Here is a 57,671-nt window from a genome sequence, read left to right on the forward strand (position 1 = left end):
CATCTACTGATGGATAGAAAATTGATCTGCTTGCAATTGGTAGCGTAGAGAACCAATCGTTACGACCAGAAGCGTGTAAGTACAAATAATCTTTGTAACCTAACCTTAAATCTCCGTATACACCTTGCTGACGAACAGTTGAGTTGCTCTCAGAACCCGTTACGTTAGCCGCTAAACGGTGAGCAACGTTATATAAACCTGCAAATGTTAAGCCTGAAGCAGCAACACCTACGTTCTTTGCGGTATTGTTTCTTAAGCTTGTTCCTAAAGTAAGGTCTAATCTTACATCTTTAACCAACTCCTTTTTGATGTTCGCCTGGAACTCAGAGAATAATTGTGTTGCATAATCTTCACCATCTGAAACGCTACCCGGGATATCGTTGTTTTTCAAAGATGACAAACCTAAGCTCTTTGTATAAGCTGAAAGTACAAATTTGTTTACACGGGTTTTGTTAGAAGAGTTTGAAGTATTGATGTTTGCACGATACAAGAAGCTTAACCAATCTGTTGCTTTAAATTTGAAGTCAACGTTACCAGTTAAATAATCATTTCTAGTATTTTGTCTGCTGTTATCAATTGTGAAGTAAGGGTTAGCATAGTATGCATTGTAGTAACCGTTAGGATTCGCGAATTTATCATTCTCCCAATCCTGGTAAGCTGTCAATGGAATGTGAGCAGCAGTTTGCAGAATCTGGTCATACATTGAAGAAGTTGCAGTGGTGATATCATATCTGTTTTGGATATAGTTCACAGAGTAACTTGCATCAAACTTTTTAGTGAATGCTCTTGTACCGTTTAAACGAAGAGAGAAACGGTTGTATTTATCACTTGGTGTTGTTCCTTTAGTATCTACGTATTGTGCAGAAACATAGTATGAGCTAATGTCATCAGCAGTAGATAAAGTAAAGTCTGTTTGGCTGGTAAGACCAGTGTTCCAGAATTCTTTTCTTGAATTGTTCGGGCTGTAAGGAATAGTCTGGATTGATCCGTCTTCAAGAACGTCACCAATTTCAACCATTGAACCATCAAATGCAGGTCCGTACTGTTGATTTTCGTGCGCAGTATAGATCTGAACATCGTTGTCAGCTCCTGAACCGAATCTTGTTTGTAATTTAGGGTAGTAACTTACTTGCTCTGCGTTAACAGTCTGACCAACTCTAATCACTGGAGCACCTTTTTTACCTTTTTTAGTGGTAATGATTAACGCACCGTTAGAAGCCTCAGAACCGTAAAGTGCAGCAGCACCACCACCGTTCAATACTTGTAGATCTTCGATATCTTCAGGGTTTAAGTTTCCTAAAATACTGCTTGGAACGATAACGTTATCTACTACAACTAAAGCCTGGTTGTTACCTAATAGGGAACGGTTACCACGTAGTACCAAACGGTAGCTTGGGTTAACACCACTACTAATTGTGTTCAACTGCAAACCTGCAACTTTACCTGTTAATGCAGAAGCAACGTTAGTTTGTTTCGCCTGGGTAAGTTGTTGCGCTTTAATAGTTGTGGTTGCAGTACCAAGTTGCGCTCTGGTGGTAGAAAGACCACCCGCTGTAATTACAACCTCCGTTAATGAAGTTGCATCTGGATCTAGAGAAACACGCATATTACCTGAGGTAATTGGCACTTCCTGATTTGAGAAACCTAAATAGGTAAATACAAGTGTTTTTGCCGATGCAGGAACTTTTAAAGAGAACCTACCTTCTGCTGAAGTCTGGGTACCTACTCCGGATACCTCTTTTACTCGTACTGACACGCCCGGGATAGGAAGGTTATCCTCCCTTGATGAGACTGTACCAGTAACTGTTCTTTCTTGAGCAATTGCAGAGGCTGCAACACACAAAAAGATGAACAAACTTAGTATAAGTTTTTTCATAAATTAATAAAATTTGGGTTAGTTAATGAGTTAATAATTCCGGAAGATACCAAAAGGCCAACAATTCCAAACAATTAATGTCATTTTTTTTAACATTTCTGAAACAATTAATAAACACAAGTGTTAGAACCTCCTTAAACGCTGTTTTGCAAGGAGTTCTAAAATTTTAGGCCATAAGCTTGAATTTTGAGCGTTTATTTTGCCTAATCGAACTAAAACCAAGTTTTATACTAGGCGTACACAATCGCACCGAACTACTGGATCTCTAACCATCTAAGGACCAACAACAGAAAGGGGTTTCCAATTCCTTGGAAACCCCTTTTCTTATTAATAATGGCAGAAATTACTGTTTATCCCACCACATTCTATTGTTAATGCTGTTGTCTGCCCAACCTTGTTGCTGCAGTGCTGCATTGTAATTCTCAGAATTCGTGTTTGCATCAGCGGTTGGATACCCTACACGTCTAGGAATGTTTGTTCCATTCTGACTGTTCGGTCCGGGAGCAAGTGCCGGGTAACCGGTTCTTCTCCATTCACTCCACGCTTCCCATCCATTTAGATACAATGCGATCCATCTTTGTAACCCAATTTGTTGCAATCCTCTTGCAGGGGCGTACGCAACTTCCGGGGTATTCTTAAATCCAGGATTTGAAACACCTGCCAACGCTAAAGAGGCATCAATACCAGCATCATAGTTTGTCTTCGCAGCAGCATCACCACCTGGAATCCAGCCAATCTTTGCAGCTTCAGCTTTAGCAAATGCAACCTGCGCATAAGTAAATATATATGCAGGTGCATTCTCTGCTCTATACCTTGTACCAATACGACTATATGCATTTGGAATGTTTGTCTGCACCTGGTTACCAAATGGCAAACCGATAACCTGACCATTGCTCAACACCTCTGCATATACTGGTAGTCTTGGATCTTTGTTCGCAGCAGAATATGTCATGTAATCCACAAGAGTCTTACTAACTGCATAGTCATTCCTTAAGGAAATGGTGTAGTTACGGAACCAAGGATTTTGATTGTTTGCATCTCCCGCAATGAACTTATACGTAATATCCTGGCCAGCAGCAATCGGTCCTGCAGTTAAAGCTGCGTTAAATTCCGTTGCAGCAAAGCCGCCTGCATTTGGATAAACTTTAGACATTCTCAAAGCCATGAGTAAACGTTGTGTCGCAGCAAATCGCTTCCAACCTTCCATATCACCATTTAAAATAATGTCCCCAACAACAGGTGCACCACCATCGATCTGGGCAGCCGCTTCAGTAAGCTCCTTTAAGATATCCTTATAAATATCTTCCTGTTTGTCAAACTTCGGGGTATTGATCTCGCTGTTCAATGCTTCCGAGTAAGGAATGTCACCCCAACGATCTGTTAATTTCCAAAACACCATTGCTTTCATAATTCTTGCAACAGCAATCTGATTGTTCGTAGAACCATTTAGGTCCGCTTCTTTCGCTGAAGCATTATTGAAGATTATAATCTGATTTAAATTCTTCAGGATTTCAGAGTACGCAGTATAGTAGCTCGGATTTAGAACAGCTGCATCATTGAATGGTGAATAGGTCAGGTATGGCCCTTCAGACAAGTATTGAGCGAATACCGGACCACCATTGGCTAAGCCAGTGAAGCCTAATCCACCACCGATCGACTCCTGTGTTCTTTGCATGGAGTAAGTAAGCAACGCCTTGGTAGATGCTGCGCTTACTTTAGTTGGATCAACGTTTGTATCCCCAAAATCTTCTAGTTTCTTACAACCCACAGATAGTACTGCGACCGTAAGTATATATATGCCGTATTTTCTTAAATTTTTCATATGTTTTCGATTAAAAACCAACTCTCAAGTTTAAACCATAAGTACGAGATGATGGTAACTGTCCGCCTTCTTCCCAGAAGCCTTCAATTTCTGATGGATCAACACCGTATTTCTTACCTGGTGCAGAGATTAACCATGCGTTACCCACTACAACACCTAAGTTTGCAGATTTAACAAACTTTAAGCCGTTGGTAAGCAAACGTTTTGGAACATTGTAACCCAATCTTACCTCCCTTAGTTTCAAGTAAGAAGCATCAATCATGAATTCCTCTCCTGATCCTCTTTGGAAACCGTTATAAAAAGCAGTACTTGCTTCAACATAACGTTCGTTCGGTTGACCATTTGCAAGCACACCAACAAATTTGTAACCACCACCTTCAGAAACAGGTAATCTCCAGTCAATACCTTTATCATTTAAACCAACAGATTCTTGAGACAATCCACTACCAAGGTTAAATGCACGCGTGGTTGAATTGAACAAACCGCCTTTAGAGAAATCTAATGAGAATGCAAGATCAAAATCAAACACTCTTAATGAACTGAATGCACCACCGGTATAGTCTGGTCTAGAGTAGCCAATAAATTGGTTTGGATTTGATACTGGAACACCACCTGAAGAAATAACCACATTGCCTGCGTCATCTCTTAGATATTTGCTACCTAATACGTAACCCCACTCTTCACCTTCTCTCAGGTTTAATGTATTACCAAAGAATGTTGAAGTATCATAAATTGTATTGCTTACTTCATCCGTAATTTTGTTTACGATGGTCTTTGATTTACTGAAGTTGAAAGTCAAGTTCCAGCTTACATTTTTAGATTGAACAGGTGAACCGTTGATACTGAATTCAAATCCTTTGTTGGTCAAATCACCAGCATTGATCAGATTGCTCGTATATCCAGTCGCACCGTTTGTTGCAATAGATAAGATTTGATTTTTATTATTGTTCTTGTAGAAAGCGAAATCCAACCCAATTCTGTTCTGTAAGAAACGCATCTCTGTACCGATCTCCAATGAACCGGTTAGTGCTGGACGGATTCTTCCATTCCTAAATTCGTTACCGATTGCCAAAGCTGGATTTGAACCGTATGCTGCACTTGTATTATATAACAAGTTCACACGGTAAGGGTCAACATCAGATCCAACTCTTGCATATGCTGCACGAAGCTTCAAGTAAGAGAAAGTCTCTTTCAAACCCTGTGGAAAGAATTGTGAAGCGATGAAAGATAGGGAAGCTGAAGGGTAGAAGTATGAGTTCAAATCCGGTGCAAATACTGATGACCAGTCATTTCTTCCGGTTACATCTAAGTATAAGTAGTTCTTATAACCGAATGAAGCTCTTGCAAAAACACTTCTTACCTCTTTGTTATAATAGCCGTTCTCTGTAATCGGACGACCTAAAGAAGCAGCGATGTTAAAGTAGTTCGGAAAACTTAAACCATTTGTCGTTTCCAGTCTGTTGCTTTCTCTTACTTCATGGCGCAAGTTCGCAGCTCCTAAAGCGTTAATAGAGAAGTCTCCAATAGTTTTATTATATACCAGGTTCAACTCATAGTTAAACTCGTTATTTGTAAACTGTCTTTGTTTGAAGTAGTCCAATTGCAAACCACCAGTAGCCATTCTTTCATCGCTGATCTGGTTGTTTAAATCACCACGTACCGAACCTTGAATAAACAAGTCATCTGTAATGTCAAACTTAACACCTACGTTACCAACCAACCTGTTATTACGTTGGGTTCTGAAACTGTTATTCACCAACCAATAAGGGTTATCCCAATATTGAGGTGTATTAATATCATCAGGCGTTGCACCATTTGGACCTAAAATATTCCATGAAGTGGGATTTCCATTAGCATCATATTGATTGGCTTCCATGTATTTCATGTCCAGCTGGCGTTGGAACCATTGGTTAAAACCTTGAACAACGTTCAAACCATCATTTCTGTAAGTTTCATAAGGCTGACCTACACGGTCTTCTTTAGAAAACTGGAAATCGGTTGTTACTGTTAATCTCTTGCTGATATCAAGCGCACCATTGAAGTTTACAATGTTGTTGCTTCTTTTAGCATTTTGTTGTGTTAACGTTCTGCTTTGGTTGGTATAACCAATTCTGAAGTTGTAAGTATCTCCACCGGAAGTTACCGCTAAGGTGTTGTTGTAACTTGCACCAGTTTGCAGGAACTGCTTAACGTTGTCTGGCTGAGCAGTTAAAGGCACTAATTTACCAAAATCGGGTCCAGGAGCCCAGCTATAATATGGGCGGTAAAGGCTTCCATCGATCTTTGGACCAAAACTCGCATCCGCAGCATAGTCCAGAATTTTCTGACCATTGAATGCCGCATACTCTGCTGGATGCACTGCTGGGTCATATTCAAAAGTTAACCACTCTGCAGAATAACCACCTGCATACTCATTTTGATAATCCGGAAGGATGGATACTTTTTCTAAAGCAAAACCAGAGTTTAATTCAACTGTAGTTCCGCCTTGTCTTGTACCCTTCTTGCTGGTAATGATTACAACACCATTATATGCACGTTGGCCATATAACGCAGATGCTGCAGCACCTTTAAGTACAGATACACTTTCAACGTTGTCCATGTTCACGTTCTCCTGTGTTGTCGGCGTACCATCAACAATGAATAGTGGATCGCCGATACTGAAACCATTGATACCACGAACGATGATACTAGCGTTGTCAAAAGATGAACTTGGGGAACCATTCAACTGAACACCGGCAACTTTACCTGCAAGGGCAGTACTGATATCCGTATTCTTGGCTACGGTCAGGTTTTCACCCTTAACTTCCGTTACCGCATATCCTAAGGATCTGCTTTCTCTTTTCTCACCAAGGGCAGTTACCACAACCTCATTCAAAGATTGTGCATCAGCAACCAACTGTACATTCACAACGTTAGAAGCTGGAACGGATCTGGATTGTGTAACATAGCCTACATAAGAGAAATCTAGCGTCGCGGCATTTGCCGGCATGCTAACGGAAAATCTACCGTTTGCATCTGTGAGGGTCCCGGCATTAACGCCCCGAACCCTTACTGTTACGCCTGGTATCGGCGACTTGTCATCGCTTGCAGTAACAGTACCAGTAACTGTTCGGTTTTGAGCAATTGCAGATGCTGCAACGCACAAAAAGACGAACAAACTTAGTATAAGTCTTTTCATAAATAATAAATAATAGGTTAGATAATGAGTTAATATTCTCTGAAGATAGTGAATGGGTAACAAATTCATTCTAAGAAATTTAACTTTTTTTAACATTTACAAGTAAAACGCGATTTAAAACGTTTAAAGGAACATTTTGCGCACGGACGGTTGATAATCAAGAAGATAAGGGAAGCACACCACACACCAAACATTATATCGCCAACTTAGTCTTTTGCCTTTTGAATACATCGCTGTCGAAAGCTAATATTGCATCAGAATACCCCATGAACATAAAACAAAAAAATCCTGGGTGCTCCCCAGGATTTATGACATTAAAGTAAGATGTTCCTTTGTCGAAGATATTAATTTACATCCCAGAAAAGCTTGGTCGTTGTTACATCACCGCCAATTGCCGAGGCGGCTTCAGATCTGCTTGCACCATTCAAGGTTTGCTCATTGATCGGGTAGATCACCCTTAAAGGAATCGCCAGGCCGGATGGTGTGGTTTGCCCCGGAGGTGCAGTAGCCGCACTAGGTGGATCCAATCTCGGGAAGTCTAATCTTCTCCACTCAACCCAACTGTCATACCCTCTATTATATAAGGCTATCCACTTTTGTGTACCAATAGCTTCCTTGTAGTTTGTAGAAGCGGTATTTAAAGCAACATCCGGTCTCGCCAGGTACGTTGCAGCCTGCTCTGCAGTACCACCCCAATAGATAATGGATGCGGTTACTGCATTATTATAGTGTAACTCGGCAGTACCGGGAACGGTGAAACCTCTTCTACTCGCTTCCGCTAATGCGAACTCCGTTTCTGGATAGTCAATCAACAAGGCCTCAAAGTCTAGCGAAGCAATCTTTGGGGTTATCGTAGAGTAGTTGCCATAAGAGTTGGAGAATCCATAATAGCCACCAACAAAAGCACCACCTACTGTTGTGAAGAATCCAGGTCTGCGCGGATCCGACAGCGCATTCAGTTTGTCGATAAATGGCTTGGCCCCGATATAGTCTGTCCTGCTTGTTAGAGCTGGGTTTGCAGCTGTCGCAATCGGATTGTTGTTCGGTGGCGTAGCCAGGTAAGGAAATCTTGCATTATCCGCTGCACTGGCAAAAACATTCGGTGCTGCAGCTTCTACCGCAGCCTTTGCTTTTGCCGGATCTATATCAGCCAAGATTAAGCCCAGTCTTAATTTTAGTGAATTTCCAAACTTCACCCAATTCTGCACGGCACCTGCACGCGTTCCATAGAGTAGATCCGCAGAACCAAAGCCAGCAGCAGTAGGTTTAAGTTGTCCTAAGGCCGCATCTAACCGCACAAGCAAGTCGTTATAGATTTCTTGTGCATCATCGTACTTGGGTTGAACAACCGTGATATCTAAGGCTTGCGAATAGGGAACGTTTCCGAAAGTATTCACTAAAGTAGACCAGGCCATCACTTCCATAATCTCAATCTGTGCATTCTGATTGGCTTTCACGTCGGTATTCAGCAGTTCATCAGCAGCCAGAATCCGCTTTGCTTCTTTCAGGTCGCTTAATACATCCTTATATAAGGCAGACCAGAATGCCTGCGGCAGGGTTCTGGAAGTGAGGTTATATCTTGGTTCATCCAGGTATTCTGTAGTGGTCCAGTACTGAACATAGAAACGGAAAACGTTTGTGTTTACACTCGGACTTGTAATAACATCTGCAAAGCTTTTCTGTGCAGCCGTAAACAAGGTCGCTGCTGGTACGGCTGTGGCCCGCTTCTGGTCCACATTATATTCTTCGAGGTCTTTCGCGCAGGAGCTTAACAAAACGACCGCAAGTAGAAAACTATATATTTTTTTCATGATAGCTGCTATAATCTAAATTTAACATTAAACCCAATGGATCTTACCGTTGGGTAAGCACCCGACTGATAACCCTGAACGTTACCCGATCCCAATCCATCTTCCGGATCCGCGTAAGGTACATTCTTGTGGATGATCCATAAGTTACGTCCAATTAAAGACAAGTCAATGCCTTTAAAAGCGCGAAGTTTTCCAACTAATTTCTCAGGCAAGGAATAGGTCAATGCCAGTTCCCTCAGTTTAACATACCCGGCATCATAAATCACAGATGCTCTTGGCGGGTTATTCGGATAACCCCATGGGGCAGTACCGGAGTTTGAAACGTCAATCCTTTTCGTATTTGGTGAACCATCAGCCAGAACCCCTGGTAGAATCACACCACCACCATCAGCAAGTGAATTCCGTAGCGGGTTGCCTAAATCATTCAGACCAGCAGTTTCGGGACTCATACCTGTACCTAAACCATACCACTGGTCTAATGTCCACAGGTCACCACCCTTCCGAATATCGATCAGGAAGTTCAATGCGACACGTTTGTACTTGAAAGTATTGCTGATGCCACCCATCCAGTCTGGATTCGGATCACCGATGATCTCATCGGCCCTTGGCGTAACCTGATAGTACCCGTCTGCGTTAACCACTTTCTGGCCATTCACAAAAACGAAGTTTGTTCCACGAATTACACCGTAAGGCTGCCCGATTGCCGCATTATACGTTACACCACCGGATAAACTTGCAGCATTCAGTTCTATGTTTGATACGTTCTCAAATAAGGAGAGTACTTTGCTTTGGTTGCGTGACCAGTTTAAATTCAGTGTCCAGGAGAAGTTTGATGTTTTAACCGGCACAACAAAGGCTGAAACCTCCACACCTTTATTTTGCACTTCACCCGCATTTACATACAAGCGCAATGATCCTGTAGCCGTGGTCACCGGAACCGGGGTAATCTGATCAATGGTATTGGTTTTATAAAAGGTAACATCAAAGCCTAAACGGTTATCCAGGAAAGCAGCATCAAGACCTGCCTCAACACTCTTTGTCCGCTCAGGTTTTAGGTTCGCATTGTTCTTTACATCAGCCATAGAGAACATCGGGATGGAACCAAAAGCAGTTGGCTTCGCATAAGTATCGAATACACTTAATGGTGGTGCATCACTACCAACTTCCGCATAGTTTACGCGCAATTTACCGTACGATAACCAGCTTACATCTTTCAGCAAGTTTGAAAAGGCAAAGCTACCGGCAATGGAAGGGTACCAGAATACGTTTTTATTGGTCGGTAATGTGGTCGACTGGTCCCTTCTGATGGTTGCATCCAGGAACACAAGATCTTTGTATCCAAAGGTCGTGCTTGCAAAGTACCCATCCACAGCACGACGTTCATACAGCTCTACCGGTGCTTCAATTGCACTTACCGAGTTGGATAAAGAGTACAGGTTGGGAACAACGAGCCCACCGTTGGTGCGGGCATTGATGTTAGTCAACTTACTTCTTCTTAAGTTCGCACCCAGCAAACCTTTGAACGAGAAGTCTTCAGTAATGTTCTTGTTAAAATTCAACAACAGGTCAAAGTTGGTCTCCGCAAAGGTTCCGTTGGTCCTGCTGTAAGAAGCAACACCTGTACTTCCAACGGCTATCCGCTCTTCCTGCAAGTCGAATGTACCATCATAGGAAACACGACCAATGACATCAAACCAGTCATTCACCTTATAGTTTAAACTTGTATTCCCGAAATAGTGGTCGCGCGTATCGTTCTCAAAATTCTGATAACGGCTAAAGTATGGATTGTCTGCATAGATTGGTTTAGTACCAGTAGCATCTGACCAGTTCCAGCTCACATTCTTATTGTTTCGCTCATAAGCCTCTTTAAGCTCCTTTATATCGGCACCAACGTTCCACCATTGGCGAAAGCCCTGGTTCGGGTTCAAACCGCTGTAGCCAGTCCCGAAACGACCCAATCCGTCGATTTTAGAGTAGTTCACAGAAGAAGTCACCGTCAGATCTTTCACGATTTCATAACTACCGCCAAAGTTGAACAGATTTTTAGTGATTTTACTGTTCGGCAAAACGCCAGTTTCGTCGTTTCGGGTGTACCCGATCTTGTAGGTCCCTTTATCGCCACCACCATCTATACTAATGCTCTGGTTAGAGGCTACAGAGGTCTTGTAGAACGTAGATGGGTCATTTGCCGCAGCAACCCATGGTGTGGCTTTCTGGTAGTTTGGAGAGAATGGGTCCAGAGCTGACCATTGATAAACCAATAGGTTTGGGTCGAATCTCGGACCGTAAGATGCATCGGAGCTAAATTGCGGGGTCATTACCCTTCCAGTGCCAAATACATCGCGATACCAGAAGCCCGGTGCTGGAACAACGTTGCCTGGGCCATCCGTTGCAGGTGAATTGTAACCCTGGCCATATTCTTTCTGATATTCAATGAAGGTCGACTTATCAATGGAGCCAAATGTAACCCCGCTATTCACGGTCACGTTCGTGCTGTTTTTCGAACCTTTTTTAGTGGTAATGATAATTACACCATTCGACGCTCTGGAGCCGTACAAAGCTGTCGCAGCAGCGCCCTTCAGAACGGTAACGGATGCCACATCATCGGGATTGATGTCGGCAGCAGCATTACCGTAGTCGTAACCTGCACGTCCTGTTTGTTGATTTAAGGTGTTCGCGCTGGCATTGCTCACCGGAACCCCATCCACGACAAATAGTGCCTGGTTGTTTCCGCTGATGGATTTTGCACCCCGAATCACAACGTTCGTGGAGCCGCCCATAGCATTGCTTCGTTTGATGTCCAGACCAGCAACTTTACCACCCAATGAATTCACGAGGTTGTTGTTCCTGGTCATCGTAATTTCTTCCGCTTTCACCTCCTGCGCAGCAAATGGCAATTCGTTTTTCTTTCTGGAGATACCAAGCGCGGTAACCACCACAAGATCGAGTTGCTGTGAATCTTCGGCAAGCGCCACATCGATACGATTTGAAGCAGGGATGGTAATTTGTTGGGTTACAAACCCGACATAAGAGGCTTCAAGGGTTTTGACCGCAGTGCCTACGCTGATGGTAAAGCGTCCTTCGTTGTTGGTTACGGTGCCTTGTTGTGTTCCAGGTACCCGAACGGTTACCCCGGGTATTGGCTGGCCATCAGTCTTAGACTTAACTGTACCAGTAACTGATCTGTCTTGGGCATAGATCTGCACGGTCAAAAGCACCAAAACAGAGATCATCTGTAGTAGTTTTTTCATAATTATGGGTTGGTTGGTTTAGGTTACCTTAAGTTATAACATTTTAGGTGATTATCAATGTTAAAATTCAATATTTAACAAAAAAGACCCGTGAATTTCAGTTTTTCACAGGCCTTTTGCCAACATTAGTTCTTTTTGTGACCAATTACACCCACTAAAACCAATATTATAGACTTGATTCAATCCGACGGTTAACTATTCAACTACTTTACCGCAGGTTAGCTGATATAACAAAAGTCCATTTCTAAAATTTGTTCATAAAAAAAGGGTGCCTGTCGGGCACCCTTTTTTTATTAAATTGATGATGTTATTTGAACAACCAAATTGGTGTATTTAACTCATCTGGTCCTTGGGCAGCAACTACAGCATCATAATTCGCCTTGTTTAGGCTAGGCTCGTCATTCGTGTAGGCTTGTCTAACTGGGATTTGACCACCGATATTCTGTGGGAAAGGAGATGGTGTTAAACGTGGGAATCCAGTTCTTCTCCAGTCTGACCATGCTTCGTAACCATAACCCATGTAGTTCGCGATCCACTTCTGCGTAATGATTTGCTCAATAGCGGTTGCAGGACTGTATGCTACGCCTGATTGCGTATAGTAGCTTTCTGGAACAGAAACACCATTATCGGCCATAGAAGCAGCAATACCTGCACGATATGCGGCCGATGCCTGTGCATCATCAGGTGCTCCAGTAATCCAGCCCAGCTTGTAAGCTTCAGCTTTCGTAAACATAACTTCCGCATAAGTAAAAACTTTAACGGGTGAATTCTGAGATCTGAATGCTTTACCAATCAAAGAAACCTGACCTGGCTTGTCAACATTGCCTTTAACATATTGCCCAGCCAAAGCCTGCGTTAATCCATAAGGCATACCAACGTAAGTTCCCTTATCTGTAGGGTCAGCATAAACAGCTACCCTTGGATCTTTATAAGCATTTAGCTTATTTACCATAACGTCGCTGATTGCATAGTCATAACGACCACTTACTTCATAGTTATAGTAAATGAAGTTCTCGTTTGCCGCTTCACCCAAGTGTCTGTAAACTACGTTGTCTGCATTTGAATTGATGACACCGTCTGCTAAGGCTAAGTTAAATTCTGCCTTTCCAGTAGCTGGATCTGCCTTAGAAAGTCGAAGCGCCATGTTCATGCGAATCGTCGCTGCAAATTTCTTCCATTTGTCTACAGATCCGTCGAATAGGAAGTCGCCTTGTACTGGTGCGCCACCGTCAAACTGTGCACCAGCCTCTTTTAACTCCTTAAACAGGTCTGCATAAACAGCTTGCTGTCTGTCAAACTTAGGTGTTAATATTTCATTGCCTTTCAATGCTTCTGAATAAGGAATATCTCCCCATCTATCCGTCATGTTCTGGAAATAGAATGCACGAAGAATTCTTGCAACAGCAATTTGATTCGCATTGGAACCATTAGCAATTACATTAGGTAGCGACTTAGTTTCCGCGTCTGTATTTAACTTAATGATGGTTGTAAGATCCTGAAGTGGACTGTTAAAAACACCAGTGTAGTTGTAGATTTTAGTATTATAACGAGATTCCGAGGTATACAAGGTTTCAGAGATCTGCTGTGTATAAAGCTTTGGTGCTACCTGATTGATAATACCCGCAGCGGTAGTCGAAGAAGTTACCGCAGTGGTTCTGCCCATGTAACGCTCAGCACTTGTTAAAAGCAATGAAGTCACGGGCTGGCTTGGAGAATTTGGACTCGTATTTAAATCCCCAAAGTCACTTGTTTTACAGCTACCCAAGATGGTAACTGTAGTGGCTATTATAAATAGATTAACTATATTTTTTTTCATTATGGTAGTATTAGAATGTTACTTTAAGATTTAAGCCGATTGTTCTTGTTCCAGGTAATTGACCACCTTCCATCCAGCTACCTGCAGATTCTGATGGGTCAATGCCCGGAACTGCAGTATAGATCAACCATGGATTACGTGCAACTAGAGATACAGAGGCTCTCTGCGCTTTTAATTTAGAAGCGAATGAAGCAGGAAGGCTATAACCTAGTGATAGCTCTCTTAATTTAACGTAAGATGCTTTGTAAGTTTGTTCTTCCCATGCATACGGGATATAACCTTCGTAGTAATCTTGTGCTCCAATGTAGGTTGTATTCGGCTGACCGTTTGACTCATAAACTCCAGGGATCAAAATACCACCGCCATTCGCAGGATCATCACGCTTCGGATTTCCTTTATCATTCAAACCAGCTGTTTCTAAAGCAAGTCCAGATCCAAAGGTATTACCTCTACTTACAGAGAATAATTTACCACCTACCTGGAAGTCTAGAGAAGCTCCAAAAATGAAGGACTTATAAGTCACGGTACTTGTTAAACCACCCGTTAAATCAGGAACAAAAGATCCTAAATTGTGGTCGTCTTCAAGTAATGGATAGCCGTCTGCGTCAATAATCGCCTGACCTTGCTCATTACGTTTGATACCCGTTGTTACTAGAGTACCCCACTCCTGACCAACTCTTCTTTCAACATTGATCGATGGTGTTCCTACATAACCGAAAGAATCGTATGGGAAGTTATCTAGACCTGGGTAAAGTTCAATGATCTTACTTTTTCCACGTGCAAAGTTTGCATTTAGATCCCAGGTAACAGTTTTACTTTTAATTGGTGTACCACCTAAACTAAATTCGATACCATGACTTTTGATCTCTCCGGCATTAACAAGTGCTGACGAGAATCCTGTTGAAGATGGTAAGCTTAGTGAGATGATCTGATCTTTAGATGATCTATTATAGTAGTTAAAGTTAAACCTGATTCTATCTTTCACAAATCTTAACTCTACGCCTGCCTCATAAGAGTCTGACAAGGCTGGTTTAAGATTCTCATTTGGAATTTGGTTTGGAACACTCAATGAAGGGAAGTTGCCATAAAATCCGTTAGAAGTATAGGTTTGATAAATCTTGTATGGATCAATATCAGAACCAGTTCTACCATAAGATACGTTTGCCTTACCGAAAGACAGGATGTCTTTATTCTTGATTAAATCGGTAAATACAAATGCTAACGATCCACCACCATACAAATAAGAGTTGTTGTTACGTGGCAATGAAGACGACCAATCGTTACGGATGTTCAGATCCAGGAACAAGAAGTTTTTGTAACCCAAAGATCCAAAACCATAGAAACTTCTTACTTTTTTGTCGAAAGAGGCATTAGTTGCAGTAGGTCTGTCCTTAGAAGCAGATACATTGTAGAAGTTTGGAACAGTAAAGCCACCAGCTGTTGCTGTTTCCATTTGCTCATCATGATTGATGCGCAGTTCTGCAAATGCACCAGCATTCAAAGAGAAGTCATCGCCAAATAGCTTTTTATACATTGCATCGAAAACAAAGTTGTTCTCTCTGGAGCGGCTCTGACCTGCAGTATAGCTTTCCAAGTTTAATGTACCTGAAGCTACGCGTGAATTGTATGCACCAGAGGAATAGTTTCCTTTAGCTGTAAAATCCAACGTCAATTCAGGAAGTACTTTGTAAGAGGCAGACATTAAGCCGAAAACTCTTGAGCTGTTATTAACCGCAATATTCTCGTACGCTTCAACATACGGGTTATCCCAGTATTGAGGTGACGTATTTCTTGGACCTACAATATTCCAGGTTGTAAAAGTTCCATCCGGATTTCTATAGTTCTTCAACTTTTCAATCTCTGTGTCCCTATGGAACCATTGGTTGAAGGAACCTGATGTTTGTGCTCCATAACCTTCGGCAGGACGGTTGAAATAGTTAATTACGTTGAAATTTACATTTGAAGTAATCGTCAATTTCGGGATTGGGTTGTAAGTGGTATTTACACTTACCCTGTTCTGATCCATTTTAGTGTTCGGAGAGATACCCGTTTGATTGATGTTGGTATAAGAAGCTCTTCCGTTGAACTTTTCAGATGATTGTGAAATCGCAATGTTGGTGTTATTCTGTACACCAGTATTATAGAAGTCTCTGATGTTGTTTGGTTGTGCAACATAAGGCTGCAACTGCGCATACTCTGGGTCGAACTTATTCCACGCGTACCAAGGGGCATACGGTTGACCGTCAAATTTAGGGCCCCAACTTTCATCAACACCATAGTTATAATACCTTGCACCGTTCATGTTAGCCAATGCAGGGTCATCTGTTGCTGGATTATACACGAATGTGTTCCAATCCTGCGTTGCACCACCACCATATTCATTCTGGTAGTCCGGTAGTGTAGCTACCCTTTCTAACGTGGTGCTGTGGTTTAACTCTATACCAAAACCTTTGTTTGCAGCTCTTTTAGTTTTGATTACAACTACACCAGCATCACCACGTTGACCGTATAGAGATGTTGCACCTGGACCTTTTAATACGGTCAGGTCTTCTACATCATCCATGTTAACGCTGGTAGCAGGAACAACAACACCGTCTACAACATATAAAGGGTCACGTCCGCCGTCAATGCTACTAATACCACGGATACGAACCGAAGCTGCACCAAAGCGCGCACCAGAACCCCCTAAAACCTGAACACCAGCGATTTTACCTGCTAAAGCAGTATTTAGATCCACCTGTTTGGTTTGTGTTAATTGATCTCCCTTTAGTGATTGCTGCGCAGTACCAACGGAACGCTCAGACCGTGTGATACCTAGAGCACCTACGATGTTTACCTCTGCAAGAGTTTCTGAATCTGAAGCAAGCGAAACATTCATCGAATTCCCGGAAATAGGAACAACCTGCGTTACATAACCTAAATAGGAAAATTCTAATGCAGTTGCCGTAGCTGGAACACTTATAGAGAAAGTACCTGTAGCACCTGTAACGGTACCACCTTTCGTTCCTTGAATTCTGATGGTGACACCGGGAATGGCCTGACCATCGTCTTTGCCGGTCACCGTACCAGTAACTGTTCGTTGTTGCGCCATTGCCGACATGGCAATAAACATCAACAAAAACAAACTTTGTAATAATTTTTTCATGTAATGTTTGAAATTTGTTAAAGCTTTATGTGAATAATTTGCAAAGCTACCTAAACACCAGCCCTGCTCAAAACCATGTCAAGCTATTTTAACATTCAGCAAACAATTAACTAATCATTTGATTGAGAATCTTTTCGTAAGTACGCGCGGGGATTTTGTAATTGCAATGTCATTCCAAATCTGATTTGGCTAAACAGCTTTCTGCGTATTAATATTTCAAGAAACCATCAAAAACTTAGAATCTTCCATAAAGCTAATTTTCTGTATTTTTTTCGTGATTTACATACTTTGGGTATTTAAATCCAAAAAGCCGGATAAATTCCTGATTTTGGAGCTCATGCTGTACTTTTACAGGTAAAATCAGGACCGGTACTATGGAAAATATCGAAAAGCTATACGACATCTACTTAAATCACCCAACAATCTGTACGGATACAAGGGCCATTCAGCAGGATTGCCTGTTCTTTGCACTAAAAGGTGATAAGTTTGATGCGAATACGTTTGCGCTTCGAGCTTTAGAAGCGGGTGCAGCTTATGCGATTGTTGACGATGCAACCTTCGCTACCGACGATCGTTGCGTCCTTGTAGATGATGTATTAAGCACATTACAAGCACTTGCACGTCACCATCGTAGCCAGATGAACATCCCGGTAATCGGCCTGACCGGCAGTAATGGAAAGACAACCACAAAAGAGCTGATCAATGCCGTACTGTCAACCAAATACAAAACTTATGCAACCAAAGGGAACTTGAACAACCATATCGGTGTTCCACTTACCTTACTCGCTATTGGCAAGGATGTCGAAATTGCCATTGTTGAGATGGGTGCAAACCATAAAAAAGAAATTGAATTCCTCTGCAGTATCGCCCAGCCAACACACGGCTTAATCACCAACATTGGTCATGCACACCTGGAAGGTTTTGGCGGCTTTGAAGGCGTGAAAATCGGTAAAGCAGAATTGTACAAATGGCTTGCGACAACAAACGGCTATACCTTTATATATAAGGATAATACCATCTTAATGGAGCTGATCCAAAATACCGGCTTACACGAGGTAATCTTCTATGGTACCGATCCTACTAACCCCATCTCCGGTGCGCTGGAAAAATCCGATCCTTATCTGGTGGTCGCCTGGAGCAAAGCTGGTAAACAGTATCAGACAAAGACAAATCTTACCGGAAGCTACAACTTTGAGAATATCCTTGGCGCCATCAGTATCGCGGACTTCTTTGGCGTATCGCCAACTGAAATCAACCAGGGTTTGATGACCTACCAGCCGAAAAATAACCGTTCTCAACTTACCCAGACGGCATATAATCAGGTCATTTGTGACTTTTATAATGCAAATCCGAGCAGCATGGAAGCCGCGTTAAAGAACCTGGCGGCACTAACTGCGGATAAGAAGGTCGCAATTATAGGTGATATGTTTGAAATGGGTGAAGAATCCCTAGCACAACATGATCGCATTGCCGCAGTTGCAACAGGCATGGACAATATTGAGGTAATTTTTATCGGTAAAGACTTTTATGCTTATAAAGAAAAGTATAAGGGCCACTTCTTCCTGTCACCTAAGGATGCTGAATCATATCTGCAAAACACACCGGTACGGAACAGCCTGGTTCTGCTCAAAGGCTCCAGAGGTATGGCGCTGGAGCAGCTTTTACCTTTGTTATAGCAGGATTAGAGAGCGGCAATCTCTTCAGGGGATAGCTTGGTGAGCTTTGCGATTTGATCAATGGAAAAACCTTCCTTTTTCATCTCTGAAGCAACTTCCAAAGCTTTCTTGTGCTCACCTTTTTCAAGGCCCTTTGCAAGTCCACGCTCTTCTGCAGTAGTTACCGCATATTCCATTGCGGCGTGGTTATCCCATTTACGTTTTAAACTCTCATCGTACATTGTCCTTTCCTCCTTTGTCAAATTTGTATATTCAGCAATGCTGAATAGCTTTTCAAATATCGGCTTCCGCAGATACACGGGTACTTTATCCAGCAGACTCATATTCTTGAGCACGAAAAGCCATTTGTCAATCTCCGTCTCCAACAAATCCGCTGTTTATCGAATTTACGCAATTCTATAAAGTAATAGCCCAGGTTATTGTAAAATACTGCACCGGAGTCCCTGTTGCACAGGCAAATATCATGCAAATACTGCGGCGCATCAGATTCCTCCAAAGTAAAATCCTCTAATAAGGCGATCAGGTATATTTCCGAAATCTGATATCCCCATGCAGCACGATTTCCCTTGGGCGCCTGGTTGCTAATGAGCCTTGAGGTGTAAAATAAAGCTCTTTCTTTAAAATTGGCTTGTTTGGATCTTTGCACTTCTATCAAGATCTGCTCGCCTGCATTGCCGGTACAAAGCAAATCAAAGATTACCCCACCTTCTCACGAAGCTCCCCAGGATGCTCATTCTTGTTAAAAACAACATCAACAATCTGCTTTCGACCCCTGAATACTGCGTTAATAAAGGCTATCAACAGGTCTTTATTAGGCTCGGTGCCAAAGATCTTCTTAAAAGCAAAATCAGCTAGTGGATCAATGTACTTCCCGACGGGTGGTAAAGATTTATTGTTCATACTTAAAGATAAGTATTAAACAACAAAAAACACTTTTAAGTAAAATATTTAACTTTTAGTACGAAACCGTAATACCTGCATCACTAACTTCCTTCAGCGGATTATCGCGCATATTCTGTTCAATCTCGAACTCATAAACGCCATTAGCAGGGAAGCGGTAATTGGTCAGCATGTTCAGCTTGTACGTAAATAGATTTCCGGAACCTGATCCCAACCACTGCCCATCGCTTTCGGCAAGCTTATATTCAAACCTGCGGGTTATTTTCTTCTGCCCGGGTGCCTTTACATGCAAGAGCACAAAGATGTTCGAATAACGGTAATCCGCGGTATGACGCAGTTTAAAATAAACCGTATGCGGCTTGCTGTGATCTTTAATTTCCACGCTGGCTTTAACCTTATTTACATAACTCCAGTTACGTTTGGGCATGGAAACGTTCAGATCTGCCAGGTTATTTGTATCGCAACCCAATGTTGCGATACAAATAATGGCTAAAAAGAAGTAGTACTTAATCTTATTCATCTTTAGGCTTATCCTGCGCCGGTTTTTTACGTCGGTTGTTCCGGTTTCTGTTGTTTCTGTTGCCAGCTGGTTTAACCACAGGTTGGCCGTCTACTGTCGCCGGAGCAGCCGCTAAGCCACCTTCTACTACAGGACCTTCAACAGCTGGTTTTTTCGGCTCCGGACGTCTTTGTTCAGGACGTTTACCTTCAGGGCGTTTAGTCGCATCCTGTGGCCGGCCTTCGCGGCGTTTAACCTCTGGTCTTGGTCCTTCCGGACGAACACCTTCAGCTTTCTTGCCGTCATTCACATGGCGCTGTTGAACAGCACGCGGTGGACGCTCCTGTTTTTTATTGTTGTTACGCTGATTCTTGTTTCTAGACCTGTCATCCAGGCGGGTAAGACTATCCTGTCCAACAACGTTTTCGTAATCTAACACCTTTTCTACCGGTTTTGAACTTGCAAGTTCAAACGCTTCCTCTTTCAGGTTATTCGGTTTAAGGCCTTTCTTATTCATGGCCATGATCTCTTTCACACGGTCCACTTTCAACGGAATCCAGTCTTCCACATTAGGATAACTGAACCACATGATCTTCTTAAAGATATCCGTTTTCTGATGACGGGCAACGCCAACTTCAGTTTGCAGGCTGTCGATACGATCCGGAATGTCTTTCAAAGCATCCAGATAGGTATCCAGCTCGTAGTTCAGGCAGCATTTCAGCTTACCACACTGTCCGGCTAACTTCAGCGTATTTAAGGAAAGATTCTGATACCGTGCCGCAGCAGTAGATACCGTTTTAAAATTCGTTAGCCAGGTAGAGCAGCAAAGCTCACGGCCACATGATCCAATACCACCTAAACGGCCCGCTTCCTGACGCATACCAATCTGGCGCATCTCAATGCGAATACGAAAAGTCTCCGCCATTTTCTTGATCAGCTCACGAAAATCCACACGCCCTTCAGCAGTATAGAAGAAAGTCGCCTTGGTTTTGTCACCCTGATAATCCACGTCACTGATTTTCATCGATAAACGCAGATCAAGCGCCAATGTACGGGCCTTGTGCATGGTTTCCCATTCCAGGTCCTTTGCAAGCTTCCACTTCTCTACATCCGCTTCCGTAGCTTTGCGGTACACTTTGCGTGTTACCTGGTCCATCGACGTTTTGCGACGTTTCATCTGCATCCTAACCAGCTCGCCGGTTAGGGAAACATGACCAATATCATATCCGCCGGTAGGGCCTTCAACAGCCACCAGCTCACCAATTTCTAAATATATGTTATCGTTGTTTAGGAAAAATTCCTTCCTTGCACCTTTAAATTTAACTTCTATTACTTGAAACGGTATATAATTGGAGGGCATATCCAGGTTGGACAGCCAATCGTAAACTTCTAATTTCTGGCAGCCTCCAGTAAGGCAAGAGCCATTACTTTTGCAGCCCGAGGGGGCGCAACCGCCACCTGTAGAACAACTTCCACATCCCATAGTTAATTGTATATATGTTGAGTCCCTTTCGGGAACGATTTAAACCTTATTGTTTTTATTAGCTGCAAAGATACATCTAAAAAGAGTATTTTAGGATTAGCATTCCGCTCGATGTGGTAGTGCGCCAGCTCGAGTTCTGAAATAATTGCCTCTGCCATGGGCAGATCCAGTACATTGGCACTTAGCTTCCTGGCCGTATCCAAGGTACGTGGCGGCAGTTTTACTAGTGCATCTGCACCACTTAAAAGCAGACTGCATTCCCTTAGAAAACTGATCCCATACCGTAGAAAGTTTTTCTGATTTTCCCGCCCCCATGACGCCGCCTTATCTACAAAACCCATCATGCCCAGCACGTCACCTTTAAAGCCCATGCGCAGCCATTCGGCGAAAAGCTCCGCATTGTTGTTCGCCTCATGCTCCACCAGCGAGCGGGCTTCGATAAGATTGCCATCTGCCAGAAAGCTGTATTCCGCTGCCTGTTCCGGCGTTAAGGCATGTCTTTCCTGCAGGTAAGCCTGAATATCCTGATCGGAAAGCTTCGGAATTTTGGTAATCTGCGTTCTGGAGAGCAGCGTAGACAGGATCTGATCCTGATGATTCGCAACCAGAATAAACAGCGTATGCGCAGGTGGTTCTTCAATAATCTTCAGTAGTGCATTAGCCCCACGGTCCAGATACTCCGGCAGCCACATGATCAGCACCTTCGTGTCGCCTTCAAAGGCTTTATAGCTTAACTTTTTGATGATGTCGTGACACTCCGCAATGTTGATGTTGGCCTGCTTGTTTTCCGCATTTAAACGGGCGCGCCAGCTGTTCATATCCACATAGGTGTTCTGAAGAAGCATACTGCGCCATTCTTCCAGGACATCTACCGCAACCTTCACATCCTTGGAGGCAAAAAATGGATACGAGAAATGCAGATCGGGGTGGATGTAACGTTCATACTTCCGGCAGGAAGAGCAGGTACCGCAACTGTCTGTTGCTGTTTTATTTAAACAGTTGATGTACTGCGCATAAGCAATGGCCAGTCCCAGAGCACCACTGCCATCACAGCTTAGAAAAAGCTGCGCATGACTGATCCGGTTCTCCTTAACGGTTTGAATCAAATGTTCTTTTATGGCCTGCTGACCTATGATATCCTTGAACTGCATTTTCTGCAAAATAGTCAAATTTTCGAAACCTATAGCACACCGTGCTGCTGCAGCTATAGGCATGCAAATCTTTCCGAACCTTGAACGGTAGAATATTAGCTGCGGAAAAGTATTTAACTAGTCTTTGCTCATCAAATATCTTACAGGCTAAAACTGCTTTGTAATGCTAACCATCATATTTCTAGGTTCGCCAGGAAAAATTCTGGTGTGGTTAAAGCCTGCAATCCAGTACCTTTTATTGAAAACATTATTAAAATTCAAACCAAGCCGGAGTTTATCCAGGGTGTAATAGGCCGCAGCATCGAAACTGGTGTAAGATGGCACCTGCAGGCGCAAGACTTCAGTGTTCCTTCGTGAGCTGTGATTCAAACCTGCTCCAAATCCCAGGCCGGAAAGTTGACCTTGAATGAAGTTGTATTTAATCCAGAGATTGGCCAGGTGTTTCGGTGCATTTGCTTTTTGCAAGCCAACTTCAGTGGCCAGCCCTCGAGTAATTATGGCTTCGTTATAAGCATAGTTCGCGTTTATGGAAAGATTGCTCATGATGTTACCCACAGCTTCAAGCTCGAAACCGCTCGATTGTTCTGCCCCGCGTTGCCGCAGCAAGTCTGGATTTACAGGGTCATTGGCGGTAACCAGTACATTTTTTTGTTTGATTTGATAAACGGAAACATTCATTGCCAGCCGGTCGCTAAAGAAACTACCTTTTGCACCAGCTTCAATCATGTTACTGGTAGAGGGATCAAAAGGGCCTCCATTGTTTGGGTTCGTGAATGTAGAAGGACTTTGCGGTTGATATCCGGCCGTGTAAGTGCTGTATACATTTATTGTTGGTGACACACTGTAAATCATGCCGATCCTCGGAATCAATGCTTTCTGGGTAACGCTTGTTTGCCCCTCCAATTTGTAATTGCTGAAGTCTGTATAAAATTCCTGTCTTAAGCCCAGTAGTACCTGCCACTTGTTTATGACAATCTGATCCTGCAAATAAACCGCATTGATCATGTACTTGCTTGGGGCGAATACGGTGGGGCTAAATAGATAGCCATCCGTGTTTCGTATTGGATATTGCACGTTATTCAAGTCAAAATGCGCAACGTTCGGCACCGGATTTCCAACTTCATCAAGCAGGTAAGCCGAAGGATTGGCCGGATCAAAACTGGATAGCACAGCCGTATTGCTGGCATTGCGGTAGCCTCGTGCAACATGCTGACTGCTACCTTGTGGCCTAACCTGCTGAACATGATCATAGCCCAGCAAAATGGTGTGCTTGAAGATGCCATGTTCAAGCTTCTGCCTGAAAAAGCCGTTGATGTTGTCGGAAGACAAGCGTTGTATTCTGTCGAATACCTGCATGGCAACTTTAGTCGGAATTTCCTTTCCCTGTCCATCAACGGCAAAGATGTTTGAAGTCCTGTGTTCCAGCAATTTCTCGTCCCAGCCAAACTTCATGTAAGAAACGTTCAAAGATAGCTGCTCAGAAAACTCGTGGGTCATCCCTGCATTCAACTGCAAGTTGCGCACCTTGTAGAAATCATTTGGTGCAGCAATGGCCAGGGAGATCGGCGTAGAAAAGATATCGTTTGAGGCAGTTGCTCCAAATACAGGTTGCCCACGGTCGATCCTGCTGTTGTTGTGGCTAAAAACCAGGTCCACGTTGATGGAGGTCTTCCGGGAAGGCATGAAGCTGAAGGATGGCGCAAGCATAAAGTTTTCGCTAAACTGAAGGTCCCTGAAGCTTTCAGCGTTAGCATAGGCCGCATTCAGGCGGAAGAGTATGGTACTATCTTTTGCCAGCGGTCCGGTGAAATCTGCAGCAGCACGAAGATTATTGAAGCTTCCTGCAGAAAAAGTCAGTCCGGAGCGCTTTTCAGCCAGTGGCTTTTTGGTCACAAAGTTTATCGTACCCCCTGGCACCGCATTTCCGAAGAGCGCAGAAGCTGGCCCCTTAATAACCTCCACCCGTTCGAGGTTGGCGGTAACCGGCTGATCGAAGTATCCGAAGGCCGCACGCAGTCCATTGATCAGGCGTGGCTGATTTTCTCCACTTCGGAAGCCACGGATCACAATATCATTGTAATTTGAATACCGGTTCACGCCACTCATCATCTTGGTGACCTCCCAAGCCTTCGTCACCTGACGGTCAGCCATCAGCTCTTTGGTTACGATGCTCACCGCTTGCGGAACATCCTTCAAATAAGTAGCGGTTTTTGTGGCTCCGAACGTATAGTCACTTTTATATGAATTGCCTTTGCGGCCCAGGATTTCAACCTGTTGGAGGCCAAGTTCCTCGACAGCCAGTACAACAGTCAACTCCTGCTGCTTACCAGCTTCAATATCCAGCACTTGCTTCAGGCGCTTATAGCCAATACCGGAAAAATAGATCATGTACCGACCTGACTTGAGGTCCGTAATCCTGAACTGTCCGGAAACATTACTGCTGAAAGGGTCATTTCTACCCTCCAAGCGAATGTTTATGTCTGGCAAACCCTTGCCATGTAAATCTGTTACACGCCCCTGAATTTGCGCAGACCTGGGTTGTGCAATGGCCGTAATTATGAAAATGGACAACAATATTCCAATGAATAGAAGCCGTTTGAGCAAAGCGCTGTAGTTTATGGAAATCATGCCAGGCCTATAATGATGTGTTTGATAGATGACCGATGCTAAACAGGTTTTCTCCCTTTGAAATTGGTGGCGTTGCATTCATATACAGGATGATGCCATCAACAGGTGAGATCACATCTTCCAAGTAATTACCGAACAGGTCTGTAATCTGCCCGATCTTACTGCCTTTTAAAACTTGCTGTCCAGCCTTATTGTCGCTTTTGAAGAAACCAGTGTGCTTACTATCAATGCTCGTACGATTTTCAATATAGCGATGCTTTATTGCAGGTTGACTTACGCCTTTTACAATCCGGAGTGATTTAGAAACATTGTCAAGCGCCTTCAGGATCATATTTACGAACTGGGGTTCTGCCATCCCGTATCGTCCACATTCAATGTCGACGGCTGGAATGCCACGTGTAATAGCTTCCCTCGAGCAGTACATGGAAGCCTCCTTCAATGACTGTTCGTTTCCAAACTGAACGATGGTTTCGAATCCAAGGGCAACTGCGAGTTTCCGACCCTGCTCTGATAGTTCAGGTTTATCATAATAGTTGTAATAACCAGCGTAAGGCATTAAATCATTTTGTGCATCACCGGCATGTACATCTATCATATAGTCGCATTTTGCAATAAGCTCCGACCCAAGAACCCAGGCCAGTCGTTCTGTTATGGTACCGTCTGCCCTACCAGGGAAGACACGGTTTAGGTTCTTTCCATCCTGGGGATTGTAGGCAATACTTCGGCGGAGAAAAGATGGCAGATTTGCATGATGTACAATTATGATTGTACCGCTCATTTCTGCAGGCTTAAGCTGTTTTGCAAATTGCTGCGCTGCAAGGATTGGAGGATACTCATAACCATGAACACCTGCGGTGATTAACAAAACAGGTCCAGGCTTGCCGCCGTGACTTACCGTGATTGGGATAAAGGTGCTATCCTGATCACTGCTAACGGTAATTGAAAAGGACAGCTGCTTACCGGCTCCAATCAAGTGTCCGGCAATGGAAAATGGCTTCACCTGCGCTAAGCTGCTTTGACCCAGCATAACGGTAAGGAGTATTATAGAAGAAAAAAAGAAGGAATGACGCATGTTACTTCAGCTCTTTGGTATTTGTTTTAAACATGAAAATGGCGAGCAGGCTCACGAGGACATTGGCTGCAAGTAGGACTAATATTCCGGATGCCGATTTTGTATAATCCGGAGCAGCAGTAAAGCTATACTGCGGCTCTTTGGCAAAGTCTGCATGCTGAAATGCACGATCCTGATATAGGTATGGATAATAGAAGGCTTTAAGCCGATCATGGTAGGCCTTTGTACCCGCTATAAAGTCGAGGTGCTGCTGCAGCTCCGTTCCGGCGATCCCATTAAGGACCTCCTGAAGTTTGGCTGGGGGACTAACCACGCTCAGATTGGAGGCCAACGAAAGTCGATCGAGCATCTTTTGCCGGTAAGCCTTGTAAAGCGTCTCCACGGAGCGGTCGCCAAGTTCCTGAAAAGCATAGTACCACTTCCATTTAAAGGCACCTTCTACGGAACCTGTGTTGCTGTATTGTGGGTAATGTTTAAAGAAGCGGTCCATGGTTTCCGCCTTGGGCTTGTCCCAGCCACCATGCACAGCTTCACGTTGTACCATGGTAAGTTGCAGCCCTTCCTGAACCGGCTTGCTGATGTCTGTAGCGGCATTGATGAGTACGGGTGCAATAACCGCAAGCATGAGCCATACGCCCAGCAGGCTGATGGCGTTGAACGCTGAACTACGTTGCAGTGCTGCGATCGCACAGGAGGTGCCAAGCCAAAAAATGGCATATAGTAATATGGCCAGCAGCCAGTACAGTGCCCGTAGATCTGGTGCTGCGCCTGTCCATAATAAAGCGGTAATGGACAGCAGGATTACCATCGCTGCAATGAGCAGGAATCTGAATATAATCTTGGCTAAAAACAGCGTAGATAGCTTGAGTGGCTGTGCAAGTAACAGCCGGAGTGTTCCCTGCTCCTTTTCAGCAGAAAGCAAATTAAAGCTGATGGCAATGATAAACAGCGGCAGGAGAAACACCATTACGAAGGACAAATCAAAACTCCCCGTAGCCAGCTTTAACGGATTGGTATTTTCTGAATTATAAAGCTGATTCTGTACGGCGAGTAAACGAATTTTAAGGTATGCCGGACTTACATCACGTTGTCCAATGGCGAGCGCCGCCCAGTTATCCGGATGGTTTTTCGCAAAAGCAGAATGATAGTAGCCAATATCGCCAGCATCAGCACTGTCCGGAAACTTTTCGCCCATCTCTCTGATGTTGGCCTGGTAGATCTGTTCCAGCCCTGCGATCTTATTACGTTGTTTTTTTAACTCATAGTGGCCGGAAAAGATTCCATAAAAGCCAGAAAGAAGCATCAGCAGGCAGAATGCAACAAGGCTCTTTTCTGTTTTGAAGTTGAGCCATTCGAAATGAAGTAGAATACGTAATTGCTTCATATTAGATTTTTCTTTTTATTCATGGTAATGATGATTAAACCGTACACAAGTGCAGTCCAGAAAGCCAGTGCAATAATGGACAGCGACACGTTTGCCAATGCTTTTGTAAAAGCCGGTCCTTCATAGTAAAAAGGCGGATAGCTGGCATAGATGTCGGCCTTGAGCCTGGAGGTTTTGTCTTTGTGTGCAACTTTGGTCGCCTGGAGGTTATTGAGGTGCTGGGTTAATGCATAACGATATTTTTCGGCAGCATTTAAGAAGTCGACATAATGAAAGAAATCTGTTCCCGCCATAGACATGGAGATGTTTCGGATGGCCAGGTAGGGGTTGATAAAGCCCGCCCATATAGATAATCTATTCTGATCATCATAGATGGCGACCAGTTCATCAAAGTGTTCCTGGTAAATTTTACTGCTGCTTTCCTCACCAAGCGCCATAATCAATCCGTCTACGTTCACCGGGAGCTGACTCAGGGAATCGACCTGATACTTCTCCAATAAACCCTGCTTAAATTGCTCCAGCCGCTTATCCATGGGATCATGCCCATCAATGCCATTCTTGGATTCCTCGTGTACACTGGCGTCCATAGCTGCTTTCGAGGGTTCTTCATGTAGGGAGCTTCCCAGATTGCTCAGCGCTTTCGGCATGAGCACAATGCTGAAGATCCAGATCCCCAGCAGGGTGACCAATGCCGTTCTGGAATGTTTGTTCAATGCGGAGATCAGAATGGAGCCGGCAATGAAAATGAAAAAATACAGCAGGTAGGTAAGCATGAACACAGCAGTACGCAACAACAAGCTGCTATCCAGTATGAAGTCGTTTATGCTAAGCACAAACAGGAAAACAAAAAAGAACGCGGGTAAGACGATCATGCTGATCACCTGGATATAGCCCAGCAGTTTGGCTTTTGCAATGGCTTTCAGGCTTACGCCCTGACTGAGCAGCACCTTAAGTGTGCCTTCCTCATGCTCGAGGGTAAAGGTGTTAAAACACAGGAAGATGATCAGCAGTGGTATCAGCCATTGCATGACGAAAGCAATGGTCATTTCGCCAAAACGGATCATGGCGCCAGACTGCTGAACCTGACTGAAGTTCGCACTGTTTTGCTGATGGGCTTCCAGGTAAACCATCGTTCCGGTGTAAGAATCCAGGCCAAAGTCCAGAAAGCTTAATACCGATTTCGGCCGGAATGCATAGGAGCCGTAGTGGGCAACACGGTGTGGATGCCGGTCGGGTTGATTGTTGAAGTTTTCTGTTGCAGTACTTTGGGCGAGCTTTCGCTCTGCAGCCAGAACCCGGTAATTGATAATTCCTGTAGCTGCCGCCGTAAGCAGTAAAACGAGGATTATGCTGCCCAGAATGATGAACCGCTTATCTCTGAAGGCACTGATGCGCTCCTTTTGAGTGATGTTTCTGATCATAGCTATCCTTTCATGTAATCCAGGTACAATTGTTCCAGCTCCCCTGCATTCAGTTTGGCGGCATTAATTTCATCGATGAGAGACCCGGCTTTCATGATGCCGATACGCTGGCTCACCTCACGTGCTCGAAAGATGTCGTGCGTAGCCATGAAAATGGTCGTACCAGCCGCACTGAGGCGCAGCAGCAGTTCTGAAAATTCATTACTCGCTTTCGGATCCAGTCCTGAGGTAGGCTCATCCAGCAACAGCACTTTAGCATTCTTTGCGACCGCAGCCGCAATTCCGACTTTCTGCCGCATGCCTTTAGAGTAGCTACCCACACGTTTATTGATGGCATCTGCCTGTAATCCGGCCTCTACCAAAAATTGATCAAGCGCCGATTGGCTGTATTCGAAACCCGCGAGTGCACTTAGCAGCGATAGGTTTTCACGACCGCTGAGGTTCTGGTACAACATGACCTGCTCCGGAATATAGGCCAGGTGTTGCTTAACCCCGACCGGATCTTTGGAAGCATCAACGCCGTTTATGCGTGCTGCGCCGGCACTAGGCTGAATAAAGCCCAGAAAGAGATTGATGGTTGTTGACTTCCCGGCGCCGTTTGGCCCGAGCAAGCTGAAGATTTCACCTTTAGATAGTTTAAGGTGGAGTGCATTAAGGGCGGTTTTCTCTCCATAAGTTTTGGAGAGGCCCTCGGCTTCTAAAATGATTTGCATAATAAAAATTAAGAATAAGCCTGAGGTAGGGATACCTACAGGCAAAAAGGCTGAAATGGTCCATGGTGATTACATACGGTAACCGGACACAAACTTGAAAAGAAGTATTTAACTAGGAAATAGGGGGACCTTTGTTGGTCCAGGTGTGAACAGCAACCTCAAACAGCTTTTGCGTGTAAATTGTGCTGACAGTTTTGGCCATCCTGGGAACTGCAAAGTCAAACACCGCAATTTCCAAAGGTTGCGTGCCAATTTGTTGACTGGAAAGATCTTTACAAAACTTGCATTTGAGCACCGCATCGGCAATGGTTATTCCTGAAGCCGGCTTATCGAGGCCTTCAGTTGAAGACACATGCTGATCCTCCACATGATTGTGGACGACTTCAGTTACCTGGATCATAGAGAAGCTAAACAATAGCAGGTAAGTGATAAAAACAGAAAACTGGTTTCTTAAATGATGCATGTGTTGCTGCAAAGTTGGGCTAATAATTAGAAATTTCAAGTAAGATGTCAGATAAATTAATGTTGCACCCAATTTGTAAAAGCATAGTTACATCACCTGAGGTTCAGGGCTGCTCATGCCCTCAAAATACCCCTAAATTAAATTTCCATACCTTTGTACTTTAAAATACAGCTGCTTATCGCTTATAAAAATCATTTATGCCCAGAATACTAGCTTTTGATTATGGCACCAAACGTATTGGAATTGCCGTTACAGATCCTTTCCAGATCATTGCTACCGGGTTAGATACGGTTCATCCAAAAGACATCATGGCTTTCATCAGCAAATATCTGCAAACTGAGCAGGTAGAGGCTTTTGTGCTTGGCGATCCAAAGCAGATGGACAACACGCCTTCGGAAAATGCGCAGCATGTTGTTGGCTTTTCACGTAGCCTGAAAAAGCAGTTTCCGGACATCCCACAGTTCTGGGTAGACGAGCGATTTACCTCGAAAATGGCGCATCAGGTCATTCTGCAAAGTGGACTGAAGAAGAGCGATCGCCAGAATAAAGAAAGGGTTGACACCATCTCGGCGACCTTGATCTTACAATATTTCATGGAAACCCGTCGTTAATTTCAATACCAATACAAAAATGATTACTGAAGAACTGCAAAACTTACTCTTACAATACTGCGAACCGGAAAGCGAATTGCTGCAACGGATAAACCGCGAAACGAACCTGAAGGTACTGATGCCCCGGATGTTATCTGGACATTACCAAGGTCGTGTATTGAGTATGTTGAGCAAGCTGGTTAACCCGAAGCGCATTCTGGAAGTTGGAACCTTTACCGGTTATGCAACACTGTGCCTGGCGGAAGGTCTGCAGCCCGATGGCAAGCTATTTACGCTCGACATCAATGTAGAATTGGAAGACATGGTGCGCAGAAATTTTGCAGATTCTGCGTATGAAAAACAGATTGTGTATCTGCTTGGTGATGCAATGAAAAACATTCCGCAGCTGGATGAAGTTTTTGATCTGGTGTTTATTGATGCCGATAAAAAGAATAATGGCAGCTATTATGACCTGGTTATTGATAAGGTGCGGCCAGGGGGACTTATTATTGTTGACAATGTGTTATGGAGCGGCAAAGTTCTTAGCAATCAACAAGATAAGGATACAAAAAATATTATTACATTTAATGATAAGATTGCTAAAGACCCACAGGTAGAAAAGTTGATATTACCTGTGCGCGACGGTTTATTTGTCATCAGAAAAAAATAACTATGGTTAAAAAGTTCCTGTTCGTTTTGCTAAGTGTAGGCTTATTACACTTCGGAGCATCTGCTCAAACGACTCGTAATTACATTGAAGAAAACCTTCCGCTTGCGCAGCGTTTAATGCGCGAAAACAATATTCCCGCCAGTATTATCCTGGGCATTGCCATTCATGAATCTGCAGCTGGCACCAGCAAAATCGCCCGGTATCTGAACAACCACTTCGGGGTTAAAGGTCAGAACGACAGTAAACAGATCCGCTCTTCCTACAAAGGCTATAACAGCGTTGAAGATTCCTACCACCATTTCATAGATTTTCTGCAAAGTCGCACGACTTTTAGTAATTTGTTCGCGAAATACGGCGGCAGTGATTATGCGAGCTGGGCCAAAGGCATACAGCGCGGTGGCTATGCACATAGCAAACTGTGGTCTTCGCAAGTAATTGCATTGATCAAGAAGTATGAACTTTTTAAGTATGACAATGACCCGAATGCAGCAATGCGCATGTTGGGCCCCGTAGCACCAATAACCAAAAAACTTAAGCCCACGCCGGTAAGCAAAGTGAAACTGATCAATGAAAAATAGAATTTTACTACTACTGCTGGCTGTTGCCTTCCTTTCAGCTTGTAAAACCGCTCAATACAGCCGTAACAATCGTCAGATTGAAAAAAATGCAACCAAAGGCAAAGGGGAAATCCCTTCCTACACTACCTTGTCTTACATCGAGCAGTTTAAAGGTGTAGCCATTGAAGAAATGAATGCCTACGGTATTCCTGCAAGCATCACCCTGGCCCAGGGAATTCTGGAGTCGGGAAATGGAAACAGCAGTCTTGCCAAATACGCAAACAACCACTTCGGGGTTAAAGTGACGTCCGACTGGAAAGGTAAAGGCTATTACAAAGATGATGATAAACGAAACGACTGCTTCAGGGTTTACAATGATGCACGCGAGTCGTACAAGGACCATTCTGAGTTTCTAAAGCGCAAGCGCTATAGCGCCTTATTCGAGTTGGATAAGAACGATTATAAAAATTGGGCTTACGGCCTGAAACAGGCTGGTTATGCGACCAATCCTAAATACCCGGAGCTACTGATCAACCTGATTGAGAAATACAAGTTATATGCGTATGATCAACCCGAAACGGAGGCGCAGAAGTTAAGGCGTGAGGATCGCGTATTCACAGAGATCAACGCAAACATCCCGCAGGAAAAGAAGAAGTTTACACCTGTGAGTGTACCGCCTTCGCAAAAGGTGATTACCGAAGCGCAGGTTGTAGAGAAAGTTACTCCAGCGGTTTCATCACAGCCAACAAACACCTCAACGGCCGTTGTTGATGGGAAGTATTATGTTGTAACCAAAGGCGATACGCTGTACAACATTTCAAAACGTTTTAACCTGACCGTGGAGGAGCTTCAATCGATGAATACCCTGCTAGATGAGGGCATAAAAATCGGGCAAAAGCTGCAGGTGGTTAAATAATGTTAATTTGCCGCAGGCATGTAGCGGATCATGTATTTTTGTATAGATGAAGTTTTACGGTTCCCTGCTCTTGCTGTTTCTGTGCTCCGGCTTATATGCTCAAAAGAAAGCTGTACAGGGCTTTGTTATTGACAAGGATAGTAAGCAGCGGCTTGCAAAAGTTTACATCTACAATTCTCGGACGGACCAGGGTTTATACAACAATACCAAAGGCGAATTCTCTACCCAGGCGGCAATTGGTGACACGCTGTTTGCTGCTTTACAGGGCTATGCTGTGGATACGCTTGTTTACAAAGGGCAAAATGCGGTATTCTTTCAATTACATCCACTTTTCATCCGTCTGAAGGAAGTTACCATTGTGGGCAGCAAAAACATCAGCCCCGAAGAGCAATATAAAAAGACACAGCAGGAATATAAGTATGCAACCGACCGCGGCAGTTCGAAGGATCTGCTGAACCTTGGGCAAAGGGGCGTGGGTATTGGCATTGACGCCATTTACAACCTGCTGAGTAAGAAAGGTAAAAACGCGCGGCACCTGCAGGAAATTCTGGAGCGCGACTACAAAGAGCAGATCATTGATTTTAAATTCAGACCGGAATTTGTGAAGCAGGTTCTGGGTATTTCTGAGCCTGAGCTCACGGATTTCATGCAACAATATCGCCCGAGTTATACTTTCGTGCTGAGTGCTTCAGACTATGCCTTTATCGTTTACCTGCGGAATAGCTATACTGCTTATAAGCGCAATCCGAAGGCATTAAGACTCCAACCTTTACCCGACATCAAGATAGACAACCTTTAAAATTTTAGCCCTAAACTTTTTTAAAGCCACTTTTTTGGTTTTCTTTGTAGTAATGAAGGGCTTGTATATTGGTTTAATATTCGTTTTTGCGTTTGTCACGGGGCTTCAGGCTCAGGAAATCGACACCGTTCCAATTAATACCAATGATTTAAACTTACGTCTGAAACGCAGTCCGCTGCCTTCCAGAATGGGGAATCTGGAGTACAAACCCATCCAACTTATGCCAGTCGTTATCGACGCAAAAGTGAACTACTGGAATACCCGGACCTCCGTTGGTATAAACCTGAACCAGGCCGCATTTAGTAATAACTGGACTGGTGGTGGGGTTAACTCCCTTGCTTTGACGGGATTAATAAACCACAGAGCAGAATACAGCCGTGAAGGTTATAGCTACATTTCTGAACTCATTCTAAACTACGGTAAGGTTCGCAACAAGAACCAGTCGGAAAAGAAAACCGTTGACCGTATTTTCTGGGACAATAAAGCCGCCATTCAACTATCCAAGAACTGGTATTTCTTCGGTTCCCTGAGTTTTGAATCGCAATTTGACAACGGTTACCGGTTTTACAATGACGGGAACGGTAATGAACTAAGAAACCTGCTCTCGAGGTTTATGTCACCAGGTTATCTCACAGAATCCATCGGTTTTGAATACAAACCAAGTAAATATTTTTCAACCAGAATTGGTACGGGAACGGCAAGGCAAACCTTTGTCCTCGACACGAGTTTGGTTCGATTGAATGCTGCTGCGGGGAATACAAGTTTTAACAATTACGGTGTGCCTGCTGGCGCAACCTTCAAGAATGAACTGGCTTTTCAGGTGGTATCTAACTTCGATAAAGAGATTGCCAAAAATCTGAACCTGAAAGCGCGTTACATGGTGTTTATTCCATACGATCAGCTCGATTATACCAACCACCGTTTAGATGTGGAGCTTCGTGCGAAGGTTAACAAGTTCATGAACGTGACGGTTACTGGTGTGGGGCTATACGACAAGAACACCACGGATAAGATTCAGGCAAGTCAGACACTCGCGCTGGGCATGGTCTTCATGTTCCCGAGGTAAGCTATTTCCTTTTGTGTTTTCTTAGATCAAGGTAGTCTATGTAGTAGAGCATTTTGATGGATAGGCTGTTGTTCTGCGGTCCGGAGAGGATGTAATCCAGGTTTCTGAAGTATCTCTTTGTTAAATAGCTGTCATTGGTTTCTGAGAGGTTTTTATAAGTGACACTTAGCTCGCTGCCCGGCGCAAACTGCCAGGTGTAGATTAGATCGATATTGAAGACGTTATAATTCCGGTCTGTATTCTGCAACGCAGGACCTTCATAGGCGGCTAAACTGCCGTTTGCCTGTAAGTTGTAGAACGCCCTATTCCTGCGGTCGGACCAGTAATGCCTTGCCCTTAGATTGATGCCCATCTTGTTTGTGAAGTTGTATTTGGCATCTACGGCATTTTCAATCGTGTTTCTGTCGTACCTTGAAAACACACTTTGTGAACCATTAAAAGTCACCCAGCTTACAAAATCATAGCTTGGGGAATAGCTGAAGTCTGTTCCGAAACTTAGGCGATCGCTAAGTCTGAAATTCTGGTAGAAATATAGATCGTACATCTTACCGTTGAACATGGTTCTGTTGGAATAGCCAAGGTATCCACCCGCGTTATAGGCTTTGGCACGGTTGGAATTCAGGTACGTCTGTATAGTAAAACCCCCCGGACTTTTATACAAGCCGCCATTTCTGGATTCATAAAAGTCGTTTCCTTTTGCAGTCCAGTTTGCGTAGATCTCCGCCGACCATAAATTTTTGAACTGCACATAAGGCCCTGTTTCCACGGTTAGGTTCTGGTATGCTGCGGGCTTGTAGCGCCTGGAATAATTCAGGGACATGAAGGTGGCGATTTTGTAGTACCATTTACCGGGTTTGTAAATGTTGTAATGGATGGTTCCATTTTGATCCAGGAAGTTGTTGTTGGTGAAAAAGCCCATATCGGATGGATCAAAGACGCGGTCGGCCATGCGCTGGCGATAGCTCCAGGTGAAGTTTCCACTTTGCTTACCCGTTTCAACTTCGTAGTAATAGCCGGTCCGTTGATCTTTGTCGGGGTTTGCCGTTAAGTAACTCATTTTACCCGCACCATTTACGTAATACTCGTTCTTCTTGTCGTTCAAATTGAAAAGCATCGCTGTTACGTTGGCATCGTAGGCACTGCCTTGGCGAAGCACATTGGTATTGATCAGGCTGACAGCGCTGTTGTTTTTCAGGTTCTGATCCAGCACGAATACGTTGTAGTTGGTTAGCGGCTGACTTTCTATCTCCCGACGATTGCCCTGGGCGTCTTCCACGATGGTATTCATGGAATTTGTAACGGCGTTGAATATGCCGATGCCCAGACCTTTGGCGGTACGGCCGGATACTTTAGTGGCATTAATGACTTTGCTTTCTAGTGGCGATCGGATTACAGTCTCACCTTCCTGTATTTGATCGCTGAGGTCTTTAGAATAGGTTGGTGAAACACCGATCCTTCGACTATAGAACAGGTCGCCTTTGTTAAACAGCTCTGTCCCTTCGGTGAAAAAAGAGCGGTTCTCATTAAACTTTACTTCAAAGGGCGTGAGGTTGAGGATGCGGTTATCAGATTGTACCTGTCCGAAGTCGGGAATAAGGGTCATATCCAGCGTGAAGCTGTTGCTGATGCCATATTTCACATCCATTCCGCCGTTAAAAGAGGTGGTGGTATTCTTTATCCCTGGAACATTATTGGGATAGTGGTTGATGAGGGCGGACACATAAGGAGAAAAGGACAATCGCAGCGGAGCTTTGATGTTTTGCAGGCCGACCATTGTACCACTTTGATTGAGTAAGCCGTTGACTTTAGGGTCTACCGGATTCCAGAAGGTTTGGGAGTTTTCCATCGCGCGTTTGCGGATGAAGTTGATGCCCCAGTTCTGAAGGTCTTTGCTGGAGAAACGCAGTGCCGAGTACGGGATTTTAAGTTCTACGGTCCAGCCTTGATCGTCGAGTTTCACTTCACTTTCCCAGACGGCGTTCCAGTTCTCATCCTCTCCACCAACCTGTGAGTATTTGGCATCAAATTGCGATCCTGCAGCGGTGACAATAAAGCCGTTTCCATTTATGCGATCCAGGTAGGTATCCAGAAAAACGCCAAAGAAATCGGCATTACCGATCTGATCTCTGGAAACAAGCTCATGGGCAATGCTGTCGGGCTTGGCTTTCATGCGTGCTGAAATGTAGATGGCATTGTCATCGTATAAGACCTTAACTTCCGTGCTGCGGTCTGCGGATTCTACACGTCCGGGATTGGGGTTGTTTTCTATAAAACCAGTGGCTATGGGTGCGTCTTTCCATACCTCATCATCAAGCAGGCCATCTATCTTAGGACTTGTATTGGTGCGCATTGCATTGATTTTGCGTTCTGCAGCGGGTGTTTGTGCAGCAAGGTTGAGGGAAAAGAACAGCAGGAACAAGCCTGGAAGGAGCGATTTCATTAGCAGCATTTCCCATAGGACTGCAGGGGTATGCAAAATGTTGCACCATGCAGGATAAATATTTTAACTTGTATTACAAATGCGATTGTGGGCAGGGCTATTTTAATGCTGTTGCCGAGGGTTAGGACTTGTTTTGCTTGGGCCTTTCCTAAACTACTATTATCCTGCTATAAGGAAGGTCAAAGTCCCGGATTAAGCCCTGGCTGGGCCCGCTACAATAAAAGATAAATGGGTGTAAAGCATTTACGCGCAAAAATTAATAACTTTGAGGCTACAAAAAAATTAACAATAAGCATTAAAAGAGATGTTTGAGAATTTACAGGATAAGTTAGATCGTGCATTTAAAGTACTAAAGGGGCAGGGTAGTATTTCGGAGATCAACGTGGCAGAGACCATGAAGGAGATTCGTAAAGCCTTGTTGGATGCCGATGTAAATTACAAAACAGCCAAGACTTTTACTGACGAGGTTAAAGAGAAGGCCCTTGGTCTGAATGTACTTACAGCAGTTTCTCCGGGACAGTTGCTGACCAAGGTGATGAACGATGAGCTTACAGCCCTGATGGGTGGTGAGGTTACCGATATTGATCTTAAGAACAATCCAACCATTATATTAATTGCAGGCTTGAACGGTGCGGGTAAAACCACCTTCTCGGGTAAACTTGCGAACTTTCTGAAGAGTAAGGGTAAAAAGCCTCTATTGGTTGCTGGTGACGTTTACCGTCCTGCAGCGATTGATCAGCTTCAGATTTTAGGGGAGCAGATCGGGGTGCCTGTTTTTGCGAATCTCGCATCTAAAGATCCTGTAGGCATTGCACTGGAAGGTATTGCAGAAGGTAAAAGAAACAACAATAACGTCATCATCATTGATACCGCCGGTCGTTTGGCCATTGACGAGGAGATGATGAACGAGATTGCTGCCGTGAAAACCCAGACGCAACCACATGAGATCTTATTCGTGGTGGATGCAATGACTGGTCAGGATGCAGTGAACACGGCTAAAGCCTTCAACGATCGCCTGGATTTTACAGGTGTGGTACTAACCAAACTTGATGGTGATACCCGCGGTGGTGCGGCGCTATCGATCAAATCGGTGGTAAACAAGCCGATCAAGTTCATCGGTACAGGTGAAAAAATGGAAGCACTTGACGTGTTCTATCCAGACCGTATGGCTTCCAGGATTTTGGGTATGGGTGACGTGGTTTCCCTTGTTGAGCGTGCGCAACAGCAGTTTGACGAGAAAGAGGCCGCAGAACTACAGAAGAAAATCCGTAAGAATAAGTTCGACTTCAACGACTTCTACAACCAGATTCAGCAGATCAAGAAAATGGGTAACATGAAGGACCTTATGGGTATGATCCCTGGCGTTGGAAAGATGATGAAAAACATTGAGATTGAAGATGATGCATTCAAGAACATTGAGGCAATTATTCAATCCATGACTAAATACGAGCGTGAAAACCCTGATGCAATTCAGCAAAGCAGACGTTTACGTATTGCAAAAGGTTCCGGAAACAAGGTTGAAGAGGTTACCAAGCTGATTAAGCAGTTTGAAGACATGCGTAAGGTGATGAAACAGTTTTCGAATCCTGCGGCAGCAGCTAAAATGATGCGCGGCATGCCGAAGATGCCTCAAGGCAAGTTCTAAGTATTTTCAAAAAAATTACTACGGCGCTTCCAGTTGGACTATACTGGCCTATACTAAGAAAAGTATATGCTTGTTAAGACCTACGGAAGCGCCGTTTTTGGTGTAGATGCCCTCACCATTACCATCGAGGTAAGTATTGGCGGCGGCAATAAATACCACATTGTGGGCCTGCCGGATAATGCCATTAAAGAGAGTTTGCGGCGGATTGAAAGTGCAATCCAGACGACGGGGCTGCGCATGCCACGGCAGAAGATCGTGGTGAATCTTGCACCGGCAGATATCCGCAAGGAAGGTTCTGCTTACGACCTGCCCATTGCCATCGGCATTCTAGCCGCTTCAGGGCAACTGGAAGATTTAAAGCTCTCAGACTACTTCATTATGGGTGAATTGAGCTTAGACGGCGGCTTACAACCGATAAAAGGCGCTTTACCGATCTCCATACAGGCTCGTGCTTCTGGCTTTAAGGGCTTCATATTACCCAAAGATAATTCCCGCGAAGCGGCGATCGTGTCTGAACTGGATGTATATGGCATGAAAACGCTCGCTGAAGTAATTGATTTCTTCAATGGCAAGCAGCAATTTGATCCGGTGATTGTAAATACCAGAGATGAGTTTTACCACAATGTAAGCAGCTACGAGCAGGACTTTTCGGATGTGAAGGGGCAGCAGAACATCAAACGGGCACTGGAGATTGCGGCAGCTGGTGGGCACAACCTGATCCTCATCGGGCCACCTGGTGCCGGGAAGACCATGCTTGCCAAACGCTTACCAACCATTTTACCGCCTTTAAACCTGCAGGAAGCTTTGGAAACCACTAAAATCCACTCTGTAGCGGGTAAGCTAAATGCGCTGGATGCTTTGATGACGGAGCGGCCGTACCGGAGTCCGCACCACACGATTTCGGATATGGCACTGGTTGGTGGCGGGGTTAATCCGCAGCCAGGGGAGATTTCTTTGGCACATAATGGCGTGCTTTTTCTGGACGAGCTCCCGGAGTTTAAACGTTCGGTGCTGGAAGTGATGCGGCAGCCGCTGGAAGATCGGCAGGTGACGATCTCGCGGTCGCGTTTGAGTGTGGCCTACCCGGCTAGTTTTATGCTTATTGCGTCAATGAATCCTTGTCCCTGCGGCTTTTATAACCACCCGGAGAAGGAATGCATCTGCGGGCCAGGGATTGTACAGAAGTATCTGAGTAAGATTTCAGGTCCACTGCTGGACCGCATAGATCTGCATGTGGAGGTCACGCCGGTGAACTTCAATGAACTGGCTTCCATGCAGCCGGCAGAAAAAAGTGCGGTGATCAGAACGCGGGTGATGAATGCGAGAACCTTTCAGGACCGCAGGTTTGAGCAGCAGCAAGGCATTCACTACAATGCGCAGATGAGCCCGAACATGGTGCGTAATATTTGCGACATCGACGATGCGGGCAGAAGCTTGATTAAGCGGGCAATGGAGAAATTGGGGCTTTCGGCCAGGGCTTACGACCGCATCTTGAAGGTTTCCAGGACCATTGCAGACCTTGCCGGCAGTGAGAAGATCTGCCTGGAACACCTGGCAGAGGCCATTCACTACCGCAGCCTGGACCGGGAACGCTGGACGGGTTAATAATCTTCTTCTTCCTCGTCGAACAATTCGTCCTCATCGTCCTCTTCCTCTTCTTTATACTCAGAAATGGCCTTACCGATTTGGTTTACTTCTTCATTGGGTTCAAATAAGGGCAGTGCAGTTTCCTCATCGAGCTTTAGCCATTGGTTTTCGGCATCCTTCTGGATTTGAAGGTATTCTTTTCCGTCTTTATAGATGGTGAAGGTTTCCTCCGGCTCCGGGAAGACGGCGTAGTGTGTATCTGCGACGATGATGTCAAATGGTTGTTGCATGGTGCTAGTCTTTATTGTTCTTTAATTGTTGCATGAAAGCAATGAATTTCTTGTGGGCATAGTTGGCGGCACCTTCCTCGTTGAAACTGATGCGGCCTTTCTTATCCAATACGATAGTGGTTGGTAAAGTTCCTTTAAACAGCTGTTCTGGAATGTTACTTGCAAGCTCGTAAACCGGCATGCTGTAGTTCTTTTTCTGCATGAACTTGTTCGCCTCTGGCAATTTACTATCGGCATCTACCAAGAGGAATACAAAGTCCGGATCGTCTTTAAACTGCGTATATAGCTTTTGAATGGATGGCATTTCTGCCTGACATGGCGGGCACCAGGTGGCCCAGAAGTTCAGGAACACCACTTTCCCTTTAAGTCGGCCGAGGTCAACAACGTTCCCATTGATGTCCTTGAAGAGAATACCGTTCAGGTTTGCTGCGGGTGGCATGGCTTCCGGCGATGTTGCGGCCGTTGTTCCGGGCCTGAACAGACCGATCTCCATCAATCCGCGAAGCATAAAGGCTTTAGCAGAAGGCACAAACACGATGAGCAGCAGTAAGCAGATCATCAGGATGTTCAGGTAGTTTTTCTTTAAAAATGCTTTGTTAACCATAAGCTGGAATTTCCTCAAATATACCAATTATTGAAAGCTCAATATCGTTTTTACAGGGGAAACAGCCGCTATTGCTCAATTGGAATGTAAAATTAAAACCAGTATGGCCTTTTGTTGTTTAATAACCATCTAACTAATTAACTGTCTATGAAAGAGGAAGAATACTTCCAGGTCGCGCCGGGGATCTGGGGAATGCGCATCGTGTTTGTGAACATTTACATGGTCGAAACAGGCGATAAAGAATGGGTGCTTATCGATGCGGGTTTACAAGGTAGCGGTGGCCGCATCAAGCGCATGGCAGCTTCATTGTTCGGGGAGCATGTACCCCCTAAAGCGATCATCCTAACGCATGGGCATTTTGACCATGTGGGCGCTATACACGACCTGACATCTACCTGGAATGTACAGGTTTACGGCCATTTCTACGAAATGCCATACCTAACCGGGCACTCCGCCTATCCACCACCAGACGCTACAGTAGGCGGTGGTATGATGAGTTCAATGGCTTTCCTTTATCCAAAAAAACCAATCAACCTTGGCTCCAGAGTGCACGCCCTTTCTAAAGAGGGCACCATTCCACACATGCCAGACTGGATCTACATACATACGCCAGGACATACGCCAGGGCACATTTCCTTGTACCGGGGACGGGATAAGGTCTTGATCGCGGGTGATGCCTTCGTGACCACCAAACAGGAGTCTGTGATGTCTATCATCTCGCAGCGCAAGGAAGTGAGTGGGCCGCCGAAGTATTTTACGCCGAACTGGCTTGCTGCGGCGCTTTCCGTGAAGAAGCTTCGTGACCTGCGTCCTGACATCGCTGCAACGGGTCACGGTATGCCGATGTCCGGTGAGGAACTGAATGCCGGGCTTGACAATCTGGCTAACAACTTCAAGGAAGTTGCAATTCCACGCAGTGGACGCTACGTGAACGAGCCTGCAAAGACCAACAAACAAGGTGTGCAGCACTTACCTCCTGCACCATTGGGTAAAACGCTCTTGATTGCGGTCGTGGCGTTATCCGCCCTTGTGGCTTTTAGCATTGTGAAGAAAGCAAAGCGTAAATTCTAATCTCTAACACCTCAAATGATAAACATACCCTCAATACAAAAGGCCCCGGAATTCGGGGCCTTTGTTATAATACCTTCAGTATAGAAACAACGATCTAAAAACCCGTTCTTTCTATCTAAAGTTGTTTTATATCGCTTAAATCAACTCAACGCTTCTGCTAACGAACTCCGTTAAATCCGCACCAGTTAACATCCCTTGCGCCAATAAAGCCAAATCAACAGCCTGTTTAGCAAGCTTCGCTTGTGCATCTGCATCTTCAGTCTGCAGGATACGGGTAACCAGCTTGTGGTTTCCGTTAATCGCTACTTTATAGCTGTCGGGCATGTTGCCGTAGAAGCCCATACCGCCGCCCATTGCAGCCATATCCTTCATTCTGCGCATGAACTCGTCCATCGTCACCGTTACTGGCAACTCTTCAGGGTTCAAGGCAACGATCTCCACGTTATATCCTGGCTTGCTGATCGCTTTCTCGAAAACTTCTTTAACGGTTTTCGACTGCTCTTCGCTCAATACAGACTCTAAGTTCTCATCTTTTTCAATCAACTTGCTCGCTACGCTAGAATCTACACGTTTCAGTGAAGTTTTCTCCAGCTTCTGCTCCAATGAATTGATGAAGTGATTGTCAATCGGAGAATCCATAACCAACACATCATAATCTTGCTTGTTGGCCGATTGGATGAAGCTATCCTGCTTCGCAGGGTCATTACTATAGATTAGAACCACCTGACCGTTTTTGTCGGTCTGCAGGTCTTTTACTTTCTCTTTGTATTCCTCAATGGTAAAGTGCTCTTTTTTGGTGTTGGTCAACAACGCGAAATCCTTTGCTTTATCGTAGAATTTCTCTTCGCTCACCATACCATATTTCACGAACAAACCAATGTCAGACCATTTCTCTTCAAAACCTTTACGGTCTTTATTGAACAGCTCCGCCAGTTTATCTGCTACTTTCTTGGTGATGTAGCTATTGATTTTCTTCACGTTGCTATCCGCTTGCAGGAAGCTTCTTGAAACGTTCAAAGGAATATCCGGTGAGTCAATCACACCGTGTAACAACATCAGGAATTCAGGAACAATATCTTTAACCTCGTCTGTAATGAATACCTGACGGGAGAACAACTTGATTTTATTGCGTTGCATATCAAAGTCATTCTTAACCTTAGGGAAATACAATACACCGGTAAGGTTAAAAGGATAATCTACATTCAGGTGGATCCAGAATAATGGGTCCTCACCAAAAGGATAAAGTTGTTTGTAGAAATCCAGGTAATCCTGATCTGACAAATCTGCAGGAGCTTTAGTCCAGATCGGATTGGTTGTATTGATGATTTTATCAACCTCAACGTCTTTAGTTTTCGGCTTGCCTTCCTCATCTTCACCATCAGGTTCTTGCTCGGTGGTGGTACCGAACTTAATTGGCACAGGAAGGAATTTACCATATTTATCCAGAATCTCTTCAAGCTTGAACTTGCTTAAGAACTCTTCTGATTCTGCATTAATGTGCAGGATGATGTCTGTACCGCGGGTCGTTCTGCTACCTTCTGAAATCTCGTAGCTTGTGCTACCATCGCAAACCCATTTTGCAGGCTCCGCGCCATCCTGGTACGACAAGGTCTGAATCTCTACAAGATCAGCAACCATAAACGCAGAATAGAAGCCCAGACCGAATTTACCAATGATTTCATTCGCATCTTTCGCATCCTTAAACTTCTCCACGAATTCACTTGCACCTGAAAAAGCCACCTGGTTGATGTATTTTTTGATCTCCTCGGCAGTCATACCTAAACCATTATCACTGATCGTGATGGTTTTTTGCGCTTCGTCTACGGCAACTTCAACCAAGGGATTGCCAAGCTCGCCGTTGTACTGGCCAAGTGCTGCTAATCTTTTGATCTTCTGAACCGCATCAACCGCGTTCGAAACCAACTCACGCAAAAAGATCTCATTGTCTGAATACAGGAACTTCTTAATGATCGGGAAAATGTTTTCGGTGTGTATGGAAATGTTTCCTTTTTCTTCTATGCTCATAATAAACTAATGGTTTTAATACCGGGAGCATATCAAGCCTTGTTCCAATCTGAAAAATTGTCAATTTGACAGGCATATTGCGAAACAAAAACCAGTTTAGCCGCTTTATACTTATCTTTGAACCTTAATGGAATACAACGTACACACCCTGCCAAACGGCATCAGATTACTCCATGTACCCAGCGCATCTCCGATTTCCCATGCTTGTATACTCATCAACAGCGGATCAAGGGATGAAGGCGAAGCGGAATCCGGACTTGCACACTTCATTGAGCACCTGGTTTTCAAACGCACGGAAAAGCGAAGCACCAATCAGATCCTGAACCGGCTGGAAAGCGTAGGTGCCGACCTCAATGCCTACACCACCAAAGAATATACCTGCATCCATGCATCTTTCCTGAACCCTTATCTGGATCGTACGCTGGAGCTATTCAATGATATCATGTTCCATTCCACCTTCCCTGAAGAAGAGCTGGAGAAGGAAAAAGGCGTCATCCTGGATGAAATCGCCTCTTACCTGGATCAACCTGAAGAAGCGATTTACGACGACTTCGAAGACCTGCTATTTGCCGGTCATTCCCTGGGCAGGAACATCCTCGGTACCACAGAATCTGTTTCCAAGCTGTCCCGTGAAGACATTAAAGCATTCATGGCAAAGAACTACCACACCGACAAGATCGTCATTGCAGTGCTTGGGAACTACGCATTGAACAAGGTCATTAAAACCGGTTCGAAGTACTACGAAGCCATCCCTTCAAACCCATATAAAGCCAATCGGAATGCGCCAGAAAAGGCGAAAACGGTAGACATAATCTCCGAAAAGCCGATCTCACAGGCGCACGTCGTGCTTGGCTGTCAGGCTTACGACCTGCACCACCCCTATAAAACGGGCTTACTGCTGCTCAACAACATCATTGGCGGTACGGGCATGAGCTCGATCCTCAACCTGCAGATCCGCGAAAAGTACGGCATTGCCTATACCATTGAAACCGGCTACAGCCCACTCAGCGACACGGGCCTTTTCACCGTCTACTTCGGTACCGATAAAGAGAAACTGGATCGTGCAAGAACTTTGATCAACAAGGAATTTAAGAAATTCCGCGAAAACCCGATGACAGAAGTCCAGCTGCAACGCGCTAAGAACAAGTTCATCGGACAAATCGCCCTTGGTGAGGAAAACCGGATCGGGCTGATCATCTCCATGGCCAAAAGCCTTATGGATTACGATCAGATCGACAGCCTGGAAACGGTATTCGCAAAAATTCAGGCGGTTAGCACCAACGACATGGCCGCAATCGCAGATGAAATGTTGGCGGAAAATAATCTTAGCAGCCTTACTTTTTATCCTTTAACCTAATATTCGTACTTTTGTACGCGCAATCGAACATCTAAAAATTACCATCCATGAAATTACCTATTGTTGCTTACGGCGATCCTGTTTTACGTAAGGTTTGTACAGAAATTGACGAAAACTATCCTGACTTACAGCAGCTAATCTCAAATATGTTCGACACCATGTATGCTGCAAGCGGTGTAGGTCTTGCTGCACCACAGATAAACCTGCCGATACGCCTGTTTATCGTAGACACCGGTGAAGACGAAAAAGGTAATCCAGGTTACAAGAAGGTGTTCATCAATGCGAAAATCGTTGAAGAAACCGGCGAGCCATGGGCTTTCAACGAAGGTTGTTTAAGCATTCCGGACATCCGTGAAGACGTTTACCGCAAGCCGAACATCCGCATCACCTATTTCGATGAAAACTGGGTACAGCATGAAGAAGAAGTGACTGGCATGCCTGCAAGGGTCATCCAACACGAGTACGACCACATCGAAGGTAAGCTGTTTACCGATACACTAGGTCTGCTACGCAAGCGTATGCTGAAGTCTAAGTTTGATGCCATCTCCAAAGGAAATGTGCGTACAGACTACAAGATGCGCTTCCCACAACAAAGCAAAAGACGCTAGTTATTCCAAGAAGAATTTAATTATTTGACCTGCTTTTATCACCATTGGTGATCATCTGCATCAGTTTACCCCATGCAAATGGGTTCAGCAGCGGATTGGTTTGCGTCATATTCTTATTCAACGCACGGTCATGATTCATACGCCAATTGATGCCGGAAATCTCTCCCGCATCTCTTGAAAGCGTCTGAATCATGCCATTTATACTTTCCCCGGAAAGGTTCTTACGGGCAATCTCGTAGTCATCATCGGCAATTTTCATGGCCATGAAGTCCTTCGTAAACTCTTCTACTGTAGCCCAGGGCGATACCTGTACCGTTCGCAGGTAAATGATCTCCGCCTTCATCTTCACCATCTGCGTATACTTATTATCGGTAATCTCCTCCGGAATGGTAAGCTCCACCTTAGAAAATCCAACAGCACTAAACTGTAACACATCACCCGGGTGCGCAATGAAGGAGAAATAGCCTTTATAGTTCGCAGCGTAGCTTTGCTTGGTCGAAACGTTCGTGATGGTCACATAAGGCACCACACTATTGCTGTCTACATCAGTTATAATCCCGGAATATTGGATCAGTCTTTTCTCCGCTGCTTGCTGCTGTGCAGAAACATGGAGGGAGAAAACAAGAATGAACAGGGATAATATATACTTCATACACAAAAGTACTTCGAATAACGATGAGCTATCGTTAAAATATGTTAAAAGCGTTAGGCAGGTTCTGCCAGGTTAATGGCTTGTACCGCAGTAATTTCCGGTACGGCTTTCATGATGGCCTGCTCAATGCCGGCTTTCATCGTCATGAAGCTCATTTTACAGGAGCCGCAGTTACCCAGCAATTTCAATCGAACAACATTCTCTGCCGTAATCTCTTCAATTGCCACATCGCCACCATCTGCAATCAGATAAGGACGAATGGTATCTAATGCCTGCTCCACTTGTTCGGTTAGATTCATTTTAACTTGAATTAAAAAATAAATTTACTAATTATTTAGCTATTTGCAGTCACGCCATTGTTGATTGACACCTGTTGTGCAACCCGGCCGGCTATTTCTGAGAAAACAGCAGCAAGCGGACTCTCCAGGTTCAGTGCTATTGGCGCACCCTTATCCCCTGCCTCCGTAATGCTCTGTACAATTGGAATCTCACCCAAAAATGGCACTTCAAAGCCAGAAGCCAATGCACGACCGCCATTTCTGCCGAAGATGTAATACCTGTTATCAGGCAACTCTGCAGGCGTGAAATAAGCCATATTCTCGATAACGCCAAGAATTGGGATGTTGATGCCCGGCATACGAAACATCTGTAACCCTTTCCGCGTATCTGCAAGCGCCACCTGCTGTGGTGTGGTCACAATCACCGCACCCGCAATCGGGAAGCTCTGCGTAATGGTGATGTGAATGTCGCCTGTACCCGGAGGTAAATCCACAATCAGGTAGTCTAATTCACCCCAGTCAGCATCATTAAACAACTGTTTGATCGCATTTGAAGCCATCGGCCCGCGCCATGGCACTGGCTGATTCGGATCAGCAAAGAAACCCAGCGAAAGCAGCTTTATGCCGTACTTCTCAATCGGTAGGATCAAAGTTTTACCCGCAGCCGTTTCACGGGCATTTGGTTTAGCGTCAATCAATCCGAACATCGTTGGTACAGAAGGACCGTAGATGTCTGCATCAATCAGGCCGACTTTGGCGCCATCAGCGGCAAGCGCAATCGCAAGATTGCTGGCCACGGTCGATTTACCGACCCCACCTTTACCCGAGGAAACCAAAATGATATTTTTGATGTTATCCAATTGCGAACTGTCGACTGGCTTTGTAACCCTTGACGTGATGTTTATCAAAACGTTTGCCTCCGCATCCACAAAGTGTTTCACCGCGTTGGTGCAAGCATTTTTAAGCATGTCCTTCATCGGGCAGGCCGGTGTGGTAAGCTCCAGGGTAAAGCTGATGTTTTTATCTTCGATCTTTAGATCCTTAATCATGTTTAAGGTCACCAGATCTCTTTTAAGATCGGGATCTTCTACATTTCTTAGGGCCGCTAAAACTTGTTCGTTGCTGATTATCATTATCCAAAATTAACAAAACATGGACACAATAGATTGATATAAGCCTTATTAACTGTAATTTTAACACGAAATAAACATTTGCAATTTGCGTTTGAGCAATAACCACCACGAAAAAACATGCAATTTCCAAAAATAAACATCCCCAAAAAATACATCAAAATTGGCGCTTGGGTTTTAGGTATATTTCTGGTAATCTGCATGGTCACAGGGGCAGTAGCCTACAGCAAACGTGAAGCCTTACTCCAGAAAATGGTTGCCAAAGCCATCACTAAAGCCAAGACAGATTACAACCTGGAAGTGAAAATCGGCAGCGCCGGATTTACCGGCCTGAGCACCGTGCACATGACCGACATCTCTGTCGTACCGCAGGACCGCGATACCCTCACTACCATTTCCGATATGACCATAGGCGTTAAGCTCTGGCCCTTGGTGGTCGGCAATGTCAAACTTGCAGAGCTGGGGCTTGATTCCGGAACCATAAACATCGTCGTTAAAGACTCACTCACCAACCTCGACTTCTTCCTGAAGAGAAAGAAAAAAGATACCGTAAGCACCGGCAAGATGAACCTTGCGGACCTGGCGCACAACCTGCTCAACCAGATGCTGTACAAGATCCCTGACGACATGCAGATTAAGAACCTCATGCTGCGGGTAAATGACAACGACACGGCTAAACTAAGCTTCCTCACCACGGAGGCCACCATCGTAGATGGCGCCTTAAAATCGAACATCTTGGTGAACGGCAATGAAGCAACTTGGCACCTAAACGGACTGCTGGAGCCTTCCGACAAGCAGATGGACGTTACTTTTTTCGCAGAAAACAAGAAGGTGGAACTCGCTTACCTGAACAATAAACTGAAAGCAAAGCTGAGTTTTGATACGGTAAGAACGCAGTTGAAAAATGCCTCCTACAAAGGGGATGCCTACAAGATCACCGGATCCTGGTCCATCAAAAATCTCCTGTTAAACCATCCTGCAATCGCATCCAACGATATTGTAGTGCCTGATGCCTCCCTGGATGCAGATATGCTCGTGGGCGAGAACTACGTGGCACTGGACAGCACGTCCACCATATTCCTGCAGAAAGCGTCCATCCACCCCTACCTGAAGTACACCTTATCGCCACATAAAATTTATGAGCTGAAGGTCCGCACCGACCAGCAGGATGCACAAACCTTTCTGACTTCCTTCCCGCAAGGGCTATTCGAATCCCTGGAAGGCCTGCAAGTCTCAGGACAGGTGAGCTATAACATGAACTTCTACCTGGATACCAAACAGCCGGATAGTGTAAAGTTCAGCTCCACATTGACACCAAAGGACCTGAAGATCTTAAAATGGGGCACTACAGACCTTCAAAAGATCAATCAACCTTTCGTTTATACCCCGTACGAGTATGGCAAGCCCATGCGAGACATTACCATCGGCCCATCCAACCCGAATTTTACGCCGCTCAACCAGATCTCTAAGAATTTCATAAATGCAGTATTAACAGCAGAAGATCCATCCTTTTTCAAGCATAAGGGCTTCGTAGAAGAATCCATCCGCAAATCCATTGTGGTCAACTTCAAAGAAAATCGCTTTGTACGTGGCGGAAGTACCATTTCCATGCAACTCGTGAAAAACGTATTCCTGAGCCGTCAGAAAACCCTTGCACGTAAGGTGGAAGAAATTCTGATTGTATGGCTCATTGAAAATAACCGTCTCGTGTCCAAAAACCGGATGCTTGAAGTGTATTTCAACATCATTGAAATGGGTCAGAACATCTACGGCATTGGAGAAGCTTCCAGACAATATTTCGGCAAATCGCCTGCAGATTTGAGCGTGGGAGAAGGCATCTTCCTGGCCAACATCGTGCCCAGACCGAAGATCGCCATGTTTAAGTTCTTTGGTGATGGTACCTTAAAACCTTACCTGAGGGGTTATTTCCGCTTCCTCGGTAACATCATGGCCAGAAGAGGGCTCACCCCTTCCGATACCAGCAGCTACGGCTTCTACAACGTACGCCTGCGTGAAGGCTTAAGACAGTACCTGTCACCAGACACCACGGAGGTTGATACCACAGATTTCCCTGGGGAAGATGATGACGCCCTGCCGGTAATCAATACCCAGGATGAATCTAAAAACCTGTTCGACCGGCTATTTGGTCGCGGGAAAAAAGACACCACCACGGTGAAATCCTCCCAAAGGGATACCACCAAGACCAAGAAGCAGCTCCGTGAAGAACGTCGCGCACAGCGGCGACTGGAAAAGGAGCTCGAAAAAGCAAGAGAAGACGACTGAGACAATAGCAATGAACAACATACAAATCGCAGACAAGGAGTTCGAAATCTTCCTGGAGCATGAAAACATTAACAAACGCACCAGGCTGCTGGGCATACAGATCAACGTAGATTACGAAGACCGCTGCCCGGTGTTTATTGGCGTATTAAACGGGAGCATCCTGTTCATCAGCGACCTGCTGAAAGAGCTGGATATCTCCTGTGAAGTGGAATTCATTAAAATGTCTTCCTATGAAGGTGGGTTAGCCAGCACGGGTACCGTAAAGGAAATCTTTGGCTTACCACAGAACCTGCACAACCGCGATGTGATCATCGTTGAAGATATTGTAGACACAGGCCGCACCATTAAACACATCATCGAGAAACTGCGCGAACAAGAACCATCCTCCATTAAGGTCTGCTCCCTGCTGTTTAAACCATCAGCCCTGCTGGAGCCGGTGAAAGAACTGGAATATGTAGGCTTCGAGATTCCCAACGACTTTGTGGTTGGCTTCGGCTTAGATTACAACGGCCTTGGGCGGAATCTAAAAGACATTTACCGCGCTACAGATACAGTTACCTTGCCTCAATCTTAAATATTTTTCTCACTTTTGCAGAATACTTTTAAGATTCTATGACCATACATAAGGAAGGTTACACATCAATTGCTTTAACACTGCTTATTATATTCGTGTTAAACGCTTTTATTGATTACAGATATGCCGACATCACCTGGTTGCGCTGGCTTATTTATATTGTGTCCCTGGTATTATTCATTACCGTACTACAATTTTTCAGAAACCCACGCAGAGCCTTTGTTTCGCATGATAAGATGATCATCTGTCCTGCCGATGGCAAGGTTGTGGTGATCGAAGAAACCATAGAGGAAGAATATTTCAAAGACAAAAGACTTCAGGTAAGCATCTTCATGTCGCCCGTAAACGTACACATCAACCGGAACCCGATCTCTGGTGTCGTACGCTTTTTCAAGTACCATCCCGGTAAATACCTTGCCGCATGGAACCCTAAATCATCTACAGAAAACGAAAGAACAACCGTTGTGGTGGAGCATGAGTCCGGAACGCCGGTCTTGTTCCGTCAGATTGCAGGTGCTTTAGCCAGACGAATTGTATGGTACGTTAAAGAAGGTGATGTGGTAGAACAAAGCAAGGAATTTGGCTTCATAAAGTTCGGTTCCCGTGTAGACCTTTTCCTGCCCATCGGCACCAAGGTTGATCTGGAGCTTAATCAGATTGTACGTGGTGGCATCACCGTTTTAGGCGAACTTCCATAAGCTAAGCGAAAGACGAGATAAACATAAAAAGAAAGCCTGCAAATTGATTTGCAGGCTTTCTTTTTACTAGTCTGACGGACCTAAATCCGCAAGACCTTATATAAGCTGTTTTAAAGCGATCTCAAACGCTGTTTTCGAAATACCTGTACGAGCATCAGATGCAACATAAACGGCTTTCAGCGCCTTCTCAATTACTGCAGAAGCATCCGTAAAGATGGCTTCATCACTCATCTCCACATTTTTCTCCATCAAGTAGGCGAAAACGCGTGCCATACCACAGTTGGCAATAAAATCAGGGATCACGGATACGTTGGCATCGGCATGTTCCATAATCGGACCGAAGAAGATTTCCTTATCCGCAAAAGGCACATTCGCGCCGCAGGCGATTACTTCTAAGCCACCGGCAACAAGTTGGTCCACTTCGTCCTGTTTAACCAACCTGGAGGCTGCAGCAGGCACAAAGATCTCTGCATTTAACATCCAGATCTGTTCGCTGGCAAGTTCAAAAGGAATCAGGTGATCTGAAACCAGTGTATTACCTGCACGATTGTTAAACAGATCTGTGATCTCTTCCAGTGCAAAACCTTCAGGTTTGATCAAGCCACCTACACGGTCGATGATACCAATAACCTTTACGCCATTTTTCGCCAGGTAATAACCTGCAGCAGCAGCAACATTGCCCCAGCCTTGAATAACCGCACGTTTCTCGGTCAAGTCGCCACCCCAGATGTTGTAGTAATGACGGATAGACTCAGATACCCCGTAACCGGTGATCATGTCTGCAACCACGTATTTACGTCTGATGTTCGGTGTATATTCCAGATCTTCCAGCACTTTGGATACGCCATAGCGCAACTGGCCGATCTGGTGGATTCTTTCATTCTCACGAGCGCGGTAGTGGCCATTAATTACACCTTCCTGCGGGTGCCATAAGCCATAACTCTCCGTGATTGGAATCACCTCATGAATTTCATCAATATTTAAATCACCACCGGTACCATAATAGCTCTTCAACAAAGGCATTACGGCTTTATACCAGCGCTGAAGCACTTCTTTCTTGCGCGGATCTGCCGGATCGAAATTGATACCCGATTTGGCACCCCCTATTGGCGGACCCGAAACGGTAAATTTCACTTCCATCGTTTTCGCCAGCGACTCCACCTCACGTTTATCCAGGCCTTTGCGCATGCGGGTACCCCCACCTGCAGCACCGCCACGCAGTGAATTGATTACTACCCAGCCTTCTGCTTCAGATTCCTTGTCTTTCCACTCGAAAACGATCTCCGGCTGTTTTTCTTCGTAAATTTTTAAAAGCTCCTTCATGTGTGTGTTTGTTCTTTGGCGAATATAGAAAACAAAAAAACCTTCCCGAGATGATCGGGAAGGTTTAAATATCTTGTAAGGGTGTAATTAAACTCTTCTTGATTTAATACGCGCTGCTTTACCAGTTAATGCACGTAGATAGAATAATTTAGATCTACGAACTTTACCGTAGCTATTAACTTCTACTTTTTCAATGTTTGGGGAGTTGATTGGGAAAATACGTTCCACGCCAACGCCGTTAGACATTTTACGAACAGTAAAGGTTTCGCTTGCACCAACGCTGTTACGTTGTAATACAACACCTTGGTAAATTTGAACACGTTCTTTATTACCTTCGCGAATTTTATAGTGAACACTCACTGTATCTCCTGATTTGAATGCAGGAAACTCATTTTTTGCGATTACCTGCTCTTCAACAAATTTTACTAAATCCATGATTTTAAGCTATTAAGCCGATCTTTTGTTGTATTAAAATCGGACTGCAATATTAAGAATAATTTTTAATTAATGAAAGCGATTTCTATTTTTTTCCACATTAGTTGATAATTCCACATTTGAAGCTATTGAAGCCCATTTTCTGTTGGAAAACCCTCTGCATATGGCCTTTAATCATCGCCAAGTAAATCGGGTCTGCGCTGCTGTGTACGCAATAATGCCTGCTCATGGCGCCACTCGTTGATCTTTGCTTCATGACCACTTAGCAGGATGTCGGGCACCTTGTGTCCGTTCCAGTCGGCCGGCCGGGTGTACACCGGTGCGTCCAGCAATTCGCCTTGAAAGCTATCCGATAAAGCAGAAGTCTCGTCGTTCAGCACGCCAGGAATCAAGCGCACCACGCTATCTACAAGCACCGCCGCTGGTAGTTCTCCTCCAGACAATACATAATCTCCAATCGAAATTTCCCGGGTCACATAGATGTCGCGTATCCGCTGATCTATGCCCTTGTAATGTCCACACAGGATCATCACGTTGCCCAGGCCAGAAAGTTCATTAGCCATGCTCTGATTGAGCGTAGGGCCGTCTGGTGTCATGAAGATGATCTCATCGTAGCTACGCTCCGCCTGCAGCGCCTCGATGCATTTCGCAAAGGGCTCTATAGACATCACCATGCCACTGCCACCCCCGTAAGGGTAATCATCAACACTTTTCTGCTTATTGGTGGCATAATCACGAAGATTGTGCACCACAATTTCAGCAATACCTTTCTTCTGTGCACGTTGTAAAATGGAGTGCGCAAAAGGACTTTCAAGCAGGCCGGGAAGTACGGTAAGAATATCGAAGCGCATCTTAGGTGGTTAAATAAAGATCCAGTAAACCTTCCGGCAAGTCCACCAATATGGTTTCTTCATCCAGATCAATCTCCAGAATCATGTCCTCATTCAAAGGAAAGAGTACTTCTTTCTCCTTGTAGTTCATGGTTGCCACGAAATGCTGCGGATATTCATTCACGTCCAGGATCTCCCCCAGCTCGCCCAATGTCTCATCCGTAACCATAAAGCCAATCAGGTCGTTATAGTGGAAGTCATCGTCCGAGCGATCCGGCATTTTATCAAGCGGCAGGTAGATTTTCTTCTTCACCAAAGCTTGTGCCTTATCGATGTGATCAATATCATCGAAACAAATGTTCGCGGTCTGGTTGTTCTGAAGCTTGCAAACGGAAACGAAATACGGAACCATTTTGCCACTGATTTCGGCAAAAACCACATCCAGATCCAAAAGTTCCGGACTGTCGTATTCAAAGTATACCTGCACCTCGCCCTTGAGGCCTTTGGTTTTGGTGATATACCCGATGTAAAATGCTTCTTCTAATTTCATAATGTCTGTAAATGAAAATAGCGAAGCGTTCTTATGCAGAAGCTTCGCTATTATTCAGGATAACTAGCTTAAGCGTTGTTTTCCGTTGTTTCTTCTGAAGTACCTTCAGCAGCAGCTTCAGTTGATTCTTCAGCAGCTGGTTCAGCTACTTCTTCTTCAACTGGTGCATTTTTAATTGCTAAAGCAGCAGCACGGTCTTGGTTTTTCTTGGTTTCAGCAGCTAAAGCAAGTTTTCTTGCTTCTTCTTTCGAAGAAGTAAGGCTTTCTTTTTTGCCTTCAATTTTACCACCTTTTGCTTCTACCCATGCAGTAAATTTAGCATCAGCTTGTTCTGCAGTTAAAGCACCTTTTTTAACACCACCTTCTAAGTGTTTTTTGTATAAAACACCTTTGTAAGAAAGAATAGCGCGACAAGTATCAGTAGGTTCAGCACCTTTGTTTACCCAGTCTAAAGTTTTTTCGAAATCAATGTCGATGGTTGCAGGATTGGTGTTTGGGTTGTAAGAACCTAAACGCTCAATGAATTTACCATCTCTTGGTGCGCGAGAATCCGCTACCACCACGTGGAAAAAAGGCTTACCTTTTTTACCGAATCTTTGCAATCTGATTTTAGTTGCCATTTCGTTATTGGTTTATGTATTCAACATAGTTCCCGGAGCTACATGCTTGCGGGGATGCAAAAGTAAGTAAATTACTCATGATTAACAAGATGCAATTTCAGGTATTCTGTTTAGCAGCGTCCGTTGTCTTGCTATGTCTTAGTCAAGTATAGAATCTGGCAATCAAGACTTGTGCATTTTCGTTTTTAGACTGTATCCACCTCCTTTAAGGCGTGAGAATTAACATTTTACTAAATCGCAGTAATTTCTAAGCTGGGCCAGGCTAAACATTTTTAATTTACAGCATGAGCGATACAATAACTAACATTCTTGTTCCTGATGAACAGGTGGTGGAGAAAATATACCATATCAGGAATCAAAAGGTAATGCTTGACAGCGATCTCGCAATATTATACCAGGTTGAAACCAGAGCATTGAAACAAGCCGTAAAACGAAACATGCCCGGTTCCCTAAAGACTTTATGTTTCAGTTGACTAAATTGGAATGGCGGGAGGTTATCACAATTTGTGATAACCTAGCTCCAAATGCTAAATACGGGGCTTCCACACCTTTTGTATTTACGGAACAAGGCGTTGCAATGCTCTCAAGTGTGCTAAGTGGAGAAAGGGCAATTCAGGTAAACATTCAAATAATCCGTATTTTCACAAGGCTAAGGTTAATGCTGAGTGACAACACCGAGATTCGCTTAGAATTGGCAAAAATCAAATCTGAATTAGATAATCAGGGAAAAAATATAACGGTTGTATTTAACTACTTAGATGAACTTCTAGAACAAAAAGAACGGATGAAATCAGGTAGAAGGAGAATAGGCTTTATGCCTGACAATCTGGAGTAATCTTTAATATTTTAATAGAAATGATCATATTGGGGCACATTTAACCTGAACATGAGAATAGCAATAGATATGGATGAGGTCATAGCAGACCCCTTAAGCAAGTTTATAAAACTATATAACCGCGACTGCGGCGTACCCCTGGACCTGGTGCTGGATCCCGGAAATGAAATATACCACCATGTGCCCGAAGCGGTGAACATGAAGTGGTTCGACTACATAAATGAGAAAGGTTTTTTTAGAGACCTGCCGGTAATTCCAGGGGCTGTAGCCGGTATTCAGAAGCTGCAGGAACAGCATGACGTGTACATCGTCTCTGCCGCCATGGAGTTCCGCAATTCTCTGGAGGACAAGTACGACTGGCTGGCGGAACATTTCCCTTTCATCTCCTGGCAAAACATCATGTTCTGCGGAGATAAGATCATCGAAGCGGATATTCTGATCGACGATCGCATCAAGAACTTCAAGGATTTCAAAGGCCGGCCTTTGCTTTTTAGCTCCCCACACAACATGCTGATTACCGGCTATGAACGTGTAGATACCTGGGAACAAGTTTTAAAAGCCATCTTATAACATCAGCGCCTCATTGAGGCGTTTTTTGTTTCCGCATGCTGCTGAACGAAGCAGAAACGTGTGCCTGGCAGCGGTAAAGTGCTATCGGCGTCGGGGATTTTTAAAGATGGGTTGAGGTATTAATCGGCTTTGCTGCGCATCCTGTTCGCCTTTCCTTCGGCTGGAGGCGAAGCATAGGCGAACGAAAGGCGAACAATAGGCGAACAAAACGCGGACGAGATACCTGAATTTCCCGCAACTGCCCTATGCCTGGTCGGCCGCAAAATCTTGACTGTTCCGGCAAATTTTGCCTTCGTTACCACAAAAAAAAGCGCCTGCAACATGTTCAATGTTACAGGCGCTTTTATATGGAATGACTTGGATGTTTACATGGATAAAA

45 protein-coding genes and 2 pseudogenes (2 of these 47 only partly in view) are annotated in these 57,671 nt (G+C 44.5%); 17 read left to right on the plus strand and 30 right to left on the minus strand.

Annotated features, from left to right (window positions below; translation table 11 throughout):
- From IEW69_RS03190 to IEW69_RS03220, 7 genes are all read right to left on the minus strand, one after another.
- Positions 1–1,876, minus strand: partial view of a SusC/RagA family TonB-linked outer membrane protein gene (locus IEW69_RS03190; protein ID WP_188625384.1) — the 5' portion only. It extends 1,232 nt beyond the left edge of the window; 1,876 of the gene's 3,108 nt are visible here — the first part of the coding sequence; the start codon lies at positions 1,874–1,876; the stop codon falls past the left edge of the window.
- A 343-nt stretch (positions 1,877–2,219) separates the two neighbouring features.
- Positions 2,220–3,698, minus strand: a complete 1,479-nt coding sequence (locus IEW69_RS03195; protein WP_188625385.1) for a SusD/RagB family nutrient-binding outer membrane lipoprotein — start codon at positions 3,696–3,698, stop codon at positions 2,220–2,222.
- 10 nt (positions 3,699–3,708) lie between these two features.
- Positions 3,709–6,876, minus strand: a complete 3,168-nt coding sequence (locus IEW69_RS03200) for a SusC/RagA family TonB-linked outer membrane protein (protein ID WP_188625386.1) — start codon at positions 6,874–6,876, stop codon at positions 3,709–3,711.
- Between the two features lie 344 nt (positions 6,877–7,220).
- Positions 7,221–8,687 (minus strand): SusD/RagB family nutrient-binding outer membrane lipoprotein, encoded by a 1,467-nt coding sequence (locus tag IEW69_RS03205; RefSeq protein ID WP_188625387.1) that lies wholly within the window; start codon positions 8,685–8,687, stop codon positions 7,221–7,223.
- Between the two features lie 8 nt (positions 8,688–8,695).
- Positions 8,696–11,938: a SusC/RagA family TonB-linked outer membrane protein gene (locus tag IEW69_RS03210; RefSeq protein WP_188625388.1), complete on the minus strand. Its 3,243-nt coding sequence runs from the start codon at positions 11,936–11,938 to the stop codon at positions 8,696–8,698.
- A 307-nt stretch (positions 11,939–12,245) separates the two neighbouring features.
- Complete coding sequence (locus IEW69_RS03215) at positions 12,246–13,754, minus strand: SusD/RagB family nutrient-binding outer membrane lipoprotein (RefSeq protein ID WP_188625389.1); 1,509 nt, start codon at positions 13,752–13,754, stop codon at positions 12,246–12,248.
- Positions 13,755–13,764: 10 nt separating this feature from the next.
- Positions 13,765–16,899: a SusC/RagA family TonB-linked outer membrane protein gene (locus tag IEW69_RS03220; protein ID WP_188625390.1), complete on the minus strand. Its 3,135-nt coding sequence runs from the start codon at positions 16,897–16,899 to the stop codon at positions 13,765–13,767.
- Positions 16,900–17,273: 374 nt separating this feature from the next.
- Here IEW69_RS03220 and IEW69_RS03225 point away from each other — a divergent pair, with 374 nt between their 5' ends.
- Positions 17,274–18,575, plus strand: a complete 1,302-nt coding sequence (locus IEW69_RS03225; RefSeq protein ID WP_188625391.1) for a UDP-N-acetylmuramoyl-tripeptide--D-alanyl-D-alanine ligase — start codon at positions 17,274–17,276, stop codon at positions 18,573–18,575.
- Positions 18,576–18,580: 5 nt separating this feature from the next.
- Here IEW69_RS03225 and IEW69_RS17115 read toward each other — a convergent pair.
- From IEW69_RS17115 to IEW69_RS03275, 10 genes and pseudogenes are all read right to left on the minus strand, one after another.
- Positions 18,581–19,475 (minus strand): annotated as a pseudogene (locus IEW69_RS17115) (Rpn family recombination-promoting nuclease/putative transposase).
- 55 nt (positions 19,476–19,530) lie between these two features.
- Positions 19,531–19,995, minus strand: a complete 465-nt coding sequence (locus tag IEW69_RS03235; RefSeq protein WP_188625392.1) for a gliding motility lipoprotein GldH — start codon at positions 19,993–19,995, stop codon at positions 19,531–19,533.
- A complete protein-coding gene (locus tag IEW69_RS03240) occupies positions 19,988–21,457 on the minus strand; it encodes a PSP1 domain-containing protein (RefSeq protein ID WP_188625393.1) in 1,470 nt (489 codons plus the stop codon). The genes IEW69_RS03235 and IEW69_RS03240 overlap by 8 nt, the downstream gene beginning before the upstream one ends.
- Positions 21,458–21,459: 2 nt before the next feature.
- Entirely contained in the window at positions 21,460–22,608 is a 1,149-nt protein-coding gene (locus IEW69_RS03245; protein ID WP_188625394.1) for a DNA polymerase III subunit, read from the minus strand.
- A gap of 147 nt (positions 22,609–22,755) precedes the next feature.
- Positions 22,756–25,179, minus strand: coding sequence for a TonB-dependent siderophore receptor (locus tag IEW69_RS03250; RefSeq protein ID WP_188625395.1), 2,424 nt, complete (start codon positions 25,177–25,179; stop codon positions 22,756–22,758).
- A 64-nt stretch (positions 25,180–25,243) separates the two neighbouring features.
- Entirely contained in the window at positions 25,244–26,308 is a 1,065-nt protein-coding gene (locus IEW69_RS03255) for a succinylglutamate desuccinylase/aspartoacylase family protein (RefSeq protein WP_188625396.1), read from the minus strand.
- A 1-nt stretch (position 26,309) separates the two neighbouring features.
- Positions 26,310–27,692, minus strand: coding sequence for an ABC transporter permease (locus tag IEW69_RS03260; protein WP_188625397.1), 1,383 nt, complete (start codon positions 27,690–27,692; stop codon positions 26,310–26,312).
- The gene (locus tag IEW69_RS03265) at positions 27,689–29,113 is read right to left on the minus strand and encodes an ABC transporter permease (protein WP_188625398.1); all 1,425 of its coding nucleotides are present in this window, start codon (positions 29,111–29,113) and stop codon (positions 27,689–27,691) included. Before IEW69_RS03265 ends, IEW69_RS03260 begins: the two co-directional genes overlap by 4 nt.
- Positions 29,114–29,115: 2 nt before the next feature.
- Positions 29,116–29,826, minus strand: coding sequence for an ABC transporter ATP-binding protein (locus IEW69_RS03270; RefSeq protein ID WP_229663497.1), 711 nt, complete (start codon positions 29,824–29,826; stop codon positions 29,116–29,118).
- Positions 29,827–29,938: 112 nt separating this feature from the next.
- Positions 29,939–30,289, minus strand: a complete 351-nt coding sequence (locus tag IEW69_RS03275) for a hypothetical protein (RefSeq protein WP_188625399.1) — start codon at positions 30,287–30,289, stop codon at positions 29,939–29,941.
- A 197-nt stretch (positions 30,290–30,486) separates the two neighbouring features.
- Here IEW69_RS03275 and ruvX point away from each other — a divergent pair, with 197 nt between their 5' ends.
- The 6 genes from ruvX to IEW69_RS03305 are packed head-to-tail and all read left to right on the plus strand — an operon-like array spanning position 30,487 to position 34,887.
- Entirely contained in the window at positions 30,487–30,900 is a 414-nt protein-coding gene (gene ruvX, locus IEW69_RS03280) for a Holliday junction resolvase RuvX (RefSeq protein WP_188625400.1), read from the plus strand.
- Positions 30,901–30,919: 19 nt separating this feature from the next.
- Positions 30,920–31,549, plus strand: a complete 630-nt coding sequence (locus IEW69_RS03285; RefSeq protein ID WP_188625401.1) for an O-methyltransferase — start codon at positions 30,920–30,922, stop codon at positions 31,547–31,549.
- 2 nt (positions 31,550–31,551) lie between these two features.
- Entirely contained in the window at positions 31,552–32,127 is a 576-nt protein-coding gene (locus tag IEW69_RS03290; protein ID WP_188625402.1) for a glucosaminidase domain-containing protein, read from the plus strand.
- Positions 32,117–33,022 carry a glucosaminidase domain-containing protein gene (locus IEW69_RS03295; protein WP_188625403.1) on the plus strand — a complete coding sequence of 302 codons (906 nt, stop codon included), beginning with the start codon at positions 32,117–32,119 and terminating at the stop codon, positions 33,020–33,022. Before IEW69_RS03290 ends, IEW69_RS03295 begins: the two co-directional genes overlap by 11 nt.
- 46 nt (positions 33,023–33,068) lie before the next feature.
- Positions 33,069–33,821 carry a hypothetical protein gene (locus tag IEW69_RS03300; protein ID WP_188625404.1) on the plus strand — a complete coding sequence of 251 codons (753 nt, stop codon included), beginning with the start codon at positions 33,069–33,071 and terminating at the stop codon, positions 33,819–33,821.
- Between the two features lie 52 nt (positions 33,822–33,873).
- On the plus strand, positions 33,874–34,887 hold the full coding sequence (locus IEW69_RS03305; protein ID WP_188625405.1) for a DUF3078 domain-containing protein: 1,014 nt from the start codon (positions 33,874–33,876) through the stop codon (positions 34,885–34,887).
- A gap of 1 nt (position 34,888) precedes the next feature.
- On the opposite strand, the gene IEW69_RS03310 is transcribed toward IEW69_RS03305, so the two are convergent.
- Complete coding sequence (locus IEW69_RS03310) at positions 34,889–37,327, minus strand: DUF5916 domain-containing protein (RefSeq protein WP_229663498.1); 2,439 nt, start codon at positions 37,325–37,327, stop codon at positions 34,889–34,891.
- A gap of 304 nt (positions 37,328–37,631) precedes the next feature.
- On the opposite strand from IEW69_RS03310, the gene ffh reads away from it, so the two are divergent.
- Together ffh and IEW69_RS03320 are read left to right on the plus strand one after the other, a co-directional pair.
- Positions 37,632–38,972, plus strand: a complete 1,341-nt coding sequence (gene ffh, locus IEW69_RS03315) for a signal recognition particle protein (RefSeq protein WP_188625406.1) — start codon at positions 37,632–37,634, stop codon at positions 38,970–38,972.
- Positions 38,973–39,038: 66 nt separating this feature from the next.
- Positions 39,039–40,577, plus strand: a complete 1,539-nt coding sequence (locus tag IEW69_RS03320) for a YifB family Mg chelatase-like AAA ATPase (protein WP_188625407.1) — start codon at positions 39,039–39,041, stop codon at positions 40,575–40,577.
- Here the strand turns inward: IEW69_RS03320 and IEW69_RS03325 are convergent.
- Positions 40,574–40,849 (minus strand): hypothetical protein, encoded by a 276-nt coding sequence (locus IEW69_RS03325; RefSeq protein WP_188625408.1) that lies wholly within the window; start codon positions 40,847–40,849, stop codon positions 40,574–40,576. The two genes, IEW69_RS03320 and IEW69_RS03325, sit on opposite strands and share 4 nt — an antisense overlap.
- 4 nt (positions 40,850–40,853) lie before the next feature.
- Positions 40,854–41,453 (minus strand): TlpA family protein disulfide reductase, encoded by a 600-nt coding sequence (locus IEW69_RS03330; protein WP_188625409.1) that lies wholly within the window; start codon positions 41,451–41,453, stop codon positions 40,854–40,856.
- Positions 41,454–41,600: 147 nt separating this feature from the next.
- Between IEW69_RS03330 and IEW69_RS03335 the strand changes: the two genes are divergently transcribed.
- On the plus strand, positions 41,601–42,524 hold the full coding sequence (locus tag IEW69_RS03335) for an MBL fold metallo-hydrolase (RefSeq protein ID WP_188625410.1): 924 nt from the start codon (positions 41,601–41,603) through the stop codon (positions 42,522–42,524).
- A 135-nt stretch (positions 42,525–42,659) separates the two neighbouring features.
- On the opposite strand, the gene htpG is transcribed toward IEW69_RS03335, so the two are convergent.
- Positions 42,660–44,549 (minus strand): molecular chaperone HtpG, encoded by a 1,890-nt coding sequence (gene htpG, locus IEW69_RS03340; protein ID WP_229663499.1) that lies wholly within the window; start codon positions 44,547–44,549, stop codon positions 42,660–42,662.
- 127 nt (positions 44,550–44,676) lie between these two features.
- Here htpG and IEW69_RS03345 point away from each other — a divergent pair, with 127 nt between their 5' ends.
- Positions 44,677–45,906 carry a M16 family metallopeptidase gene (locus IEW69_RS03345; protein ID WP_188625411.1) on the plus strand — a complete coding sequence of 410 codons (1,230 nt, stop codon included), beginning with the start codon at positions 44,677–44,679 and terminating at the stop codon, positions 45,904–45,906.
- A gap of 47 nt (positions 45,907–45,953) precedes the next feature.
- On the plus strand, positions 45,954–46,514 hold the full coding sequence (gene def / locus IEW69_RS03350; RefSeq protein ID WP_188625412.1) for a peptide deformylase: 561 nt from the start codon (positions 45,954–45,956) through the stop codon (positions 46,512–46,514).
- 16 nt (positions 46,515–46,530) lie between these two features.
- On the opposite strand, the gene IEW69_RS03355 is transcribed toward def, so the two are convergent.
- From IEW69_RS03355 to IEW69_RS03365, 3 genes are read right to left on the minus strand one after another with little or no spacing between them, the layout of a single operon-like run.
- Entirely contained in the window at positions 46,531–47,166 is a 636-nt protein-coding gene (locus IEW69_RS03355) for a carboxypeptidase-like regulatory domain-containing protein (protein WP_188625413.1), read from the minus strand.
- Positions 47,167–47,219: 53 nt separating this feature from the next.
- Positions 47,220–47,465, minus strand: a complete 246-nt coding sequence (locus IEW69_RS03360; RefSeq protein ID WP_188625414.1) for a NifU family protein — start codon at positions 47,463–47,465, stop codon at positions 47,220–47,222.
- 35 nt (positions 47,466–47,500) lie between these two features.
- The gene (locus IEW69_RS03365; protein WP_188625415.1) at positions 47,501–48,577 is read right to left on the minus strand and encodes an Mrp/NBP35 family ATP-binding protein; all 1,077 of its coding nucleotides are present in this window, start codon (positions 48,575–48,577) and stop codon (positions 47,501–47,503) included.
- Between the two features lie 117 nt (positions 48,578–48,694).
- On the opposite strand from IEW69_RS03365, the gene IEW69_RS03370 reads away from it, so the two are divergent.
- Genes IEW69_RS03370 through IEW69_RS03380 form a run of 3 tightly spaced genes read left to right on the plus strand, consistent with a single transcriptional unit; the run spans position 48,695 to position 52,129 of the window.
- Positions 48,695–50,857, plus strand: coding sequence for a transglycosylase domain-containing protein (locus IEW69_RS03370; RefSeq protein ID WP_188625416.1), 2,163 nt, complete (start codon positions 48,695–48,697; stop codon positions 50,855–50,857).
- 10 nt (positions 50,858–50,867) lie between these two features.
- A complete protein-coding gene (gene hpt, locus IEW69_RS03375) occupies positions 50,868–51,431 on the plus strand; it encodes a hypoxanthine phosphoribosyltransferase (protein ID WP_188625417.1) in 564 nt (187 codons plus the stop codon).
- Between the two features lie 38 nt (positions 51,432–51,469).
- Positions 51,470–52,129 (plus strand): phosphatidylserine decarboxylase family protein, encoded by a 660-nt coding sequence (locus IEW69_RS03380; protein ID WP_188625418.1) that lies wholly within the window; start codon positions 51,470–51,472, stop codon positions 52,127–52,129.
- Positions 52,130–52,225: 96 nt separating this feature from the next.
- Here the strand turns inward: IEW69_RS03380 and IEW69_RS03385 are convergent, their stop codons facing one another.
- From IEW69_RS03385 to IEW69_RS03405, 5 genes are all read right to left on the minus strand, one after another.
- On the minus strand, positions 52,226–53,452 hold the full coding sequence (locus tag IEW69_RS03385) for a Glu/Leu/Phe/Val dehydrogenase dimerization domain-containing protein (RefSeq protein ID WP_188625419.1): 1,227 nt from the start codon (positions 53,450–53,452) through the stop codon (positions 52,226–52,228).
- Positions 53,453–53,539: 87 nt separating this feature from the next.
- Positions 53,540–53,887, minus strand: a complete 348-nt coding sequence (rplS, locus tag IEW69_RS03390) for a 50S ribosomal protein L19 (RefSeq protein WP_188625420.1) — start codon at positions 53,885–53,887, stop codon at positions 53,540–53,542.
- A gap of 170 nt (positions 53,888–54,057) precedes the next feature.
- Positions 54,058–54,738: a tRNA (guanosine(37)-N1)-methyltransferase TrmD gene (gene trmD, locus IEW69_RS03395; RefSeq protein WP_188625421.1), complete on the minus strand. Its 681-nt coding sequence runs from the start codon at positions 54,736–54,738 to the stop codon at positions 54,058–54,060.
- Between the two features lies 1 nt (position 54,739).
- The gene (rimM, locus tag IEW69_RS03400) at positions 54,740–55,267 is read right to left on the minus strand and encodes a ribosome maturation factor RimM (RefSeq protein WP_188625422.1); all 528 of its coding nucleotides are present in this window, start codon (positions 55,265–55,267) and stop codon (positions 54,740–54,742) included.
- Positions 55,268–55,335: 68 nt separating this feature from the next.
- On the minus strand, positions 55,336–55,887 hold the full coding sequence (locus tag IEW69_RS03405; RefSeq protein WP_188625423.1) for a 30S ribosomal protein S16: 552 nt from the start codon (positions 55,885–55,887) through the stop codon (positions 55,336–55,338).
- A gap of 365 nt (positions 55,888–56,252) precedes the next feature.
- Here IEW69_RS03405 and IEW69_RS03410 point away from each other — a divergent pair.
- A pseudogene (locus IEW69_RS03410) lies at positions 56,253–56,722 on the plus strand (ORF6N domain-containing protein).
- Positions 56,723–56,773: 51 nt separating this feature from the next.
- A complete protein-coding gene (locus IEW69_RS03415; protein WP_188625424.1) occupies positions 56,774–57,292 on the plus strand; it encodes a 5' nucleotidase, NT5C type in 519 nt (172 codons plus the stop codon).
- A gap of 365 nt (positions 57,293–57,657) precedes the next feature.
- Here IEW69_RS03415 and pfkA read toward each other — a convergent pair whose 3' ends face one another.
- Positions 57,658–57,671: the 3' end of a 6-phosphofructokinase gene (gene pfkA / locus IEW69_RS03420; RefSeq protein WP_188625425.1), read on the minus strand. It continues 970 nt past the right edge of the window; 14 of the gene's 984 nt are visible here — the last part of the coding sequence; the start codon falls outside the window, past its right edge — the gene reads right to left on this strand; the stop codon is at positions 57,658–57,660.

The organism is Pedobacter quisquiliarum, assembly GCF_014642175.1.
In the GTDB taxonomy this organism is placed as follows: Bacteria; Bacteroidota; Bacteroidia; order Sphingobacteriales; family Sphingobacteriaceae; genus Pedobacter; species Pedobacter quisquiliarum.

Bases quoted from the DNA above. Each gene is read 5' to 3' on its own strand.
- IEW69_RS03245 (WP_188625394.1), bottom strand. From the start codon at position 22,608: ATGCAGTTCAAGGATATCATAGGTCAGCAGGCCATAAAAGAACATTTG.
- IEW69_RS03330 (WP_188625409.1), bottom strand. From the start codon at position 41,453: ATGGTTAACAAAGCATTTTTAAAGAAAAACTACCTGAACATCCTGATG.
- IEW69_RS03310 (WP_229663498.1), bottom strand. From the start codon at position 37,327: ATGAAATCGCTCCTTCCAGGCTTGTTCCTGCTGTTCTTTTCCCTCAAC.
- IEW69_RS03260 (WP_188625397.1), bottom strand. From the start codon at position 27,692: ATGAAGCAATTACGTATTCTACTTCATTTCGAATGGCTCAACTTCAAA.
- IEW69_RS03345 (WP_188625411.1), top strand. From the start codon at position 44,677: ATGGAATACAACGTACACACCCTGCCAAACGGCATCAGATTACTCCAT.
- IEW69_RS03365 (WP_188625415.1), bottom strand. From the start codon at position 48,577: ATGATAATCAGCAACGAACAAGTTTTAGCGGCCCTAAGAAATGTAGAA.
- IEW69_RS03305 (WP_188625405.1), top strand. From the start codon at position 33,874: ATGAAGGGCTTGTATATTGGTTTAATATTCGTTTTTGCGTTTGTCACG.
- IEW69_RS03200 (WP_188625386.1), bottom strand. From the start codon at position 6,876: ATGAAAAGACTTATACTAAGTTTGTTCGTCTTTTTGTGCGTTGCAGCA.
- IEW69_RS03195 (WP_188625385.1), bottom strand. From the start codon at position 3,698: ATGAAAAATTTAAGAAAATACGGCATATATATACTTACGGTCGCAGTA.
- IEW69_RS03370 (WP_188625416.1), top strand. From the start codon at position 48,695: ATGCAATTTCCAAAAATAAACATCCCCAAAAAATACATCAAAATTGGC.
- IEW69_RS03415 (WP_188625424.1), top strand. From the start codon at position 56,774: ATGAGAATAGCAATAGATATGGATGAGGTCATAGCAGACCCCTTAAGC.
- IEW69_RS03270 (WP_229663497.1), bottom strand. From the start codon at position 29,826: ATGCAAATCATTTTAGAAGCCGAGGGCCTCTCCAAAACTTATGGAGAG.
- IEW69_RS03360 (WP_188625414.1), bottom strand. From the start codon at position 47,465: ATGAATCTAACCGAACAAGTGGAGCAGGCATTAGATACCATTCGTCCT.
- IEW69_RS03295 (WP_188625403.1), top strand. From the start codon at position 32,117: ATGAAAAATAGAATTTTACTACTACTGCTGGCTGTTGCCTTCCTTTCA.
- IEW69_RS03205 (WP_188625387.1), bottom strand. From the start codon at position 8,687: ATGAAAAAAATATATAGTTTTCTACTTGCGGTCGTTTTGTTAAGCTCC.
- IEW69_RS03385 (WP_188625419.1), bottom strand. From the start codon at position 53,452: ATGAAGGAGCTTTTAAAAATTTACGAAGAAAAACAGCCGGAGATCGTT.
- IEW69_RS03335 (WP_188625410.1), top strand. From the start codon at position 41,601: ATGAAAGAGGAAGAATACTTCCAGGTCGCGCCGGGGATCTGGGGAATG.
- IEW69_RS03380 (WP_188625418.1), top strand. From the start codon at position 51,470: ATGACCATACATAAGGAAGGTTACACATCAATTGCTTTAACACTGCTT.
- IEW69_RS03235 (WP_188625392.1), bottom strand. From the start codon at position 19,995: ATGAATAAGATTAAGTACTACTTCTTTTTAGCCATTATTTGTATCGCA.
- IEW69_RS03210 (WP_188625388.1), bottom strand. From the start codon at position 11,938: ATGAAAAAACTACTACAGATGATCTCTGTTTTGGTGCTTTTGACCGTG.
- IEW69_RS03285 (WP_188625401.1), top strand. From the start codon at position 30,920: ATGATTACTGAAGAACTGCAAAACTTACTCTTACAATACTGCGAACCG.
- rplS (WP_188625420.1), bottom strand. From the start codon at position 53,887: ATGGATTTAGTAAAATTTGTTGAAGAGCAGGTAATCGCAAAAAATGAG.
- IEW69_RS03225 (WP_188625391.1), top strand. From the start codon at position 17,274: ATGGAAAATATCGAAAAGCTATACGACATCTACTTAAATCACCCAACA.
- ruvX (WP_188625400.1), top strand. From the start codon at position 30,487: ATGCCCAGAATACTAGCTTTTGATTATGGCACCAAACGTATTGGAATT.
- IEW69_RS03240 (WP_188625393.1), bottom strand. From the start codon at position 21,457: ATGGGATGTGGAAGTTGTTCTACAGGTGGCGGTTGCGCCCCCTCGGGC.
- IEW69_RS03355 (WP_188625413.1), bottom strand. From the start codon at position 47,166: ATGAAGTATATATTATCCCTGTTCATTCTTGTTTTCTCCCTCCATGTT.
- IEW69_RS03215 (WP_188625389.1), bottom strand. From the start codon at position 13,754: ATGAAAAAAAATATAGTTAATCTATTTATAATAGCCACTACAGTTACC.
- IEW69_RS03220 (WP_188625390.1), bottom strand. From the start codon at position 16,899: ATGAAAAAATTATTACAAAGTTTGTTTTTGTTGATGTTTATTGCCATG.
- IEW69_RS03255 (WP_188625396.1), bottom strand. From the start codon at position 26,308: ATGCGTCATTCCTTCTTTTTTTCTTCTATAATACTCCTTACCGTTATG.
- def (WP_188625412.1), top strand. From the start codon at position 45,954: ATGAAATTACCTATTGTTGCTTACGGCGATCCTGTTTTACGTAAGGTT.
- IEW69_RS03325 (WP_188625408.1), bottom strand. From the start codon at position 40,849: ATGCAACAACCATTTGACATCATCGTCGCAGATACACACTACGCCGTC.
- IEW69_RS03290 (WP_188625402.1), top strand. From the start codon at position 31,552: ATGGTTAAAAAGTTCCTGTTCGTTTTGCTAAGTGTAGGCTTATTACAC.
- IEW69_RS03275 (WP_188625399.1), bottom strand. From the start codon at position 30,289: ATGCATCATTTAAGAAACCAGTTTTCTGTTTTTATCACTTACCTGCTA.
- htpG (WP_229663499.1), bottom strand. From the start codon at position 44,549: ATGAGCATAGAAGAAAAAGGAAACATTTCCATACACACCGAAAACATT.
- IEW69_RS03265 (WP_188625398.1), bottom strand. From the start codon at position 29,113: ATGATCAGAAACATCACTCAAAAGGAGCGCATCAGTGCCTTCAGAGAT.
- trmD (WP_188625421.1), bottom strand. From the start codon at position 54,738: ATGCGCTTCGATATTCTTACCGTACTTCCCGGCCTGCTTGAAAGTCCT.
- rimM (WP_188625422.1), bottom strand. From the start codon at position 55,267: ATGAAATTAGAAGAAGCATTTTACATCGGGTATATCACCAAAACCAAA.
- IEW69_RS03405 (WP_188625423.1), bottom strand. From the start codon at position 55,887: ATGGCAACTAAAATCAGATTGCAAAGATTCGGTAAAAAAGGTAAGCCT.
- IEW69_RS03300 (WP_188625404.1), top strand. From the start codon at position 33,069: ATGAAGTTTTACGGTTCCCTGCTCTTGCTGTTTCTGTGCTCCGGCTTA.
- ffh (WP_188625406.1), top strand. From the start codon at position 37,632: ATGTTTGAGAATTTACAGGATAAGTTAGATCGTGCATTTAAAGTACTA.
- IEW69_RS03320 (WP_188625407.1), top strand. From the start codon at position 39,039: ATGCTTGTTAAGACCTACGGAAGCGCCGTTTTTGGTGTAGATGCCCTC.
- hpt (WP_188625417.1), top strand. From the start codon at position 50,868: ATGAACAACATACAAATCGCAGACAAGGAGTTCGAAATCTTCCTGGAG.